This window comes from Pseudomonas sp. YQ_5, assembly GCF_043103305.1.
Classification (GTDB): domain Bacteria; phylum Pseudomonadota; class Gammaproteobacteria; order Pseudomonadales; family Pseudomonadaceae; genus Aquipseudomonas; species Aquipseudomonas putida_Y.
The window spans coordinates 56,095-110,303 of the sequence record NZ_JBICJS010000063.1 but is presented as its reverse complement, the minus strand read 5'-3'; the positions used below and the strand labels follow the sequence as shown (position 1 = coordinate 110,303).

General features: G+C 62.9%; 54 protein-coding genes and 1 pseudogene (2 of these 55 only partly in view). 28 read left to right on the top strand and 27 right to left on the bottom strand.

The window, feature by feature from the left end; translation table 11 throughout:
• A protein-coding gene (locus ACF8EA_RS15440; RefSeq protein WP_392522505.1) for a MerR family transcriptional regulator crosses the window boundary here: on the top strand, positions 1-234 show its end. 702 nt of this gene lie to the left of the window's left edge; 234 of the gene's 936 nt are visible here — the last part of the coding sequence; the start codon falls outside the window, past its left edge; its stop codon occupies positions 232-234.
• Here ACF8EA_RS15440 and ACF8EA_RS15435 read toward each other — a convergent pair.
• Both ACF8EA_RS15435 and ACF8EA_RS15430 read right to left on the bottom strand, forming a co-directional pair.
• Positions 219-836, bottom strand: a complete 618-nt coding sequence (locus ACF8EA_RS15435; protein ID WP_021784281.1) for a hypothetical protein — start codon at positions 834-836, stop codon at positions 219-221. The two genes, ACF8EA_RS15440 and ACF8EA_RS15435, sit on opposite strands and share 16 nt — an antisense overlap.
• Positions 837-895: 59 nt before the next feature.
• Positions 896-1,324: a PAS domain-containing protein gene (locus tag ACF8EA_RS15430; protein WP_392522504.1), complete on the bottom strand. Its 429-nt coding sequence runs from the start codon at positions 1,322-1,324 to the stop codon at positions 896-898.
• 115 nt (positions 1,325-1,439) lie between these two features.
• Here ACF8EA_RS15430 and ACF8EA_RS15425 point away from each other — a divergent pair, with 115 nt between their 5' ends.
• Positions 1,440-1,895 (top strand): flavodoxin, encoded by a 456-nt coding sequence (locus ACF8EA_RS15425; protein WP_021784279.1) that lies wholly within the window; start codon positions 1,440-1,442, stop codon positions 1,893-1,895.
• A 21-nt stretch (positions 1,896-1,916) separates the two neighbouring features.
• Here the strand turns inward: ACF8EA_RS15425 and ACF8EA_RS15420 are convergent, their stop codons facing one another.
• Positions 1,917-2,798, bottom strand: coding sequence for a LysR family transcriptional regulator (locus tag ACF8EA_RS15420; protein ID WP_101196256.1), 882 nt, complete (start codon positions 2,796-2,798; stop codon positions 1,917-1,919).
• A gap of 98 nt (positions 2,799-2,896) precedes the next feature.
• Here ACF8EA_RS15420 and ACF8EA_RS15415 point away from each other — a divergent pair, with 98 nt between their 5' ends.
• The 4 genes and pseudogenes from ACF8EA_RS15415 to ACF8EA_RS15400 all read left to right on the top strand — a co-directional run.
• Positions 2,897-3,283: a CidA/LrgA family protein gene (locus tag ACF8EA_RS15415; protein WP_101196255.1), complete on the top strand. Its 387-nt coding sequence runs from the start codon at positions 2,897-2,899 to the stop codon at positions 3,281-3,283.
• Positions 3,273-3,959 carry an LrgB family protein gene (locus tag ACF8EA_RS15410; RefSeq protein ID WP_021784276.1) on the top strand — a complete coding sequence of 229 codons (687 nt, stop codon included), beginning with the start codon at positions 3,273-3,275 and terminating at the stop codon, positions 3,957-3,959. Before ACF8EA_RS15415 ends, ACF8EA_RS15410 begins: the two co-directional genes overlap by 11 nt.
• Before the next feature lie 176 nt (positions 3,960-4,135).
• A complete protein-coding gene (locus ACF8EA_RS15405; protein ID WP_103469453.1) occupies positions 4,136-5,041 on the top strand; it encodes an alpha/beta fold hydrolase in 906 nt (301 codons plus the stop codon).
• Between the two features lie 515 nt (positions 5,042-5,556).
• A pseudogene (locus tag ACF8EA_RS15400) lies at positions 5,557-5,976 on the top strand (hypothetical protein); the annotation flags it as partial.
• On the opposite strand, the gene ACF8EA_RS15395 reads toward ACF8EA_RS15400, so the two are convergent.
• Complete coding sequence (locus ACF8EA_RS15395; protein WP_392522503.1) at positions 5,907-6,740, bottom strand: IclR family transcriptional regulator; 834 nt, start codon at positions 6,738-6,740, stop codon at positions 5,907-5,909. The pseudogene ACF8EA_RS15400 and the gene ACF8EA_RS15395 overlap by 70 nt on opposite strands.
• Positions 6,741-6,852: 112 nt before the next feature.
• On the opposite strand from ACF8EA_RS15395, the gene hmgA reads away from it, so the two are divergent.
• The 3 genes from hmgA to maiA are packed head-to-tail and all read left to right on the top strand — an operon-like array spanning position 6,853 to position 10,095.
• A complete protein-coding gene (gene hmgA / locus ACF8EA_RS15390) occupies positions 6,853-8,154 on the top strand; it encodes a homogentisate 1,2-dioxygenase (RefSeq protein ID WP_392522501.1) in 1,302 nt (433 codons plus the stop codon).
• Between the two features lie 3 nt (positions 8,155-8,157).
• Positions 8,158-9,450 (top strand): fumarylacetoacetase, encoded by a 1,293-nt coding sequence (gene fahA, locus ACF8EA_RS15385; RefSeq protein WP_392522499.1) that lies wholly within the window; start codon positions 8,158-8,160, stop codon positions 9,448-9,450.
• Between the two features lie 12 nt (positions 9,451-9,462).
• Entirely contained in the window at positions 9,463-10,095 is a 633-nt protein-coding gene (gene maiA, locus ACF8EA_RS15380; RefSeq protein WP_103463059.1) for a maleylacetoacetate isomerase, read from the top strand.
• On the opposite strand, the gene ACF8EA_RS15375 is transcribed toward maiA, so the two are convergent.
• Complete coding sequence (locus ACF8EA_RS15375; protein WP_392522498.1) at positions 10,089-10,895, bottom strand: SirB1 family protein; 807 nt, start codon at positions 10,893-10,895, stop codon at positions 10,089-10,091. The two genes, maiA and ACF8EA_RS15375, sit on opposite strands and share 7 nt — an antisense overlap.
• 124 nt (positions 10,896-11,019) lie before the next feature.
• Here ACF8EA_RS15375 and ACF8EA_RS15370 point away from each other — a divergent pair, with 124 nt between their 5' ends.
• The gene (locus ACF8EA_RS15370) at positions 11,020-12,039 is read left to right on the top strand and encodes a Leu/Phe/Val dehydrogenase (protein ID WP_392522497.1); all 1,020 of its coding nucleotides are present in this window, start codon (positions 11,020-11,022) and stop codon (positions 12,037-12,039) included.
• Between the two features lie 58 nt (positions 12,040-12,097).
• Here the strand turns inward: ACF8EA_RS15370 and ACF8EA_RS15365 are convergent, their stop codons facing one another.
• From ACF8EA_RS15365 to ACF8EA_RS15355, 3 genes are all read right to left on the bottom strand, one after another.
• Positions 12,098-12,361, bottom strand: coding sequence for a YebG family protein (locus tag ACF8EA_RS15365; RefSeq protein ID WP_101196252.1), 264 nt, complete (start codon positions 12,359-12,361; stop codon positions 12,098-12,100).
• Positions 12,362-13,018: 657 nt separating this feature from the next.
• On the bottom strand, positions 13,019-13,282 hold the full coding sequence (locus ACF8EA_RS15360; protein WP_021784266.1) for a DUF3077 domain-containing protein: 264 nt from the start codon (positions 13,280-13,282) through the stop codon (positions 13,019-13,021).
• A gap of 167 nt (positions 13,283-13,449) precedes the next feature.
• Positions 13,450-13,692 carry a hypothetical protein gene (locus ACF8EA_RS15355; RefSeq protein ID WP_392522495.1) on the bottom strand — a complete coding sequence of 81 codons (243 nt, stop codon included), beginning with the start codon at positions 13,690-13,692 and terminating at the stop codon, positions 13,450-13,452.
• 449 nt (positions 13,693-14,141) lie between these two features.
• Between ACF8EA_RS15355 and ACF8EA_RS15350 the strand changes: the two genes are divergently transcribed.
• Both ACF8EA_RS15350 and ACF8EA_RS15345 read left to right on the top strand, forming a co-directional pair.
• Entirely contained in the window at positions 14,142-14,612 is a 471-nt protein-coding gene (locus tag ACF8EA_RS15350) for a phosphate-starvation-inducible protein PsiE (RefSeq protein ID WP_003251685.1), read from the top strand.
• A 114-nt stretch (positions 14,613-14,726) separates the two neighbouring features.
• A complete protein-coding gene (locus ACF8EA_RS15345) occupies positions 14,727-15,023 on the top strand; it encodes a hypothetical protein (RefSeq protein ID WP_392522494.1) in 297 nt (98 codons plus the stop codon).
• A 1-nt stretch (position 15,024) separates the two neighbouring features.
• Here the strand turns inward: ACF8EA_RS15345 and ACF8EA_RS15340 are convergent, their stop codons facing one another.
• Both ACF8EA_RS15340 and ACF8EA_RS15335 read right to left on the bottom strand, forming a co-directional pair.
• Positions 15,025-15,327 (bottom strand): DUF3509 domain-containing protein, encoded by a 303-nt coding sequence (locus tag ACF8EA_RS15340; RefSeq protein ID WP_392522492.1) that lies wholly within the window; start codon positions 15,325-15,327, stop codon positions 15,025-15,027.
• 121 nt (positions 15,328-15,448) lie between these two features.
• On the bottom strand, positions 15,449-15,796 hold the full coding sequence (locus tag ACF8EA_RS15335) for an HPF/RaiA family ribosome-associated protein (protein WP_003251689.1): 348 nt from the start codon (positions 15,794-15,796) through the stop codon (positions 15,449-15,451).
• A gap of 256 nt (positions 15,797-16,052) precedes the next feature.
• Here ACF8EA_RS15335 and ACF8EA_RS15330 point away from each other — a divergent pair, with 256 nt between their 5' ends.
• From ACF8EA_RS15330 to ACF8EA_RS15305, 6 genes are all read left to right on the top strand, one after another.
• Positions 16,053-16,358 carry a DUF3649 domain-containing protein gene (locus ACF8EA_RS15330; protein WP_021784088.1) on the top strand — a complete coding sequence of 102 codons (306 nt, stop codon included), beginning with the start codon at positions 16,053-16,055 and terminating at the stop codon, positions 16,356-16,358.
• Positions 16,355-17,932 carry a PepSY domain-containing protein gene (locus tag ACF8EA_RS15325; RefSeq protein WP_021784089.1) on the top strand — a complete coding sequence of 526 codons (1,578 nt, stop codon included), beginning with the start codon at positions 16,355-16,357 and terminating at the stop codon, positions 17,930-17,932. Before ACF8EA_RS15330 ends, ACF8EA_RS15325 begins: the two co-directional genes overlap by 4 nt.
• On the top strand, positions 17,932-18,258 hold the full coding sequence (locus ACF8EA_RS15320) for a DUF3325 domain-containing protein (protein ID WP_392522491.1): 327 nt from the start codon (positions 17,932-17,934) through the stop codon (positions 18,256-18,258). The genes ACF8EA_RS15325 and ACF8EA_RS15320 overlap by 1 nt, the downstream gene beginning before the upstream one ends.
• A 5-nt stretch (positions 18,259-18,263) precedes the next feature.
• Positions 18,264-18,839 (top strand): RNA polymerase sigma factor, encoded by a 576-nt coding sequence (locus ACF8EA_RS15315; RefSeq protein ID WP_392522490.1) that lies wholly within the window; start codon positions 18,264-18,266, stop codon positions 18,837-18,839.
• A complete protein-coding gene (locus ACF8EA_RS15310; protein ID WP_392522488.1) occupies positions 18,836-19,816 on the top strand; it encodes a FecR family protein in 981 nt (326 codons plus the stop codon). Before ACF8EA_RS15315 ends, ACF8EA_RS15310 begins: the two co-directional genes overlap by 4 nt.
• A 198-nt stretch (positions 19,817-20,014) precedes the next feature.
• The gene (locus ACF8EA_RS15305; RefSeq protein ID WP_392522486.1) at positions 20,015-22,405 is read left to right on the top strand and encodes a TonB-dependent siderophore receptor; all 2,391 of its coding nucleotides are present in this window, start codon (positions 20,015-20,017) and stop codon (positions 22,403-22,405) included.
• 30 nt (positions 22,406-22,435) lie between these two features.
• Here the strand turns inward: ACF8EA_RS15305 and ACF8EA_RS15300 are convergent, their stop codons facing one another.
• Positions 22,436-23,311, bottom strand: coding sequence for a helix-turn-helix transcriptional regulator (locus tag ACF8EA_RS15300; protein WP_392522484.1), 876 nt, complete (start codon positions 23,309-23,311; stop codon positions 22,436-22,438).
• 185 nt (positions 23,312-23,496) lie between these two features.
• On the opposite strand from ACF8EA_RS15300, the gene ACF8EA_RS15295 reads away from it, so the two are divergent.
• Positions 23,497-24,399, top strand: coding sequence for a DMT family transporter (locus tag ACF8EA_RS15295; RefSeq protein WP_392522483.1), 903 nt, complete (start codon positions 23,497-23,499; stop codon positions 24,397-24,399).
• Between the two features lie 117 nt (positions 24,400-24,516).
• Here the strand turns inward: ACF8EA_RS15295 and ACF8EA_RS15290 are convergent, their stop codons facing one another.
• The gene (locus tag ACF8EA_RS15290; protein WP_392522481.1) at positions 24,517-25,491 is read right to left on the bottom strand and encodes a 2-hydroxyacid dehydrogenase; all 975 of its coding nucleotides are present in this window, start codon (positions 25,489-25,491) and stop codon (positions 24,517-24,519) included.
• Positions 25,492-25,665: 174 nt separating this feature from the next.
• Complete coding sequence (locus ACF8EA_RS15285; protein ID WP_003251712.1) at positions 25,666-26,613, bottom strand: LysR family transcriptional regulator; 948 nt, start codon at positions 26,611-26,613, stop codon at positions 25,666-25,668.
• A gap of 191 nt (positions 26,614-26,804) precedes the next feature.
• On the opposite strand from ACF8EA_RS15285, the gene ACF8EA_RS15280 reads away from it, so the two are divergent.
• Genes ACF8EA_RS15280 through ACF8EA_RS15265 form a run of 4 tightly spaced genes read left to right on the top strand, consistent with a single transcriptional unit; the run spans position 26,805 to position 31,569 of the window.
• Positions 26,805-28,334 carry an efflux transporter outer membrane subunit gene (locus ACF8EA_RS15280; RefSeq protein WP_392522479.1) on the top strand — a complete coding sequence of 510 codons (1,530 nt, stop codon included), beginning with the start codon at positions 26,805-26,807 and terminating at the stop codon, positions 28,332-28,334.
• Positions 28,331-30,508 carry an FUSC family protein gene (locus ACF8EA_RS15275; protein WP_392522477.1) on the top strand — a complete coding sequence of 726 codons (2,178 nt, stop codon included), beginning with the start codon at positions 28,331-28,333 and terminating at the stop codon, positions 30,506-30,508. Before ACF8EA_RS15280 ends, ACF8EA_RS15275 begins: the two co-directional genes overlap by 4 nt.
• A complete protein-coding gene (locus ACF8EA_RS15270) occupies positions 30,498-30,698 on the top strand; it encodes a DUF1656 domain-containing protein (protein ID WP_009685040.1) in 201 nt (66 codons plus the stop codon). The genes ACF8EA_RS15275 and ACF8EA_RS15270 overlap by 11 nt, the downstream gene beginning before the upstream one ends.
• A 10-nt stretch (positions 30,699-30,708) precedes the next feature.
• Complete coding sequence (locus ACF8EA_RS15265) at positions 30,709-31,569, top strand: efflux RND transporter periplasmic adaptor subunit (protein WP_392522476.1); 861 nt, start codon at positions 30,709-30,711, stop codon at positions 31,567-31,569.
• Between the two features lie 71 nt (positions 31,570-31,640).
• On the opposite strand, the gene ACF8EA_RS15260 is transcribed toward ACF8EA_RS15265, so the two are convergent.
• The gene (locus tag ACF8EA_RS15260) at positions 31,641-32,093 is read right to left on the bottom strand and encodes a universal stress protein (RefSeq protein ID WP_101196239.1); all 453 of its coding nucleotides are present in this window, start codon (positions 32,091-32,093) and stop codon (positions 31,641-31,643) included.
• A gap of 244 nt (positions 32,094-32,337) precedes the next feature.
• On the opposite strand from ACF8EA_RS15260, the gene ACF8EA_RS15255 reads away from it, so the two are divergent.
• The 4 genes from ACF8EA_RS15255 to ACF8EA_RS15240 all read left to right on the top strand — a co-directional run bounded on the left by ACF8EA_RS15255 (position 32,338) and on the right by ACF8EA_RS15240 (position 37,461).
• Positions 32,338-33,243: a LysR family transcriptional regulator gene (locus tag ACF8EA_RS15255; protein WP_252459385.1), complete on the top strand. Its 906-nt coding sequence runs from the start codon at positions 32,338-32,340 to the stop codon at positions 33,241-33,243.
• Positions 33,244-33,378: 135 nt separating this feature from the next.
• Positions 33,379-34,920, top strand: coding sequence for an MFS transporter (locus tag ACF8EA_RS15250; RefSeq protein ID WP_392522474.1), 1,542 nt, complete (start codon positions 33,379-33,381; stop codon positions 34,918-34,920).
• 28 nt (positions 34,921-34,948) lie between these two features.
• Positions 34,949-36,010 (top strand): HlyD family secretion protein, encoded by a 1,062-nt coding sequence (locus tag ACF8EA_RS15245; RefSeq protein WP_392522472.1) that lies wholly within the window; start codon positions 34,949-34,951, stop codon positions 36,008-36,010.
• Positions 36,007-37,461, top strand: coding sequence for an efflux transporter outer membrane subunit (locus ACF8EA_RS15240; protein WP_392522471.1), 1,455 nt, complete (start codon positions 36,007-36,009; stop codon positions 37,459-37,461). The genes ACF8EA_RS15245 and ACF8EA_RS15240 overlap by 4 nt, the downstream gene beginning before the upstream one ends.
• Positions 37,462-37,502: 41 nt before the next feature.
• On the opposite strand, the gene ACF8EA_RS15235 is transcribed toward ACF8EA_RS15240, so the two are convergent.
• Positions 37,503-38,315, bottom strand: coding sequence for an SDR family oxidoreductase (locus ACF8EA_RS15235; protein ID WP_084852073.1), 813 nt, complete (start codon positions 38,313-38,315; stop codon positions 37,503-37,505).
• A 31-nt stretch (positions 38,316-38,346) separates the two neighbouring features.
• On the bottom strand, positions 38,347-38,811 hold the full coding sequence (locus ACF8EA_RS15230) for a multidrug transporter (protein WP_392522469.1): 465 nt from the start codon (positions 38,809-38,811) through the stop codon (positions 38,347-38,349).
• Positions 38,812-38,980: 169 nt separating this feature from the next.
• On the opposite strand from ACF8EA_RS15230, the gene ACF8EA_RS15225 reads away from it, so the two are divergent.
• Entirely contained in the window at positions 38,981-39,433 is a 453-nt protein-coding gene (locus ACF8EA_RS15225; protein ID WP_392522468.1) for a hypothetical protein, read from the top strand.
• A 39-nt stretch (positions 39,434-39,472) separates the two neighbouring features.
• On the opposite strand, the gene ACF8EA_RS15220 is transcribed toward ACF8EA_RS15225, so the two are convergent.
• The 11 genes from ACF8EA_RS15220 to ACF8EA_RS15170 all read right to left on the bottom strand — a co-directional run.
• On the bottom strand, positions 39,473-40,927 hold the full coding sequence (locus ACF8EA_RS15220) for a mannose-1-phosphate guanylyltransferase/mannose-6-phosphate isomerase (RefSeq protein ID WP_028697479.1): 1,455 nt from the start codon (positions 40,925-40,927) through the stop codon (positions 39,473-39,475).
• A gap of 35 nt (positions 40,928-40,962) precedes the next feature.
• The gene (locus ACF8EA_RS15215; RefSeq protein ID WP_021784108.1) at positions 40,963-41,610 is read right to left on the bottom strand and encodes an alginate O-acetyltransferase AlgF; all 648 of its coding nucleotides are present in this window, start codon (positions 41,608-41,610) and stop codon (positions 40,963-40,965) included.
• 20 nt (positions 41,611-41,630) lie between these two features.
• Positions 41,631-42,788, bottom strand: coding sequence for an alginate O-acetyltransferase (locus tag ACF8EA_RS15210; protein ID WP_021784109.1), 1,158 nt, complete (start codon positions 42,786-42,788; stop codon positions 41,631-41,633).
• Positions 42,789-42,799: 11 nt separating this feature from the next.
• A complete protein-coding gene (locus ACF8EA_RS15205) occupies positions 42,800-44,257 on the bottom strand; it encodes an MBOAT family protein (protein ID WP_084852069.1) in 1,458 nt (485 codons plus the stop codon).
• A 181-nt stretch (positions 44,258-44,438) separates the two neighbouring features.
• On the bottom strand, positions 44,439-45,542 hold the full coding sequence (locus ACF8EA_RS15200) for a mannuronate-specific alginate lyase (RefSeq protein ID WP_021784111.1): 1,104 nt from the start codon (positions 45,540-45,542) through the stop codon (positions 44,439-44,441).
• A gap of 8 nt (positions 45,543-45,550) precedes the next feature.
• A complete protein-coding gene (locus ACF8EA_RS15195; RefSeq protein ID WP_330508514.1) occupies positions 45,551-46,990 on the bottom strand; it encodes an alginate O-acetyltransferase in 1,440 nt (479 codons plus the stop codon).
• Positions 46,991-47,003: 13 nt separating this feature from the next.
• Entirely contained in the window at positions 47,004-48,563 is a 1,560-nt protein-coding gene (gene algG, locus ACF8EA_RS15190; RefSeq protein ID WP_392522466.1) for a mannuronan 5-epimerase AlgG, read from the bottom strand.
• 22 nt (positions 48,564-48,585) lie between these two features.
• Positions 48,586-50,064 carry an alginate export family protein gene (locus tag ACF8EA_RS15185; protein ID WP_392522465.1) on the bottom strand — a complete coding sequence of 493 codons (1,479 nt, stop codon included), beginning with the start codon at positions 50,062-50,064 and terminating at the stop codon, positions 48,586-48,588.
• Positions 50,061-51,506 carry an alginate biosynthesis TPR repeat lipoprotein AlgK gene (gene algK / locus ACF8EA_RS15180; RefSeq protein WP_031322504.1) on the bottom strand — a complete coding sequence of 482 codons (1,446 nt, stop codon included), beginning with the start codon at positions 51,504-51,506 and terminating at the stop codon, positions 50,061-50,063. The genes ACF8EA_RS15185 and algK overlap by 4 nt, the downstream gene beginning before the upstream one ends.
• 88 nt (positions 51,507-51,594) lie before the next feature.
• Positions 51,595-52,761 carry an alginate biosynthesis protein Alg44 gene (locus tag ACF8EA_RS15175; RefSeq protein ID WP_021784116.1) on the bottom strand — a complete coding sequence of 389 codons (1,167 nt, stop codon included), beginning with the start codon at positions 52,759-52,761 and terminating at the stop codon, positions 51,595-51,597.
• 37 nt (positions 52,762-52,798) lie between these two features.
• Positions 52,799-54,209, bottom strand: partial view of a glycosyltransferase family 2 protein gene (locus tag ACF8EA_RS15170; protein ID WP_084852064.1) — the 3' portion only. The gene runs 71 nt beyond the window's last position; 1,411 of the gene's 1,482 nt are visible here — the last part of the coding sequence; its start codon lies off the right edge, out of view — the gene reads right to left on this strand; it ends in the stop codon at positions 52,799-52,801.

Below are 54,209 nucleotides of genomic sequence, written 5' to 3'. Positions count from 1 at the left end.
CGGCTGAAGCCGGACGCCCTGGTGCTGTTTTCCCATCAATCGCCCACAGCAGAACTCGCCCGGCACTTCAAGCGCCTGGCATCGATGCTGGAATGCCCATTGTTACTGGCCGGTGAAGCGGCGGAAGCGGTACAGGACAGCCTGGCTGGCAGCCCTGTAGCCTGCCTGGGCGCGCAGGGCAGTGTGATGCGCCAGCGCTTGCGGCAGTTTCTGGCCCGTCAGCTCGATACCTGAGTGTGCAGCTCGGGGTGGGCGCGGCGGTGGGCCTGGAGGATGTAGTCGCGCAGGCGTTCGATTTCTTCGGCTGGGCTTTGGCCGAGGTCGTAGGCAGCCAGGTCCGTGCCGATGCGCCGGCCCAACACACCATGCAGTTCGATCGGGGTGATGCCGCCCGGGGCGAAGCGCAGCTCGAAGCGGGCGGGTGCTGTTGGCAAATCACGGACTTCCAGCAGCACACCTTTGAAGGAAATTTCGCGTACCCACAGGCCGCTTGCCTCGTCATGGGCATCGAGCAGTGCGCTCGGCTGGTCCATCGACAAGCGCCATGGGCGCAGCATGGGGCCGTCTTCGTAGATTTCCGGTGAGCCCAGCTGCAGGTGCAGGGCGTGGAACTCGTCCTCTACCAGTTGCAGCGGGAAACTGATCTGCTGGTTGTTGAACTGGGCCTGTAAGGTCACCTGCTCGTTAGCCACCAACCGGGTGAGCAAGCTTTGTATGCGGCGGTCGCCATTGACCAGCAAGCTCGACATGGTGTCAGCCAGGTTCAGTTGCGGCGAGTGCTGCATGTTCTGTATGAAATCCAGTTCGTCCTGGGTCAGGAGCGCGTCTGCTTGCATGATCGAACTCGGTGGTGGCGATTTCTTCAACGGAATTGACCGTGCGTGGCGAACTTGGTTCAGGCGCGTTCGTCGGGTTTCAGATGAGCGCGCAGTGCTGCCAGCTCCCGTTCCAGTTCGACCTGGCGGCTGACGTCTTTCTGGATGCCGATGAAGTAAGTGCGCTGGTCGAAGCCGCTCTTCACCGGCGTGATCGACAGCTCGTTCCAGAAGGCGCTGCCATCCTTGCGATAGTTACGCAGCACTTCGCGGCATGGGCGGCCCTCGGCCATGGCCTTGCGGATGCGTGCGCGGCCAAGCTGGTCACGGTCGTCAGCCTGCAGAAACCGGCAATCCTGATAGAGAATCTCGTCACGGCTGTAGCCAGTGAGGCATTCGAAAGCGGCGTTCACGTAGATCAGGATGGTGTCGTCGCCTTCCTGTTCGGCAACCACGATGCCGTCATTGGACGCATCGACCATCGATTGCAGCAATTGCGCGTTGATCATGTCCGGGCCATAGGTGAAGGAAAACGGAAGATGGCGACTTTGGTAAGGGCGGCCTTTTGCCAGCGTTGAATGCTAGTATCCTACGTTTTCACTCAGTTTCGGAATCCTCTACTCGATGAAAGTCGCCATTATTTCCGGCTCGGTCTATGGCACCGCCGAAGAAGTCGCCCGTCACGCTGAATCGCTGCTCAAGGCGGCGGGTTTCGAGGCTTGGCATGCTGCGCGTGCCACCCTTCAGGATCTGCAGGGTTTTGCCCCCGACGCCTTGCTGGCCGTGACCTCGACCACCGGTATGGGTGAGCTGCCGGACAACCTCATGCCGCTGTACAGCACCATTCGTGACACACTGCCCGCAGCCTGGCGTGGCCTGCCTGGCGCGGTGATCGCGCTGGGCGACTCCAGTTATGGCGATACCTATTGCGGTGGTGGCGAGCAGATGCGTGAGCTGTTCGCCGAACTGGGCGTGCGCGAAGTGCAGCCAATGCTGCGCCTGGATGCGAGCGAGACGGTGACCCCGGAAGCGGATGCCGAGCCTTGGCTGGCTGAGTTGGCGAGCGCACTGAAAGCCTGAACCGGCACCTGGGCAGGCGTGTTAGCTGTGCGGCTCGCGCAACAAGGCCAACCACGCCTGCGCTGCCCGTGACAGGTAGGCGCCGCGTCGCCAGATAAACGCGATGTCCCAGCGCAAATCTTCCTGCGTATTCAACGGCACACGCACCACCCCGGGGCGCTCCAGCGCTTTTGCCACTACCCGGGGCAGCATCACCACGCCCTGGCCCGCTGCAACCAGCGCCGCCAAAAAATCCGCCTGCCCGCTGCGTCCGCCTTCCTTGGGGGTGAAGCCCTGCTGCTGGCACGCCTTCAGCAGCCGGTCGTTGAGCACAAAACTGCGCTGGTACAGCAGAAAAGGTGTATCGGCCAGTTGCTCCAGGGCCACAGCGTCCAGGCCCGCCAAGGCATGGCCAGCCGGCAGCAACGCATCCAGCCGTTCGTTGCAGAAAGGCTGGTAGTCGAATGCCTCGTCGGTAGGCGTCAAACAGCCGCCCAGTTCCAGTTCGCCACTTCTGACCGCCTGTTCGATGCTGCGGCTGCCGCCTTCCAGCAGCTGGATGGCGATGTTCGGATGGCGCCGCCGGTACTCGGCGAAAAAGCCGGCGAACAGCGTGTCGCTGCCAAGCATCGGCAAGCCCAGGCGTAGTTCGCCACGCTCCATCTGGCTGAGATCGTCCAGCTCGTTGAGTAGCGCCTGGCGCTGACGCAGCAGGGCTTCGCCACGCTCCAGCACGATGCGGCCGGCAGCGGTCAAGTGCAGTTGCGAAGCCTGGCGCTCCAGCAGCGGCTGGCCCACATCTTGCTCAAGCTGGGCCACCTGCTTGCTCACGGCCGACTGGCTGATGTGCAGGGTCTGTGCCGCCTGGGTAAAACCGCCGCGGTGGACCACTTCGATGAAGCTGCGCAGTTGTTTGAATTCCATGCTTCGGATTCCATTTTGGAATGGTGAGCAGTCTAACAATTCGCTTCTGGCCTAGGCAGCCAAATCTTAAAATGAGGGCCTGTCGAGGAACCCCTGCCATGAAACCTGCATTACTGAAAAAAGCTCTGCGCCTGCTTGTCGAGCTGGCGGTTCTCTGTGCGCTGTTCCTGCTTGGTGGCCAGATTGCCAGTTGGCTGGGCTGGCCGATCCCCGGTGGTGTAATGGGTCTGGCACTGCTGTTGATACTGTTCGCTTCGGGTGTGCTCAAACCGGCCATGCTGCAATTGGGTGCTGGCTGGCTGATGGCTGAGATGCTGTTGTTCTTCATCCCGGCGCTGATGAGCCTGCTCGACTATGGCTCACTGATCCGTGATGAGGGCTGGCGCATCTTGCTGGTGATCGCCGTGAGCACGCTGATGGTGATGATAGTAACCGCCATGACCGTTGAGCTGGTGTGCCGCTGGAGGTTGCGCCATGAGCCTTGAACCCATGCCGCTGTTCTGGTTGGCCTTGACCTTGCTGGCTTACCTGGGCAGCCGCTGGTTGTACCGGCGTAGCAAACGCTACCTGCTGTCACCGTTGATCCTGGTGCCGGTGTTGCTGTTGGCTGTGGCCGTGCCACTGCATACAGCCTATGCCGAGTATGCGCGCAACACCCACTGGTTGATGAGCGTGCTCGGCCCGGTGACCGTAGCCTTCGCGGTACCGATCTGGCAGCAGCGGGCCATGCTGGCGCGCCACTGGCCGGCCTTGATGGTGGGCATGGTCGCTGGCAGCAGTGCCTCGATCGCCAGCTCCTGGGGGCTGGCGCACCTGTTGGCGCTGGACAGCGCAACCAGCCTGTCGCTGGTGCCGCGCTCGATCACCACGCCATTTGCCATGCCCTTGGCCCACGACCTGGGTGGGGTGCCAGAACTGACCGCGGTGTTCGTGATGTTCACCGGCGTGCTCGGTGCCATGTTCGGCGGTGTGCTGTTGCGTTGGTTGCCGCTGCGTACGCCGCTGGCACGAGGTGCGCTGTTCGGTGTTGGCGCGCATGGTGCCGGGGTTAGCCGGGCGCAGGAAGTGGGCCGTGAGGAAGGCTCGGTGGCCGGTCTGGTGATGGTCCTGACCGGGCTACTCAACCTGTTCGCGGCCCCCTTGTTGGCCTTACTCCTCTGACCGTTCGTGCCACTGACTCGCTCAGTCATCAAGCTGGCTGGCAACGCAAGTTCCAGCCAATGGGCTGCTGGCTAGACTTTGCCTCGACATAGAGAGCACATGTAAGTGCCGAGGTGACATGCAATGAACGCAGCCTTGCCCTATTCCGCCAACACCACAACACCGGGACACTTCTGATGCCTATGGCCGAGATTCCATTGTGCGTCTGGCGTACCCGGGCACAGAGTTTCATCTTCCGGGGCCAGAGCATCCGCTACTGGACCGCAGGGCAAGGAGAGCCTCTGCTTCTGTTACACGGTTTCCCCACCGCCAGTTGGGACTGGCACTACCTGTGGGGCCCTCTGAGCCAACGTTTCCGGGTGATCGCTTGCGACATGCTCGGCTTTGGTGATTCGGACAAGCCTGTCGATCACACTTACAGCCTGATGGAGCAAGCAGACCTGCAGCAGGCATTGCTTGCCCACCTGCAGGTCACGGAGCCAGTACACCTGTTGGCTCACGACTACGGTGGCAGCGTCGCGCAGGAACTGCTGGCGCGACACCATGAGCAGCGTGCCGACATTGGCAGCTGTGTGTTCCTCAACAGCGGGCTGTTCCCCGAAAGCTGCCGCATGCTACTGATCCAGAAGTTGCTGCTCAGCCGGTTTGGCTGGCTGGTCGGGCGCTCGTTCGGGCGTGACGACCTGGTGCGCAATGTGATGCAGGTCTACGGCCCCTGCACCCATCCCAGTGAAAGCGCGCTGGATGACTTCTGGAGCCTGATCGCTGCCAACCGGGGCACGCGCATCCTGCACAAGCTGGTGGGCTACATGCCGGAGCGCAGGTTGCACCGCGAACGCTGGGTAGGGGCGATGCAACGTAAAGGCGTGCCGCTGCGCTTGATCAATGGCATTGTCGACCCGCTTTCCGGCGCGCACATGCTTGAGCGCTACCGGCAACTGGTGCCGGAGCCGGACACCGTGCAGTTACTGGGCATTGGCCATTACCCGCATACGGAAGCGCCAGTGCAGGTCCTGCGCCACTACCTGGCCTTTCGTGAGCGGCCGCTGAGCTATTACCCGCCGAAAGTGGCGTGGTCATGACGAGGCCTTTGCGCTGATGAGAGTGACAGCCACCTGACGGGCAGGATGCATTTTCAGACATCAAAAAAAAGGCCGCTGCAAGCCGCAGCGGCCAATCGAGACGTCAGATCAAGGAGCTTCAAAATCTACGTCGGTGAACCTAGCAGGCTTGAAAGGCGGGGGGGAGAGCCCTTCAAGCCGGCCAGTGAGTTAAGAATAAGCGCTTGATCCGTCTGGAAAAATAGCTTCTGTCGACATTCACCTTTACGTTTCGGGCAACAGTGCCAAGTGCTGGTAAGTTTCCCTGCGCTATTGCCTTTCTCATCCGTTCACTCGAACAGAACCCGGACGCACCTGCGGATTTTCTGATCTACAGCCTGGCCAGCGGTTGCTGGTTCGATACTGAACGCGCGCGCTGCCCGTGAACTCGTCCCTGCCTTTGCTGAAAGCAGACCATCATCAAAGGGCACGCCACGTATTACACCTTTTCCGGCTTTGCCCGCATTACTTCGGCTACCGGCCAGGATATCTCGCACCTGGTGGAGTGGGAGATCGTACTGGCCGGCATCCTCAGCGTGCCGTTTCCGCTGGCAGCCATGGCCGTCGGGCTGTTCTGTGCGGCCAGGTCCTGCGTCACCGGGGCCATCGCGTGGAGCGATGGCGACCGTTCTGCCGCCTTGCTGTCGTTCGCGGCGGGGGTGGCAGGAACGGTGGCTTCCACGGGGGGCTTGGTACGGCTGTTCGGTGCCGCGCAGAAATACATCACCGTGGTTTCCCGGGCAGAGGTGTCGCAGCCCACGGCCTTCTCGCGTGTGATCGGGCGGCTATGCGATGACTACGGCGATTTGGTGAGCGAGGTGGCGCCCGCCCTTTATGACGGTTTCTCTCAGGAACTGCTCTGGCTGGTCGAGGAGGAAACGCTAGACGTCGAAGCGCAGTGTGGGTTGCCCGCGTAACCCATGCGCCAGCTCACGGTTCGTGCGGCCGTGAGCAGGCGCTGCGCTGCCGGCCCATGTTCATCGGCATGGAAGATCGACGTCGGCCCGGCCACGGTCATCACCGCGGCGATCTGCCCCATGGCGTTGAATACCGGCGCCGACAGCGCATCCACCCCCGGCATCAGCAGGCCATGCACATGGTGCAGGCCCTGTTCGCGGATGCCGGCCAGCAGTGTGTGGTAGTCACTGGCGGTTTGTTGCAAAGCGGCCAGTTCCCTGTCGCGCAGCTCCTGGGTTTCTCGCTCGGGCAGGTAAGCGGCGAATACCAGCCCGGTGGACGAGCTGAGCAACGGCAGCACCGAGCCGATCTGGGTCACCACGGTGACCGCGCGCACGGCAGGTTCGATGCTTACTACCGTGGCCCCCTGGTTGCCCCACACGGCGATGAAGCAACTTTCGTTGAGTTCATCTCGCAACTGCGACAACGGCATCGCCGCCACCTTGAGCACATCGATGCTGCCCAGCGCCGCCAGCCCCACCCGCAATGCCTCACGCCCCAGCCCGTAATGGTTGGTGGCCGCATCCTGTTCGGCAAAACCACTGGCAATCAGCGCCTGCAGGTAGCGATGCACTTTGCTCGCAGGCATCTGCACGTGCTCGGCCAGGCGCGATAGTGAAGTCGAGGGTGAGAGTTCGGCGAGGGCCTTGAGGATGTCGGTGCCGACTTCCGCCGAGCGGACCTTCTGCTTGCCGGTGTCGGTGGGGGAGTTGGCTTTGGCCATGGGAGGGGAGGTTCCGAATTTATCGTGTCGCCTTTATAGCTTGACGCCTTGAGCGGAGCAAATTACGTTATTCGTAATTTGATTACGATAAAAACAAAATCCGGAGGCATCGATGAACCGCGACACGTCGCCCGACCTTCACTACCTGAGCGGCTTCGGCAACGAATTCGCCAGCGAAGCATTGCCCGGGGCGCTGCCTGTCGGGCAGAACTCCCCGCAGAAGGCCCCGTATGGCCTGTATGCCGAGCTGCTGTCGGGCACGGCGTTCACCATGACCCGTAGCGAGCTGCGCCGTACCTGGCTATACCGCATTCGGCCTTCTGCCTTGCACCCACGCTTCGAGCGTCTGGCGCGCCAGCCGCTCGGCGGGCCACTGGGGGGCATCAACCCCAACCGCCTGCGCTGGAGCCCGCAGCCGATTCCTGCTGAACCGACCGATTTCATCGAAGGTTGGCTGCCCATGGCTGCCAACGCCGCAGCGGAAAAACCGGCTGGCGTGAGCATCTACATCTACTGCGCCAACCGGTCCATGGAACGGGTGTTCTTCAACGCAGACGGTGAGCTGCTACTGGTGCCGGAACAGGGCCGCCTGCGCATCGCCACCGAACTGGGCGTGATGGAGGTCGAGCCGCTGGAAATTGCGGTGATCCCGCGTGGCATGAAGTTTCGCGTCGAACTGCTCGACGGCCAGGCACGTGGCTATATCGCGGAAAACCACGGTGCGCCGCTGCGCCTGCCGGACCTGGGCCCGATCGGCAGCAACGGCCTGGCCAACCCCCGCGACTTCCTCACGCCCGTGGCCCGGTACGAAGAAGCCGAAGGCCCGGTGCAACTGGTACAGAAGTTCCTGGGGGAACACTGGGCCTGCGAGCTGCAGCACTCGCCTCTGGACGTTGTGGCCTGGCATGGCAGCAACGTGCCGTACAAGTATGACCTGCGCCGCTTCAACACCATCGGCACGGTCAGCTTCGACCACCCGGACCCCTCGATCTTCACTGTGCTCACCTCGCCCACCAGCGTGCATGGCATGGCCAACATGGACTTCGTGATTTTCCCGCCACGCTGGATGGTGGCCGAGAACACCTTCCGTCCGCCATGGTTCCACCGCAACCTGATGAACGAGTTCATGGGCCTGATCAATGGCGCCTACGACGCCAAGGCCGAGGGCTTCCTGCCGGGTGGTGCCTCGTTGCACGGGGTGATGAGTGCCCATGGCCCCGACGCCGAAACCTGTGAAAAGGCCATTGCCGCCGATCTGGCGCCGCACAAGATCGACAACACCATGGCCTTCATGTTCGAGACCAGCCAGGTGTTGCGCCCGAGCCTGCAAGCCCTTGAGTGCCCGCAATTGCAGGCCGACTACGATAGTTGCTGGGCGACCTTGCCGAGCACCTTCAACCCGAACCGGAGATAATCCATGAACCACTCTGCTAATGCCCGTAGCTGGGTCGAGCACGCCAACGGGCACAGCGACTTCCCCCTGCAGAACTTACCATTGGGCATCTTCAGCCGGCCGGGTGAAGCCAGGCGCTGTGGCGTGGCCATCGGCGACGCGATCCTCGACCTGGAGGCGGTGCTGGCCGCCGGGCTGTTCGACGGGGCGGCCAAGGCCGCCGTTGAAGCCACCCGCGGCGGGTCTTTGAACGCATTCTTCGCTTTGGGCCGCAATGCCCGCGTAGCCCTGCGCGAGCGTTTGCAGGTGCTGCTTGGTGAGCACAGCGAACACCAGGCGGCCCTGAAGCCGGCGCTGCTCCCGGCCAGCGACTGCCAGCTGCACGTGCCAGCGCAGATCGGTGACTACACCGATTTCTACGTTGGTATCGAGCATGCGAAGAACGTGGGTAAGCTGTTCCGCCCCGACAACCCACTGTTGCCCAACTACAAGTACGTGCCGATCGGTTATCACGGCCGCGCCTCCACCATCCGCCCGTCCGGCACCGACGTACGCCGGCCCAAGGGCCAGACCCTGCCGGCGGGGCACACCGAGCCGAGCTTCGGCCCTTGCGCTCGCCTGGACTACGAGCTGGAGCTGGGTATCTGGATTGGCCAGGGCAATGACATGGGCCAGGCAATTCCCGTAGGCGATGCCGCCGAGCACGTAGCCGGCCTGTGCCTGCTCAACGACTGGTCGGCGCGCGATATCCAGGCTTGGGAATACCAGCCACTGGGGCCGTTCCTGTCCAAGAGCTTCATCACCACCATTTCGCCCTGGGTGGTCACCGCCGAAGCGTTGGAGCCGTTCCGCTGCGCCCAGCCGGCCCGCCCGGAAGGCGACCCACAGCCACTGTCGTACCTGCTGGACAAGCGCGACCAGGCCAGCGGTGCATTCGATATCGAACTCGAAGTGCTGCTGCTGACCGAGCGCATGCGCGAGCAGGGCATTGCCCCGCACCGCCTGACCCTGAGCAACACCCGCAGCATGTACTGGACCGTGGCGCAGCTGGTGGCGCACCACAGCGTCAACGGCTGCCAGTTGCAGCCGGGTGACCTGTTCGGTTCGGGCACGCTGTCGGGCGCCACGCCGGGTTCGTTCGGTAGCCTGCTGGAGATCACCGAAGGCGGCAAACTGCCGGTCGAGCTGGCCAGCGGCGAGGTGCGTAAATTCCTCGAAGACGGCGACGAAATCATCCTGCGTGCCCGCTGCACACGTGACGGCGTGGCCAGCATCGGTTTCGGTGAATGCCGCGGCACGGTCATCGCAGCCAACTGAGGAGGCAGGGGTATGGAGCTGTACACCTATTACCGTTCCACCTCGTCCTACCGGGTGCGCATTGCCCTGGCACTGAAGGGGCTGGCTTACCAGTCCCTGCCGGTCAACCTGCTGCAGGGTGAGCAGCGCGGTGAGGGCTATGTAGCCGTCAACCCGCAGGGCCGCGTACCGGCCTTGCGCACCGACGGTGGTGAGGTGCTGGTGCAGTCGCCGGCGATCATCGAGTACCTGGAAGAGGTTTATCCACAGCCTGCGTTGCTGCCAGCCACAGCCGAGGCACGGGCCAAGGTACGGGGTGTGGCGGCCATCATTGGCTGCGACATTCATCCGCTGCACAACGTCAGCGTACTCAACCGGCTGCGCCAGGCCGGTCAGGACGAGGGGCAGGTCAACCAGTGGATCGGCCACTGGATCAGCCAAGGGCTCGCGGCAGTGGAGCAACTGATTGGCGATCATGGTTTCTGCTTTGGTGAAACACCTGGGTTGGCGGATGTGTATCTGATCCCGCAGTTGTACGCGGCCGAACGCTTCAACATCGACCTCGGCAGCTTCCCACGCATCCTGCGGGTTGCCGCACTGGCGGCCGCGCACCCGGCGTTCGCCAAGGCCCACCCCGCCCAGCAGCCGGACAGCCCGGCTCAGTGAAGTGAACGGTTCGCCGCCGGAAGCTTGCCGATTTGCTCGGACAGCTTCAGGCGCTGGACCGGGTCTTCCGTCAGTAGCAACGCATGCTCCAGGTCGAAGCGTTCGGCCTGCGGGCAATCCAGATGATGGTAGAGCGAGGCGCGGGTCATGTAGTCGCTCACCTGCACCGGGCCCAACAGCATGATCCGCTCTGCATCGATCAACGCCGCCAGGTGGTTGTCGTTACTGATGTGCAGCTGGCGCAGGTTGCGTGACAGGCGTTGCAGCATTTGCAGCGGGCTGGCGCTGCGCAGGTGCTCTGCTGTCAGCGCCTGGTGCGGGCCGAACTGGCGCGCCAGCAACTCGCGGCAGTCGCTGGGGTACAGGCGCCGGCCGCCGCAGGGGTCGAGCAGGTGGTCTGCACCCGGCACGCGCAGCAGGAAATGGCCAGGGAAGCCCACACCCTCCAGCGGTATGGACAGGCGCCTGGCCAGTTCCAGAGCGAGGATGGCCAGTGTCAGGGGTTGGCCCCGGCGGCGCTGCAGTACCTTGTCCATCATTGCTGCATGCGGGCGCAAGGGGTGGTATTCATCTTGCTGAAAGCCCAGCGCATTGAGCTGGCGCAGCAGTGGCTGGGCCAGTTCGCATAGTGGAAGCATCGGCAGGTTGGCGCTTATCTCGCGCTGCAGGTCGTGCAGCGCAGCAAGGCTGGCCGCGGGCTCGACACCAGGGTCGTGCTCGGCGGCAATCCACAATGCGGCTTCCAGCAGGTCGACAGGCTCGCGTTCCAGGCAGGCCAGGCAGGCTTGACGTGGCTTCATGGGGCATCTCCACACACGCTTGAGTATTAGCCGTGGCGCGCGGTTTCGTCCAGTGGTCCGGCGGCGGCGTCAACGCCGAGGCCGTGCCTATACTGGAAGGAGCACCTCGTAGGGGAGCCGGTCGATGTTCGCGCTGATGCAAAGCACCCGTACCCAGTCACTGCACCTGTTCAATGACCCGCCTACGGGCCTGAAAGCCGTTGTGGCAATCCACAGTGAGCAGTTGGGCCCGGCCATGGGGGGGGGCCGTTACCTGCCTTACGCCGATGACGAAAGCGCCATGACCGACGCTATTCGCCTGGCTCAGGGCATGAGCTACAAGGCAGCGCTGGCCGGCTTGCCGATGGGGGGTGGCAAAGCGGTGATCATGCGCAACCCCCATGTGGAAAACCGCGCCGCGCTGTTCGAAGCCTTTGGCCGCTTCATCGATACCTTGAATGGGCGCTTCATCATTGCCGTGGACAGTGGCACCTCCACCTTGGACATGGACTGCATTGCCCATAGCACTCCCTATGTGACCAGCACCACTGCCTCGGGCGACCCATCGCCGCATGCGGCGATGGGGGTATTCGCAGGCATACGTGCCACTACCTCGTTCCGGCTGGGCAGCGATGACCTGAGAGGCTTGCGGGTAGCGGTGCAGGGGTTGGGCAATGTCGGTTATGCACTGGCGGAGCAATTGCATGCGGTGGGCGCGGAGCTGCTGGTCAGCGACCTGGACCCGGGGCGGGTGCGGCTGGCGATGGAGCAGTTCGATGCCAAACCGGTGACCAACGATGCGTTGATCAGTACCCCTTGCGATATCTTTGCACCCTGCGGCGTGGGCCCGGTACTGAACGGGCAGAGCGTGATGCAACTGCGTTGTGCGGCAGTAGCGGGGGCAGCCAACAACCAGCTGACTACCTTGCAGGTGGCAGACCAACTGGAGTCGCGCGGCATATTGTATGCACCTGACTACGTGATCAATGCCGGTGGGCTGATCTATGTGGCACTCACCCACCGTGGCGAAGACCAGCGCACAATTACTGCGCACCTGGCGCGGATCCCTTCACGGCTGACCGAAGTGTTTGGCCATGCGCAGGCGGAGAAGCGTTCGCCGGCAAGGGTGGCGCAGATGTTGGCGGAGCGGTTGTTATATGGTTGAAGGTTGATGATGGTGTTGCTGACCACTTCGCGGGCAAACCCGCTCCCGCACCTTCAGATCACTCGGCAGCAGGATCCTCAAGCAACTCGGCCAACGCATCCGGCTGGCTTTTGAACGCCCGGGCGAACACGTCACGGTTCTTTGCCATGTAGATACCGGCTTCCTCGACCTGCTGCTCAGTCAGCGACGGCACCGCCTTGTGCAGTACTTCTGCCAGGCGCTCGGCCAGTTCGAGCATTTTGTCGTGACGGTCTGCTTCGGCCTTATCCATGAACAAGCGCTCCGGGTCGCGGCTGCTGCGGTACACCACTTCGACGGCCATTCATCACCTCTATGCCTTTTTGCTGGTTGTGTTGCGATTTACTGTATCTATATACAGTAATGGCAATGCTGGTTGGTGCGCAAGCAGAAATTGTAGCGTGGTATAGACCGGGCGAATGCGGTGGCGGCTGCGACGGTGAATGGCGGGGGGATATTGGCCGGCAGGTCCGGCCTATTCGCGGGTGAACCCGCTCCTACGGGGGCGTTAACGGCTGGATTTTGCGTCAGGCACGTGATCGCAAGGAAAGCAGTCTGGCTCAAGGCATGCGCTGTAGATGTAGATGCTTTGTTGGCGGTCAAGCTTTTCTGTGGGGGGCTACGGCCGATTGTGTCAGGGCGGCAAGGCGCCTGCCTTGGTTTTTGCGGTGTTGCGTAGATCGAGCGCCGCCCGCGCGGCGCATCGCGAGCAAGCTCGCTCCTACATTTGTTTCGGGCCAATTATTCCTGGGGCAGACGCGCACGTCCCCTTGGCGCTCACCTCGATATCGTGGGGGACAAACAGGGCGGCCGCGCGCGTAGGCACAGGCGATACTGGCCCGAAACAAATGTAGGAGCGAGCTTGCTCGCGATGCGCCGCGCGGGCGGCGCTCGATCTCACAGGCGCTGAAACTGCTGCGGCAAACACATAGAGGCCTTCATCCAACCTGAAGTGAAATCCTCACGGCTTCATACCCAACTCGGCATCATCCATAAGCGCCTTGGCCATGGCACTCAGATAATGGGCCGCCCAGATCATCATGGGCCTCTCCTCCATCAGGCCTGTGATGGTCAACTCCCGCACATAGCCCATCAATTCCGACGACTGCTCGCGGGCGTCCCTGCAGGGGATGCCGGGCTCGATGCGGAACAGTGGATGGGTGCTGTTTTCGCCTTGATAGAAAGTGGTCTTGCCGACGGTGAATTGGGTGTCTTCTGTTGTCATTGTTCAATCCCCTGAAGTTTCTCTAGTGCCTGGGCCGACCCTTTCGCGGGCATGCCCGCTCCCACAGGATCCCACAGGCTCCCACAGGTACTGTGCAAGTCTTCAAGACTGTGGTGATCCTGTGGGAGCCCGCGAAGAGGCCGGCCCTCCCGGCGCATAAACCAGCCTTAGTGCGAAGTCCTGGGCTCAGCGGGCATCTGCAACTGAACCAGTGCCGACTCAAGCAGAGCCCGGAGCGCCTCCAGTTCATGCATCGAGGTCATCATCAGGATCGAAACCGGTGACTTGGGCTGAAGCAGCAACGCCTGATGCACCACGGTAGCTGCGCACAACGCGTAGTCGGTGGCCTGGATCAGGGTGTCTTCGAGGGAATGGGGGGTGTGGGGTGGATCGGGAACTATTTTCAGCATGGTGAAGGCCTGTTCAAAGTTGGGGCCACCACCTCCTGCTGTCAAACAATGAGGCGGCAGCTGTACATGGGTTGACAGACCGGTGAACAGAACCAAAAGCCGGCGCACACGAGGTGCCCCATGACAGCTGCCATAAAGGCAAAGCCATGTGGTTAGTTCAGGGCGGCCTGTCAAAGCCGATCGCTGACTGGCAGCGACGACCCCAGACTAGTGCGCATGCCCGAACGCCACAATGGCAGGGAGTATCTTTGGGAAATGCCCTACAAGGAAGGGGTTAAATCTGATTTTTCCCCCAAGCACGGCGTGTATTTCTGCAATGCGCCATGCCTCAAGGTGCCTTGCGGCAATCGGTCGCCTTCCAAGACAGGGGCTTGGCCCTTTAACTGCATGGCACAAGCGTCACATCAGCGACGCATCATCCTTAAAGACGTATCGGGGAATGGAACATCGTGAACATCAAATGGGCAGAAAAACTGCGCAAGGGCCTGCACGGCTCGGCCGACTCGCTGGGCAACCTGTGCGTCGAGGCGTTCCATTACCTGGCGCTGTTCGGCATTGGCGCCATCACCGCCTACGCGGCAGTCGTGACGTTCCTGGACATGCTGGGCAAGGGCGGGATCAGTGTCGATGACATCTTGCTGTTGTTCATCTACCTGGAGCTGGGGGCGATGGTGGGGATCTACTTCAAGACCAACCACATGCCGATCCGCTTCCTGCTGTACGTGGCAATCACCGCGCTCACTCGCCTGCTGATCGGCGATGTTTCGCACCACAAGGCACCGGACGAAGGGCTGCTGTACCTGTGCGGCGGCATCCTGCTGCTGGCGTTCTCGATCCTGGTGGTGCGCTACGCTTCGTACCGCTACCCCTCGACCAAGGTGCTGGACGCCAATGGCAAGGCAGTGGAAGAGGGCAAGTAAAGGGGCTACTTACCCAGTGCCAAGGCCTGCGGTGCAGGTTGTTGAATCCTGGCTGGCGCTCGGGAAAGAATCGCAACATTGGGTTGCGGTCATGGGGCGCCAAAGGAGACAGCAATGAGTGTGACCACCGAACAAGTACATGCCCATCTCAAGACTGCGCTGAAGCTCGACCCCGATGCTGTGCATGTCACCGAAGTTGCCGATGTGATCGGACTGGACGTGATACGTAGCCGCACGCTGCTCGAAGAGTCGCTGCACTGGTTGAAACAGAATCAGGAACCGACCTACGACCAAGGCCTGTTCGGCCTGTTCGATAAACCCGGTACCTTCGACCCGGCGCATCGGGTAGTTGGTTTGCGCCTGCCCGACCTGGAGCGTGAGATCGGGCGGATGCTGGGGGGGTTGGGCTGAGTCAGTTGGTCATGCTGACTGCCGCGAATGGCCGGACGTTTGTGTTCGGGTCGCGGGTCAGTGCTGCCAACACCTGCAAAGGGTTCTGCCCCAACTCGATGGCCAAGCCCAGGCGGATGCTGTCGATCACCCGCTGCAGGCGCACCGGGTCGTTGCGCTGGGCCTGTGTGATGAGGCGCTTGGCGACCACGCCGGCGTCGTCGGACAGGGTCAGCATGATGCTGCCGTCAAGGTTGGCAATGCTCAGGTTCACCCGGTATTCGGGGGCGAATGCAGCACTGATTCGTTCGAATGGGTTATTCATGGTCTTGCTTCTGCGTTGAGTGAATGCAGAGGTTGACCGGGACGTTCGCACGTTGGTTCAGCGCCATTGATCGGCACAAACGAAAACGCCCGGCTCAAGGCCGGGCGTTTTGCTATGCCGATCAGGCGTCTGGGTCACTCAGTTCCAAGACGCCGCGCTTGCTGCGCAGCTTGCCGTAGAAGTGCTCCAGCGCGTGATTGAGCTTGGTGGCGGCACCGTCGACTGCCTGGTCCAGCGAACTGGCGGTGTGGGTCACGGAAATCGGTTGGTGGCCTTTCGGGCGAGCCTCCATCTGGCAGCGTTTGTCATGCGGTCCGGGCTTGACGCCGTTCTCGTCGCGCAGGTGAACCTCGATGCGGGTGAGGTCTTCTTCGTAACGTTCCAGCGAGTTCTGCAGTGTGCTGCGGACCCACTGGTCGAGCCGGGCGTTACCGTCGAAATCGTTGCTGCTGTTGACCTGGATTTGCATGATTCAATCCTTATTCAGCTTGCTCGCATGGAGACGCGCCTAGGCCCTTGAGACCCTTGGAATTTCTGCGCCTCTTGACTCTAAGGTCAGGCAAGCGCGAGACGAATTCAAGCCCTTTTGGAAAATAAATTTCTTGTTGCAGATTGGCGGACTGCGACGCGCCGCTATCGCGGTCAAGCAGGTAGATAGTCCTGAGCTTTGATTATGAGAATTGAAATCATTATTATTGTAATCTCGAAAACGCCCGGACCCCGTCATGACGCGCAAAATCGCCGGCCTCCCGCTCAGCTATCGCCTGGCCGTGACATCCCGTAGCTTCGCCGCGCTGCTGGGCGGTTATCTGCTGGCGTCCCTCGCGAGCGTCTGTATTGCCTTGCTGGCCCCACTGCCAAAGGTCGATGCCACGCTCATCGGCCTGCTGCTGTCGTTCGTCTTCTACCTGCTGGCGTTCATCTGGTGTTTTGCCTGCCGCAGCGCCTTTCGCGCCTGGTTGGGCGTATTGGCGCCAAGCCTGCTGCTGAGCGTGATCAGCGGCGTTGCCTACTGGATGAAAAACGCATGAAAGAAGGCTTCCGCCAGGCCATGGCCTGGCTGCACACCTGGACTGGCCTGATCTTCGGCTGGCTGTTGTTCGCCATCTTCCTTACCGGCACGCTGTCGTACTTCAAGGAAGAAATCACTCATTGGTCACAGCCTGAAGTACGCAGCCATGCTTTGGACCCGATCAATAGCCTGGCAGTCGCTCAACGTTACCTGCAGGACAATGCAGGGCATTCGAGTACCTGGTTCATTCGCATGCCGAACGAACGGGAGGCCGCCTTGAGTGTGGGCTACCGCGACCCCAGTGGCGGCCCGCGTGGCTTCGTCAGAAAAACCCTCGATACCCAGACCGGCCAGCCGGTGGAAGCACGTGACAGCCGCGGTGGTGAGTTCTTCTACCGCTTCCACTTCCAGCTTCAGATGCCTTACCCGGTTGGCCGTTGGCTATCGACGTTCTGCGCGTTCATCATGCTGCTGGGGTTGGTCACCGGCATCATTACCCACAAGAAGATCTTCAAGGAGTTCTTCACCTTCCGCCCTGGCAAGGGGCAGCGCTCCTGGCTGGACGGGCACAACGCCATCGGCGTGCTGGTGCTGCCGTTCCACCTGATGATCAGCTACAGCAGCCTGGTGCTGTTCATGTACATGGTGATGCCGGCAGGCATCATGGCCAGCTACGGCAATGACACCGGCAAATACTTCAATGACCTGTTTGGCCGCAATGATGCGCCCAAGGCGGCCCAGGTGGCCACGCCGCTGGTAGCGCTGCCGAGCCTTTACGGCAAGGTGCAGGAGCTGCAGCCGGGGGCGCGTATCGGCAACATCCAGGTGCAGAACCCGGGCGACAGCAATGCCCGCGTCACCTTCACGCAATCGGCAGCCGACCACGTGGCTTATCGGCGTAGCGCCAACTGGACATTCGATGGGGCCAGTGGTGCGCTGTTGAGCCAGGGCAAGCCAGAGAGCGGGCTAATGATGACCGCCTTCAGTTTCGCCGGCCTGCACATGGGTAACTTCGCCGGGCCTTGGCTGCGCTGGCTGTATTTCTTCTTTGGCGTGGCCGGTACTGCGGTGATTGGTACCGGGTTGGTCATGTGGTTGGGCAAGCGCCAGCTTAAGCACGCCAAGAGCGGAGCTGTGCCAGGTGAGCTGCGCCTGGTCGAAGTGCTCAATATGGCCAGCATGAGCGGCTTGTTGCTGGCGGTGGCGAGCTTCTTCTGGGCCAACCGCCTGGTGCCCATGGCTGTCGAAGGTCGGGCCGACTGGGAGGTGAATGCTTTCTTCATCGCCTGGGGCCTGTCGCTGGTGCACGCCGTGCTGCGTAGCGGGCGCAAGGCCTGGGGCGAGCAACTGGCGCTGGGTGCGCTGGCCTTCGCCCTGCTGCCGTTGCTCAATGGCCTGACGACGGACCGGGGCTTGAACCATTCGGTACTGGAGGGCGACTGGGCCATGGCCGGCTTCGACCTGACAGCCCTGGGGACCGGCCTGTTTCTGGCTTGGCTGGCCCGCAAGATGCTGGCCAGCCCCACGCCTGTAGCCAAGCGCGCGGCGCGTACGACAAAAAAGCCGAGCATTGAAACGGTGGGGGTGAGCTGATGCTGGGTAACGCACTGATCGCCTTTGCAGGCTTCGTTGCGCTGTGCCTGGCGATGGAAAAGCACTTCAGCGACTTGCTCGGGCGCAAGCCGCACCCCCGCCACTTGCACCTGTTGCGTGTTGCAGGTTGGCTGCTGTTGATGCTGTCGCTGGTGTTCAGCGTGCACCAGCGTGGCTGGGCCCTCGGCTTGGTGGAGTGGACCGCGGTGATGATGGCCGGGGTAGCACTGTGGGTGTTCGGCCTGCCGTACCAGCCTCGTCTGCTGCTGGGCCTGGCCGCCGTCAGCGTGGTGCTGGGTCCGATGCTCGTCGTGTTTGCCGTGTGACCCCCGTGAGCGAGCCAAGGGATATCATCGAGCCTGACGCTGACAGCGCAGGCGGGCGTGCACGTTTCGTCCAGGTGTTCGAGGCCCAGCGTGCGCGTATGGAGGCGTTGGTAAGCCGTCGGGTCGGCTGCCGCGCCACCGCTTCGGACTTGGTCCAGGAGTTGTTCCTGCGTTTCTGGCGTCGCCCCGAGGTCAAGGTCGAGGCGCTGGACACTTACCTGCTGCGTTGCGCGGGCAACCTGGCCATAGACCACCTGCGCAGCGAGAGTAGCCGCGAACGCGTGGCCGAAGCGGCTGTGCCGGTGAGCGAGGCGAGCCTGGCCCAGGCCCCTGAGCAGGCCGTGGAGGTCGACCACGACTTGCAGCGTATCGAGGCCACCTTGCGTGCCTTGCCCGAGCGCACCCGGCAGATCTTCCTGCTCAACCGCATTCACGGCTGCAAGTACAGCGAGATCGCCAAAGCCATGCAGCTGTCACAGAGCGCCGTGGAAAAGCATATGATGCGCGCCCTTGAAGCGTGCAAGGCGAGTGTTGCCGAGCCCGCGTCCACCCCACGCCGGCCAGGGAGCGCCCGTCGATGAGCCGTTTACCGCCGATCACCGAAGCGCAGTTTCAGGCTGCCCTGCAATGGTTCAACCGGATCAACGAGCAACCTGGGCAAGCCGAAGGCGCGGCATTCAAGCGCTGGTTGCTGGCCGACCCCGCACACCGCGCAGCCTACGAACAGGCCCAGGTGCTTTGGCAGAAAAGCGCCGCCCCGGCAGCGCGGCTGGCGGACGAAGAACAGGACGCCCTGCAGCGCTACCTCGATGCCATGGCCAGACCACCGGCGCGTGGCGGCTGGCGGCGGGTGGCACGGCTGGCGTTGGCAGCCTGCCTGGTGCTGGCAGTGGGCGTCGCAGGTGGTTGGCACCCGGGGTACTGGTTGCAGGACCTGCAGGCGGACTACAGCAGTGCCGGGCAGATCCGCCAGGTGACCTTGGCCGATCAGTCGCAGGTGACGCTTGATGCAGGTAGCGCCATTGCGGTCGATTTCGCCCAGGGTGAGCGCCGTGTGCGGTTGCTGCATGGCGCGGCGTTCTTCGAGGTTACCCATACCGGTGAGCCGTTCCTGGTGGAAGCTGCCGGCGGTGAAGTGCGGGTGCTCGGCACCCAGTTCGAGGTGCGTGCGCAAGGCGAGGGCGCCCAGGTGACGGTGCGCAGCGGGCGTGTGGGCGTCAGCCCCGCGCAGGGCACTTTGGTGCGAGAACTGACTGCCAACCAGCAGGTGACCTACCGCGCAGGCAGGGTAGGCGACACCTTGGCGGTGGACAGTGACAACCGCCTGGCCTGGCGCCAGGGGTGGCTGAACTATTACCAGGTACCGCTGGCGCAGGTGATCGAAGACCTTGGGCGTTATTACCCAGGGCGCATCCTGTTGCTCGATGGTGACCTGGGGCAGCGCAAGGTCAGCGGCAGCTTCCCGGTGGCCGAGCCGCTGCTGGCGCTGGATTCGCTGGGCAAGGTGATGGGTTTCTCACGGCAGACCGTGTTGGGGCGTTTGACCCTGGTTCGGTAGTTGCCTGTGCCAGCCTCTTCACGGGCAAACCCGCCCCTACAGTGTTGCGCGCCCCCCTGTAGGAGCGGGTTTACCCGCGAAGAGGCCGGCACAGCAAAAATATTTCCAGGCACAGGTGAGGTAACAGCACGTGGTATCCGTGTAATGAGTGAAAGTGCGATTGATTCGCAATAATCACCCTCCCACAGGTCAGCGTCCATGAAGTTCTCCCCGCGTTGCGTCCCTCTCTGGTTCGGCCTTGCTGCGCTCCCGGTCTTCGCTGTCGCCCCGCTGGCAAGCGCGGCCGAGCAGCTGCAGGCCTATACCTTTGCCCAGCCGGCCCAACCCTTGGCCCAGGCTCTGAACGCCTTCAGCCGTACCGCTGGCCAGAGCGTGGTCTACACCCTCGAGCTGCCGGGCGTGCAAGCGCCGGCGCTGAATGGTCGGTTCAGCGCCGAGCAGGCGCTGCAACAACTGCTGGGCAATGCTGGGCTGGCCTGGCGCCGCGTCGACGCACGTACCTTGACGCTCGAACCTGCAGACACCTCCGGAGCCCTCAACTTGCAGGCCACCACCGTGACCTCGCAACTGGACGACTACAGCTATCAGCCACCGGCCAGCGCTTCGATCATGCGCGGGCAGGGCCCAAACCAGGACATCCCCCAGGCAATCAACGTGGTACCGGCCCAGGTCATCCGCGACCAGGCCCCGCGCAACCTCGATGACGCCCTGGCCAACGTCAGCGGCATTACTCAGGGCAACAACTTCGGCGGCACATCCGACACGGTGATGAAACGTGGCTTCGGCGACAATCGCGACGGCTCGATCATGCGTGATGGCATGCCCGTGGTGCAGGGTCGCAACCTCAACACCAGCACCGAGCGGGTCGAAGTGCTCAAGGGGCCTGCCTCGCTGCTGTACGGTATCCAGGACCCGGGTGGGGTCATCAACGTGGTCAGCAAGCGTCCGCAGTTGCAGCAGTACAACGCCCTGACTGTGCGCGGCTCGACCTATGGCAGCGGCAAGAACGGCAGTGGTGGCGGGCTCGACAGCACGGGCGCACTGGGTGACAGCAACTTCGCCTACCGCCTGATCGTCGACCACGAAGACGAAGACTACTGGCGCAACTACGGCGTGCACCGCGAATCGCTGGTGGCGCCGTCGCTGGCATGGCTGGGCGAAGACACCCAGGTGGTGCTGGCCTACGAGCACCGTGAATTTCTCTACCCCTTCGACCGTGGCACCGCGTTCGGCAACAACGGCCACCCGCTGAATATCCCCGCCACACGCCGACTGGACGATCCGTTCAACGACATGGAAGGGCGCTCCGACCTGTATCGCCTGGAAGTCGACCATCAACTGGCCGATGACTGGAAGCTGCACTTCGGCTACAGCTTCAATCGTGAGACCTACGATGCCAGCCAGGTTCGCGTGACCGGCGTCAACGAAACACAAGGCACGCTGACACGCAGCATCGACGGCACCCACAATGCCATGAGCCGTGACCAGTTCGTGACGCTGAGCCTCAATGGCAATGTCGAGCTGGCGGGGATGCAGCATGACCTGCTGTTCGGCATCGACCATGAAGACCGCAAGATCTTTCGCGGTGACCTGATCCGCCAGACACCGCAGTCCACGTTCAGTTATCTGGACCCGGTCTACGGACAGGAAGTGGAGGGTTCCAACGTACGCGCCAGCGACAGCGACCAGACCGACAAGCTGCGCACCGATGCGCTGTTCGTGCAGGACGCGCTGCACCTCGATGACCACTGGATCCTTGTAGCAGGAACCCGCTTCCAGCAGTACGACCAGTACGCTGGCCGCGGTCGCCCGTTCAAGGCCAATACCGACAGCAGTGGCCAGGCCTGGGTACCTCACGCCGGTATCGTTTACAAAGTCGACGACCAGCTCTCGTTGTATGGCAGCTACAGCGAGTCGTTCAAGCCCAACTCGACCATCGCGCCGCTGACCGGCAATGTTGTGCTCGACGCCTCGGTGGCACCTGAGGAGGGCAAGGCGTGGGAGCTGGGCGCCAAGCTCGACATGCCGGGCCGTATCACGGGCACCCTGGCGTTGTTCGATATCACCAAACGCAATGTACTGGTTTCGAACATTGACGCCATCACCCGCGAGACGGTCTACAGCAATGCGGGTGAGGTCAGTTCACGCGGTGTGGAGCTCGACGTGACCGGCCAGCTCAGCGAGCGCTGGAGCTTGATCGGCAGCTATGCACTGACCGATGCCAAGGTAACCAAGGACCCTGATCTTCAGGGCAACCGCCTGCAGAACGTGGCCCGGCACAGTGGCTCGTTGTCGGCGGTGTATGACTTTGGCAGCCTGTTCGGGGGGGATCGGCTGCGCTTCGGTGCCGGGGCCCGTTATGTAGGCGAGCGTTCGGGTAACTCAACCAATACCTTCGACTTGCCGAGCTATACCGTTGCTGATGCGTTTGCCACCTATGAGACCCAACTCGACGAGCACAACGTGCGCCTGCAACTGAACGTGAAGAACCTGTTCGACAAGGTGTATTACAGCTCGGCGGTGAACCAGTACTTTGTGGCGGTCGGCGATGCGCGGCAGGTAAGTTTGTCGAGCACCTTCGAGTTCTAGGTCATCGGGGGCCGCAGAGCGGACCCGGTTTCAGATGACAAAGGCGCTGCGGTACTCGCCAGGTGTGGCACCCAGGGCCTGCCGAAACCGGTTGCTGAAATGGCTGGCACTGGCAAACCCGCACAACAAGGCAATCTCCCCCAGGGGTAACACGCCCAGCCGCAACAGCTGGCATGCCCGGTGCAGCCGCCGGGCCAGCAGATACTGGTGCGGCGGGAGCCCAAAGCTGGCGCGGAACATGCGCGCGAAGTGGTATTCGGACAAGTTGCAGCGCAGCGCCAGCTCGCCCAGGGTGATGGGCTGGTCCAGGCTTGCCTCGATGTAGTCGGCCAGTTGCCGGCGCAGGTTTGGCGCCAGCCCGCCTTTCAGGCGCAGGCCGTGGCGCAACCCGACCTGGCTGAGCAGCGCATGGTCAACGATCTCGTGCGCCAGGCTGCTGGCCAGCAGGCGCTCGCCGGGTTCGCTCCAATCCAGCTGGATCAATTGACGAAAGCGTGCAGCCTGCTGCGGGTCGTCCAGAAAGGTTGCTTCCTGCAGTTGCAGTTCGCGCGGTTCCCGGTCGAGCAGACGCACACAGCCCAAGGCGAACTGCGCCTCGCTGACATACAGGTGCGCCAGGCGGATCGCGCCATTGACGACCCAGTTCGATTCCTGCCCGGCCGGCATCACGCACAGCTTGTCGGGTGCACCTTTGTCGGCCGGGCGCTGGCGGCGGAAAGTGCCGGTGCCGTCGGCGATGTAGCACGACAGGGTGTGATGGCTGGGTGCCTGGTAGTCGCGGGCATCGTCACGGTTGCTCCACAACGCCGCCGCCAGGCCGTCGCCCAGGTGCGCGCTCAGCTCCAGCCTGGCGTGGGGCGAGGCATGCATGGCGTTGAACACTTGCAACTGGTTGAGTGGCGTCATTGGCGGGTCCTCTTGCCAGCCATCCTACTGTGCACTGGAGCGAGTGACATCTACCGGTGCAAGAAAAGCGCAAGTTTGTGCAAGCAGCCAGAGGCCGATCGAAAGAACACTGGTGATCCCTGTAGGAGCGGGTTTACCCGCGAAGCGCCGGGCACCGATTTCCAAAGGCCCAAGGAACTGCCGCCATGAACCTGTCACTCTATCTGCTCACCGTCCTGATCTGGGGTACCACCTGGATCGCCCTGAAACTCCAGCTAGGCGTGGTCGCGATCCCGGTGTCGATCGTCTACCGCTTCGCCCTGGCTGGCCTGATCCTGTTTGCTTTCCTGTTGTTGACCCGTCGGCTGCAACCCATGAACCGCCGGGGCCACCAGATCTGCCTGGCCCAGGGCCTGTGCCTGTTCTGCGTCAACTTCATCTGCTTCCTCAGCGCCAGCCAGTGGATCGCCAGCGGCCTGATCGCGGTGGTGTTCTCAACCGCCACACTGTGGAACGCGCTTAACGCCCGAATTTTCTTCGGCCAGAAAATCGCCAGCAATGTACTTGGCGGTGGTGCCTTGGGCTTGCTTGGCCTGGGCCTGCTGTTCTGGCCGGAGCTCTCGCATCACGCAGCCAGCCGCGAAACCCTGTACGGCCTTGGCTTGGCCCTGTTGGGCACGCTGTGCTTCTCGGCCGGCAACATGCTGTCGAGCATGCAGCAGAAGGCCGGGCTCAAACCGATGACGACCAATGCCTGGGGCATGGTCTATGGGGCGGTGATGCTGGCGGTGTTCTGTGTGGTCAGCGGCGTACCGTTCAGCATGGAGTGGAATGCGCGCTACATCGGTTCGCTGCTGTACCTGGTGGTGCCGGGGTCGGTGATTGCCTTCACTGCCTACCTGACCCTGGTCGGGCGTATGGGGCCGGAGCGGGCAGCTTACTGCACGGTACTGTTCCCCTTGGTGGCGTTGAATGTGTCGGCGGTGGCAGAGGGTTACCAGTGGACGGCGCCGGCCTTGCTCGGCTTAGTGGCGGTGATGGCGGGGAATGTGCTGGTGTTTCGCAAGCCCCGGGCCAGGGGGGCTGAGGGTGTTGTGGTCGCCAAATAGGTGATGGGTTGCCTGGGCCGGCCCTTTCGCGGGTAAACCCGCTCCTACAGGGCAGCTCACACCCGTTGTAGGAGCGGGTTTACCCGCGAAGAGGCCAGCACAGGCACTCCAAAACGGTCAGCCCTTCCACACCTGCGGGTTCACCAGGTCCCGCGGCCGCTCGCCCAGCAGCGCCGCACGCAGGTTGTCGATCGCCCGGTTGGCCATGGCCTCACGGGTTTCGGCAGTGGCCGAGCCAATGTGCGGCAAGGTCAGCGCGTTGGGCAGCCTGAACAGCGGCGAATCGCTCAGTGGTTCTTTCTCGTACACGTCCAGGCCTGCGCCGCGAATGGTGCCGTCCTGCAGCGCCTCGATCAGCGCTGCTTCATCCACCACCGGCCCACGGGCAATGTTGATCAGGAACGCACTCGGCTTCATCAGCTTCAGCTCTCGGCTGCTGATCAGTTTGCGGGTGGCTTCGGACAATGGCACCACGATGACCACGAAGTCGGCTTCGGCCAGCAACTGATCCAGGCTGCGGAACTGCGCGCCGAGTTCCTGCTCCAGCGCGGTCTTGCGGCTGTTGCCGCTGTACAGGATCGGCATGTTGAAGCCGAAGCGGCCGCGGCGTGCCACTGCTGCACCAATATTGCCCATGCCGACGATACCCAGGGTCTTGCCATGCACATCGCTGCCGAAGTGGGCCGGGCCTACGGTGGCCTGCCAGTTGCCGGCCTTGGTCCAGGCATCCAGCTCGGCGGTGCGGCGGGCGCAGCCCATGATCAGCGAGAAGCCCAGGTCGGCGGTGCTTTCGGTCAGCACGTCAGGCGTGTTGGTCAGTGCGATGCCGCGCTCGTTGAAGTAGTCGAGGTCGTAGTTGTCATAGCCGACCGACACGCTGGACACCACCTCCAGCCTGGCCGCACCCTCAAGCTGGACGCGGCCGAGCTTGCGGCCAACGCCAATCAGGCCATGGGCTTCGGGCAGGGCTTCGTTGAACTGGGCGCTGATGTCGCCGAGCTTGGGGTTGGGCAGGATCACGTTGAAGTCTTGCTGCAGGCGTTCGGCCATGGCCGGGGTGATTCGGCTGAAGGCCAGGACGGTCTTTTTCATCGGGCAACTTCTCTGCAAGGCGGGGTTGGGCTGTGCTGGCCCCTTCGCGGGCAAGCCCGCACCTGCAGGGGGCGCGGTGCCTTGCAGGAGCGGGCTTGCCCGCGAAAGGGGCGGAACAGGCGAAATCAATGGTTAGCAACCTACCATTGTCCGCCCCCGCAATGCAGCAGCTTTTTAGTTGGCGATCAGCACCTGATGGGTTTTCAGGTCTGCCTCATGCGCGGCAAGAATCTCTGGCAGCGAGTTGCGCAGGTACTCTACCCAGGTCTTGATCTTGGCATCCAGATACTGCCGCGATGGATAGATGGCATACAGGTTCAGCTCCTGCAGGCGATATTCGGGCAGCACCCTTACCAGGCTACCGTCCCGCAGGCCCTCGATAGCCGAATAGATCGGCAGCACGCCTACGCCCATGCCACTGCGGATCGCAGTCTTCATGGCATCGGCGGTGTTCACCATGAACGGCGAACTGGTGATGTTGACCATCTCTTGGCCTTCCGGGCCATCGAACAGCCATTTCTCCAGCGGTATGACCGGGCTGACCATGCGCAGGCAGGCGTGCTTGAGTAGGTCGGCAGGCTTGTGCGCCACGCCATGCTGGGCGATGTAGGCGGGCGAGGCACAGACAATGCTGTAGGTGATGCCCAGGCGCTGCGAAACGAACCCCGAGTCGGGCAGTTCGGTGGCCAGCACGATGGAGACGTCGTAACCCTCGTCGAGCAGGTCGGGCACGCGGTTGGCCATGGTCAGGTCGAAGGTCACGTCCGGGTGCGTTTCGCGGTAGCGGGCGATGGCATCGACCACGAAGTGCTGGCCGACCCCGGTCATCGAATGCACCTTCAACTGCCCGGCCGGGCGCGCATGGGCGTCGCTGGCTTCGGCCTCGGCTTCTTCGACGTAGGTAAGAATCTGTTCGCAACGCATCAGGTAGCGCTTGCCGGCTTCGGTCAGCGCAATGCGGCGGGTGGTACGGTTGAGCAGCCTTGTTTGCAGATGGGCTTCCAGGTTGGAGACCGCCCGCGACACGTTCGCGGTGGTCGTATCCAGTTGCGCCGCAGCGGCAGTGAAGCTGCCTAATTGGGCTACGCAACTGAAAGCACGCATGTTTTGCAGGGTGTCCATGGGTCACTCTCGAGGTAGAGGACAAAATTGTGTCACGAAGTAACCTAGAAAAGAGAAAAAGTTGCCTTCGACCAAAGGCGGATTATCGCCGTTTTGGTAACAAAGATTCGCAGGAATCTGCGCTTATCGCCAGTGCTGCCGCCCCCTAGAATTGCTCGGCCTCTTCACTTCTTCCTCGGGAAATCGCAGCTGTGCCGCGTCGCATCATCAGAACGCTCAAGGCGTTCAGTGCCTGTGCCCTTGCCCTCACCTTGAGTGGCTGTATCGGAACCTGGGGCATCGCCCCGCAAAGCAAGACGCTGCAAGCCAATACCTTGACCACCGACGCGGCCATTCGCGAAGCCGCGACCGACGCTCACTGGCCCGACCAGCAGTGGTGGCGCGCTTATGGTGACCCACAGCTGGACCGCTGGATTACCCTGGCCGTTGCCGGTAGCCCAAGCCTGGCCATGGCCGCAGCGCGGGTGCGCGAAGCCAAGGCCATGGCTGGCGTGGTCGAGTCGGCTGAAAAGCTCCAGGCCAACGGCCAAGCTACGCTCAAGCGCCACAACTGGCCGGAAGATCAGTTCTATGGCCCTGGCGCGCTGTCCGGTGCCAACACCTGGGACAACAACGCTGCCATCGGCTTTAGCTACGCCCTCGACTTGTGGGGGCGTGAACGCAATGCCAGCGAGCAGGCCGTGGACCAGGCGCACATGAGCGTGGCCGAAGCCCGTCAGGCGCAGCTGGAACTGCAGAACAATGTGGTGCGTGCCTACATCCAGCTGAGCCTGCATTTTGCCCAGCGCGATATCGTCAAGGCTGAACTGGAACAGCAGGAGCAGATCCTGGCCCTGGCCAAGCGTCGCCTGGATGCCGGTATCGGCACTCATTTCGAAGTCAGCCAGGCCGAAGCGCCGCTGCCGGAAACCCACCGTCAGCTCGACAGCCTCGACGAAGAAATTGCCCTGACCCGCAACCAACTGGCGGCGCTGGCCGGCAAAGGGCCGGGGGAAGGTGCGCAGTTGCAGCGCCCGGCCCTGGTCTTGGCCGCGCCATTGAAACTGCCCTCGAACCTGCCCGCCGAACTGGTCGGCCAGCGCCCTGATGTGGTCGCCAGCCGCTGGCAAGTGGCCGCGCAGGCGCGTGGCATCGACGTCGCTCACGCCGGTTTCTTCCCCAACGTCGACCTGGTCGGCAGCCTGGGCTTCATGGCGACCGGCGGGGGCCCGCTGGAATTCCTCACCGGGCGCAAGTTCAACTACAACGTCGGCCCGGCCATCAGCTTGCCGATCTTTGACGGTGGGCGCCTGCGCTCGCAGTTGGGGGTGGCCTCGGCCGGTTACGACGTAGCCGTGGCGCGCTACAACCAGACGGTGGTCGGCGCACTGAAGAACATCTCCGACCAGTTGATCCGTCGCGAGTCGATGAAAGAGCAGTCGCACTTCGCGGCAGAATCGGTCGCCGCCGCGCAGAAAACCTATGACATTGCCATGGTCGCGTTCCAGCGTGGCCTCACCGACTATCTGAACGTGCTCAACGCGCAGACCTTGCTGTTCCGCCAGCAGCAGGTGCAGCAGCAGGTGCAGGCCGCCCGCCTGATTGCCCATGCCGAGCTGGTCACCGCCCTGGGTGGTGGCCTGCAGGCCGGCCAGGATGCGCCGAAAGAGGAACGCCAGGCAGCACCGAAAACCCCGGCCACCCTGGCCATTTTCGACAAGAAGCCGGATAACGCCGAATGAGCACTTCCAGTTTGCCCGTGCGCTGGCTGCAAAGCCTGGAATGGCGCCGGGGCTTCTTTGCCTGGGCACGCACCGACGGCGTGACCTGGGTGTACATCTTCAAGGTGCTGGCCGCTGCGTTCATCACCTTGTGGCTGGCCATGCGCCTTGAGCTGCCGCAACCGCGTACAGCGATGATCACTGTTTTCATCGTCATGCAGCCGCAAAGCGGGCATGTGTTCGCGAAAAGCTTCTACCGGGTGCTGGGTACCTTGGCGGGTTCGGCGATGATGGTGGCGTTGATCGCCATCTTTCCGCAGAACACCGAGCTGTTTCTGCCCAGCCTGGCCCTGTGGGTGGGCCTGTGCTCGGCCGGTGCCATGCGCTACCGCACCTTCCGCGCCTATGGTTTCGTGCTGGCCGGCTACACCGCAGCGATGATCGGCCTGCCGGTGCTGCAACACCCCGACCAGGCGTTCATGGCAGCGGTATGGCGGGCGCTGGAAATCGCCCTGGGTATTCTGGTGTCGACCTTCGTCAGTGCCGCTATCCTGCCGCAGTCGGCCAGTGCCGCAATGCGTAACGCCCTGTACCAGCGCTTTGGCGTGTTTGCCGGGGTGGTGGTGGAGGCCCTGCGTGGTGATAGCCAAAAGGACCGCTTCGAGAGCAGCAACGTGCGCTTCGTGGCAGAAGCAGTAGGCCTTGAGAGCCTGCGCAACGTCACCGCGTTCGAAGACCCGCACATGCGCCGTCGCAGTGGTCGACTGGTGCGCATGAACAGCGAGTTCATGGCCATCACCACGCGCTTCAATGCCTTGCACCGCTTGCTGGAGCGCCTGCGTGCCCGTGGCCCGCTGCAGATCGTCAGTGCCATCGAACCGGGCCTGAACACCTTGGTGGAGTTGCTGCAGCCCTATGTGGGCCGGGCGTTGACTGACGCCGATGCGCTGCGCCTGACCCTGGAGCTGGCCGCCTACAAGGAAGGCCTGCAGGCCCAGGTGCGGGGGCTGCGGGCTGAGTACCTGGCAACGGACCCCAGCGAGTCCGACCTGCTTGATTTCCATACCGCGTTCGAGCTGCTTTACCGCTTCGTCGACGAGATGTTGAGCTACGCCGAAACCCATGCCTCGCTGGCCGCGCACAAGCACGAGCGCGAGCAGTGGGATGAGCCCTACGTGGCGCAGACCAGCTGGCTGGTATCGCTGGCGGCGGGTGTGCGCGCCTCGGCAGTGCTGTTGCTGCTGGGCAGTTACTGGCTGCTCAGCGATTGGCCCAGCGGCGCCATGATGACCCTGATCGCCACGGTCACCGTATGCCTTTCGGCGGCGTCACCCAACCCCAAGCGCATATCGTTCCAGATGGCTTGCGGCACGGCCATCGGCGCTTTTGTCGGCTTCTTCGAAACCTTCTTCGTGTTCCCCTGGATCGACGGTTTTCCGCTGCTGTGCATGGTACTGGCGCCCGTGTTCATGCTGGGCGCGTTTCTTTCGTCGCGCCCTGCCTATGCCGGTTATGGCATCGGCCTGCTGGTGTTCTTCGCGATTGGCTCGGTGCCGAACAACCTCACCGTTTATGACCCGTACACCTTCATAAACGACTACATCGGCATGGTGATTGGCATGTTCGTCTGTGCCGCCGCCGGGGCGATCATCCTGCCGCCCAACAGCCGCTGGCTGTGGAGCCGCCTTGAGCAGGCGTTGCGCGAGCAGGTGCTGTTCGCCATCAGCGGCCGCCTGCGCGGTCTGGGCTCGGCCTTCGAAAGCCGCACCCGCGACCTGCTGCACCAGGCCTATGGCCTGGCGGCCGGCAAGCCGCAGGTGCAGAGCCAGCTGATGGGCTGGATGTTCACCGTGCTGGAGATCGGCCACGCTGTCATCCAGCTGCGCAAGGAGCAAGCCCGCGCCCCGGTGCACCCGGCCTATGCCGAGTCGCAGCCGTGGCGCCAGGCAATCCGTGTCATGGGCCGTGCACTGACCCGGCTGTTCCTGCAGCCCAGCGCCAGCAACCACGAGCGCGCACTGGTGGCAGTGGACCACGCCATCTCCCGCGTGCAGGCCACCGACGAGCCATTCGCCCGGCACTTCGACACCTCGGTGCTGCGCCGCGTGCAAAGCTACCTGCACTTCATCCGTACTTCCCTGCTTGACCCACAGTCGCCACTGGCACCGGCGAAAGGACTGCACCATGCCCCGTGAAATCGCCTTCCATGGTGTGTACATGCCCACCATGACCTTGATGTTCCTGTTTGCCCTGGGCCTGGCCTGGGGCCTGGACCGGTTCATTGCCAGCCATGATGGCTACCGCTTCTTCTGGCACCCGGCGCTACTGCGCCTGAGCCTGTTCGTCTGCTTGTTCGGCGCCATGGCGCTGACTGTCTACTGGTGAGAATCCTTCGATGAAAAAGTTCTTCAGCCTGATCGCCACCCTGCTGGTGCTGGTCGCTGCCGTGGCCATCGGTCGCCAGTTGTGGCTGCACTACATGACCACGCCCTGGACCCGTGATGGCCGTGTGCGTGCCGACATCATCAACGTCGCTGCCGACGTGCCCGGTTATGTGGTGGATGTACCGGTCAAGGACAACCAGCGGGTGAAGAAGGGCGACCTGCTGATCCAGATCGACCCTGAGCACTACCAGTTGGCAGTCGACCAGGCCAAGGCGCTGGTCGCTTCGCGCAAGGCCACCTGGGAAATGCGCAAGGTCAATGCCAAGCGCCGTGCCGACATGGACAACCTGGTGATCTCCAAGGAGAACCGCGACGACGCCAGCAACATCGCCAACTCCGCCCAGGCTGACTACCAGCAGGCCCTGGCCGAACTGGCTGCTGCCGAACTGAACCTCAAGCGCACCCATATCGTGGCCACGGTGGACGGCTACGTGACCAACCTGAATATCCACAAGGGCGACTATGCGCGTACCGGCGAAGCAGTGATGGCGGTGGTCGACGAGAATTCGTTCTGGGTTTACGGGTTCTTCGAGGAGACCAAGCTGCCGCATGTGAAGGTGGGGGACCAGGCCGAATTGCAGATGATGAGCGGCGAGCGCCTCAAGGGGCATGTGGAGAGCATTGCCCGCGGCATCTACGACCGTGACAACCCACAGAGCCGCGAGCTGATCGCCGACGTGAACCCGACCTTCAACTGGGTGCGGCTGGCACAGCGGGTGCCGGTGCGCATTCACATCGATGACGTGCCGGAAGGGTTTTTGCTGGCGGCGGGGACGACCTGTACGGTGGTGGTGAAGCCGAGTTCGCCTTGAGATGCAGGTCGCCAGGCTGATCGAGCGCCGCCCGCGCGGTGCTCGATCCTACCGGCGACACATCCCTCAGTTCATGCACTCGCCGGTCCCACCAACACCGGCACTTTGACCCGATCAATCACCTTCGCGCTGATCGAGGGGTCGAGCAACCGCCCCAGCCGCGACAGGTGTCGGTGGCCCATGATGATCAGCTCGCAGCGCAGTTCCTGCGCTTTGGCGATAATCGCTTCAACCGGCAGCCCGGCCACCATGCAGCCCTGGCTGGCGAAGCCGGCTTGCTGCAGTTCGCGCACGGCCTCGGCTACGGCGTGGTCGGCATGTTGCTGTTCCACGCAGGCGGCGGGGTATTCTTCCAGTTCCTCGGCGGTGTAGGGCGCGGGTTGCTCGTGCACCGCGAAGGTGGAATCGATGGCCAGCAGCACGTGCAGTTCGTGTTCACCCGGGCGGCAGTAGCGGCGGGCGAGGGTAAGCAGGGCGGCGGATGCGGGGGAGGCGTCGATGGCGATCAGGACGGGGCTGGGCATGCGGGATCCTTGATGTAATTGGGGGCTTGGGCGGCCTCTTCGCGGGTAAACCCGCTCCTACAGGCCAACGCAACACCTGAACCAAGGAGCCGGTTTACCTGCGAAAGGACCGAACCTGCCATGCAGCATTTTTGACCTAATCCTTCCCTGAATAAATGGCCCACCACGCACAAGCGCATTGCGTCCGGTGCAATCCATCAACCTGATACCATCGCATTCCCCACAGCTGTAACGGAAAACGGCCATGCAACTTCCGGACATGAACCTGCTTGTCGCCCTCGATGCCTTGCTCGACGAGGGCAGCGTGGTTGGCGCGGCGCAACGCATGAACCTGAGCCCGGCAGCCATGAGCCGAACCCTGGGGCGTATCCGCGAAGCGCTGGGCGACCCGATCCTGGTGCGGGCTGGCCGTGGCCTGGTGCCGACGCCGCGTGCGCTGGCCTTGCGCGAGCAGGTGCATGGCCTGGTGGAGCAGGCCGGGCAGGTATTTCGCAGTCGCGACGATGTCGACCTGGTGAACCTGGACCGTGCCTTCAACATCCGCACCAATGACCTGTTCATCGCCCTGTATGGCGCTCAGTTGTTGCGCATGATGCTGGCCCAGGCACCGCATACGGTGCTGCGTTTTGTGCCGGAGGGCAGCGGCGACGATGATGCGGTGCTGCGCAATGGGCAAATCGACTTGATCATCAGCTCAGCCATTGAACTGGGCCCCGAAATCAAGGTTCAGAGCCTGTTCAACACCTACTTCGTGGGCTTGGCGCGGGAAGGGCACCCGGTTTTCGATGACGAGATAACCCCTGAGCGCTTCGCCGCCTACCCGCAAATCAGCGTGTCACGCCGTGGCCGCGCTAATGGGCCTATCGACGTGGCGCTGGCCAATTACAAGGTGGAGCGCCGGGTGGCCCTGATCACGACGAGTTTTCACTCCGCGATGTTTTCGCTGCCGGACTCAGACCTGATCTTGCCGATACCCGCCAATATCCTGAACAGTGTGAACCGGCTGAAACTGCCATTGCGGTCTTTCGAGATCCCCGTGCCACTGGAAAAGGTCAACGTCATGCAGGCGTGGCACCCGCGGTTCGATAATGACCCGGCCCATCGCTGGCTGCGGCAGACGTTGAAAGCGTGCGGCAGGATGGACCCTTAAGGCGTGTGGCACGTGCGCATCCGCTACCCGATTGCGTTTGACGCAATATAAAACTGCCGACAAGTCAGTTTTCGTAAGCATTCGACCTTCTTAGACTTGCTCCAGTCGCAAATTTGTTGCCGGAGATGTCTGTCCATGAGTTCCCTGTCCGTCCCGTCTGCCGCCACTGCAGCCGCCCCTGCGCCGGCTGCCCCCGCGCAGGCTGCGTTCGGCCTGCAGGTCGTGGTCGGGTTGTTCGGTGTGTTGCTGGCTGTGCTGTGCGCCGGCCTCAACGAGTCGGTAACCAAGATTTCCCTGGCCGATATCCGCGGCGCCATGGGCATCGGAGCCGATGAAGGTGCCTGGTTGCTGGCGGTGTACAGCGCCGCTTCGGTCTCGGCCATGGCTTTCGCGCCGTGGCTGGCCACGACCTTCTCGCTGCGGCGCTTCACCATGAGCGCTGTCGGCCTGTTCGCCGTGCTTGGCTTGCTGCAACCTTTCGCCCCCAACCTGCACAGCTTGATGTTGCTGCGCATACTGCAGGGCTTTGCCGCTGGCGCGTTACCGCCGATGCTGATGAGCGTGGCCCTGCGCTTTTTGCCGCCAGGCATCAAGGTCTATGGCTTGGCCTGCTACGCCCTGACCGCCACCTTTGGCCCCAACCTCGGCACGCCACTGGCGGGGCTATGGACCGAATACGTCGGTTGGCAATGGGCGTTCTGGCAGATCATCCTGCCCTCGCTGCTGGCCATTTTCTGCGTAGGCTGGGGGCTGCCGCAGGACCCGCTGCGCCTGGAGCGTTTCAAACAGTTCGACTGGCGGGGCGTACTGCTGGGCCTGCCCGCCATCAGTTGCACTGTGCTGGGCCTGTCGCTGGGCGACCGCTGGGGTTGGTTCGATTCGCCGCTGATCTGCTGGCTGCTGGGCGGTGGCCTGCTGTTGCTGGTGTTGTTCATGTACAACGAGTGGTCCGAGCCGTTGCCATTCTTCCAGTTGCGCTTGTTGCAGCGGCGCAACTTGAGTTTCGCCCTGGTGACCCTGGCCGGTGTACTGGTCGTGCTCTCGGGTGTGGGCAGCATCCCGTCGGCCTACCTTGCGCAGATCCAGGGCTACCGCCCGGCGCAGACCAGCCCGTTGATGATGCTGGTGGCCATGCCGCAACTGATCGCCCTGCCGCTGACAGCAGCACTGTGCAACATCCGCGCAGTGGACTGCCGCTGGGTGCTGGGCATTGGCCTGGCGATGCTGGCGGCGTCCTGTGTTGGCAGCAGCCTGCTGACCAGCGAGTGGATCCGTGGCGACTTCTACCCGTTCTACCTGCTGCAGGTGTTCGGCCAGCCGATGGCAGTGCTGCCGTTGCTGATGCTGTCCACCAATGGCATGACCCCGCAGGAAGGCCCGTTCGCCTCCAGCTGGTTCAACACCGTCAAGGGCCTGGCCGCCGTGATCGCCGGTGGCCTGCTGGAGGTTCTTGGCACCCTGCGCCGGCATTTTCATTCCAATCACCTGGTAGACAGCTTGGGCAACGCCCCGTTGATCGACGGTAACGCTGCTGGCTTGGCCAAGCGTATTCACGACCAGGCGCAGGTATTGACCTCGGCCGACCTCTATCTGGTGCTGGCCTGTATCGCCGTGGCCCTGATCTGCCTGATTCCTTTCGTGCCTACCCGGGTCTATCCGCCGCGTGCGGTGGCTTGAACCCTGGATGATGTCGAGAACTATTGAAATGACCAACAACCGCAAAACCCTTTTTATCGGCTCGGTGCTGGCCGTGGCCGTCCTGGCCGGCCTCGTCGGCCCCTGGATCTTTGGCAGTGACCACCGCCAGAGCACCAATGACGCCTATGTGACCGCTGACTACACCGTGGTCGCGCCCAAAGTCACCGGTTTCATCAAGCAAGTGCTGGTGGAAGACAATCAGCAGGTCACGGCTGGCCAGTTGCTGGCGACCATCGACGCCCGTGACTACCAGGCCGCGCTGGATGCTGCGCAGGCGCAGTTGCTGGTAGCCCAGGCACAAAGCGCCGATGCCCGCGCCACGCTTGAACGCCAGGATGCGCTGATTGCCCAGGCCGAAGCGGCAGTGAAGGCGGCCCAGGCTGAGGTGGCGTTCGCCGACCATGAAGTCAAGCGCTACAGCCGCCTTGCCGAGCAGGGCGCGGGTACCGTGCAGAACGCCCAGCAGGCGCGCAGCGCTGTCGATCAAGCCCGAGCTCGCCTGGCCAACGCTCAAGCTGCGCGGGTCGCGGCGCGCAAGCAGGTAGACATCCTCACGGCTCAAGTGGCCAGCGCCGATGGCCAGCTCAAGCGTGCCGAAGCAGGCCTGGAAAAGGCCCAGCTCGATCTGTCCTACACCCGCATCACAGCGCCGGTGGACGGTATGGTCGGCGAACGCGCCCTGCGCGTGGGGGCCTACGTCAACCCGGGTGCCCGCCTGCTGTCGGTGGTGCCGTTGCAGCAGGCCTATGTGGTCGGCAACTTCCAGGAAACCCAGCTGACCCACGTTCAGCCGGGTCAGCCGGTGAGCATCAGCGTCGACACCTTCTCCGGCGAAACGCTGCAAGGCCATGTGCAGAGCATTGCCCCGGCTACCGGCGTAACCTTCGCCGCAGTCAAGCCAGACAACGCCACCGGCAACTTCACCAAGGTGGTGCAACGCATTCCGGTCAAGATCGTTCTCGATGATGGCCAGCCACTGCTCACCCGCTTGCGTGTGGGCATGTCGGTAGAAGCAACCATCGAAACCCGTGGCGACAAGCTGGACGGCAAAGAGGTGAGCGCGCGATGAAGCCGGGATTACGCTTGAGCCCGTTGCTGCTGGCCGTGCTGCTGGCCGGCTGCACCATGGGCCCGGACTTCCTGCGCCCAGATAGCCAGGCCCCGCAGCAGTGGGCGCCATTGCAAGGCGAGGCGGCAGCCAGCCAGCCGCAGGCCGAACCGCTGGAGCTGCGCTGGTGGGAAACCTTCCACGATGCAAAGCTTAGTGCCTTGATCCAGCGCGTTGCCGAGCGCAACCTCGACTTGCAGATGGCCAGCGCGCGCCTGCTGCAAAGCCGTGCGCTGCGCAGTACCTTGGCTGCCGACGAAGTACCGTCGGTGGACGTGAACGCCGGTTACAGCCGCGCTCGTAACAGCGCCGATGGCTTGAGCGATCCGTCCGGCAAGGCCGGGAAAGAAGCCTTCAACCTCTGGCAGGGTGACCTGGTGGCCGGTTGGGAACTGGACCTGTGGGGCCGTGTGCGGCGTCAGGTCGAGGCTGCCGATGCCACGGTTGAAGTGGCCGAGAATGACCGCCGCGGTGTGCTGGTGGCACTGCTTTCGGAAACCGCCGGCAATTACATCCAGCTGCGTGCCGTGCAACATACCCTCGATGTGACGCAGGACAACCTCAGTGTCGCCCGGCACAGCCTGAAGCTGTCCCAGGACCGCCAGGCCGAAGGTGTTGCCACGCGCCTGGATGTGGCCCAGGCCAGCGCCCAGGTCGCGTCTATCGAGTCGCGCCTGCCAAGCCTGGAAGCGCGGCGTGATGACCTGATCAATGCCCTCAGCCTGCTTGCTGCCGAGCCGCCGCGCAGCCTCCAGGCCGAATTGCTGCAAGGCGGCGAGCTGCCCGCGCCGCAGCAGAAGTTTGCCATCGGCTTGCCGTCCGAACTGGCCGAGCGCCGCCCGGACATCCGCCAGGCCGAGGCCCGCCTGCATGCCGCCACCGCCAGCATTGGCGTGGCCAAGGCGGATTTCTACCCGAGCATCCGCCTGTCGGGCAGTGTCGGCTTCCAGGCCATGCAGCTGTCGGATTTCGGTGGCTGGGATTCGCGCCGGTTTGCCTTCGGTCCGCAGTTGTCGCTGCCAGTCTTCGAAGGCGGCCGGCTCAAGGGCACCCTGCAACTGCGCGAGGCGCAACAGCAGGAAGCCGCGCTGAACTATCGAAAGGTAGTGCTGGGGGCCTGGCATGAAATTGACGATGTGCTGCGCCTGTACAACGCCAGTCAGTTGCGCCGTGATCACCTTGCCGAGGCCGTGCGGCAAAACCGTATCGCCCTGGAAACCGCCCAGCGCCAGTATGTGGAAGGGGCGGTGGACTTTCTCAATGTGCTGACGGTGCAAGGCGCGCTGCTGGCCAGCGAGGAGCAATGGATCGACAGCTCGGCAGCGGTGTCGCAGGCGCTGGTGGGGCTGTACAAGGCGCTGGGTGGAGGCTGGCAGGCGTTTGATGGGCCGCCGCAGAATGCTCACGGTTAGAGAGGAGGCATAGATTCTGCGGGGGACAGGCAGCCGAACACTCAGAGCGGGCGCAGCAGGCCAAAGCGCTTGCGCAGTGCCCAGTCCAGCAACCGCCGCGGCAGCAACCGGGCCATCAGCGGCAAGGCGGTACTGCCATTCCCCAGCCGCACCCGTGCTGGCGCCGGCGACTTGCCGACGGCTGCCAGCACGCCTTGGGCAAATACCGCCGCTGAAGTTGGCTTGTCCTGCGATGCCCGCGCCCGCGCCTGCACATGCTCACGCAAAGGCCACCACGGCGAGTCCATCGCCAGCACCAGCTCGGCCTGGCGCTGGGCATTGCTGGCGAACTGCGAGGCTATTGCGCCCGGCTGTACTTCCATCACCTGCACACCGAACGGTGCCAGTTCCAGGCGCAAGGCATCGCTCAGGGCATGCACAGCCGCTTTCGAGGCGCAGTAAGCGCCGGCGAATGGCGTGACCAGCACGCCCGATACACTGCCGATATTCACCACCAGGCCGCGTGAGCGGCGTAGCAGCGGGAACAGTGCCCGGGTAACGCCGACCACGGCGAAAACGTTGGTTTCGAACTGCTGGCGCAGGGCGTCGACGCCACCATCGAGCAGTGGCCCCATGGCGCCGTAGCCGGCGTTGTTGATCAGGATATCGAGGGTTTCCAGTTCCTCTGCCAGGCGGGCCAGCGCCTCGCCGTCGTTTACATCCAGCTGCCGGGCCGTGTAGCCGGCGGCACTCAGTTGCTCGACATCCTCAGGCTTGCGGGCGGTGGCCCAGACATGGTGGCCGGCATCGCGGAAAGCGTCGGCCAGGGCGCGGCCGATGCCGCTGGAACAACCGGTGATCAGGACGGTGGGCATGGTTGGGGCCTGTTGTCATGGAGGAAACACATCAATTGGCAAACGTACCTTGCAGGTGCTCTGCCCGGAACTCCAGGGTCTGCGGCCGATAGCCGGAACGCAGCGGCGGCAATGGCAGGCAGTCTTGCCACTCGGCCCCCGGCTGCAATTCACCTGGCCCTCGGTATCGCGGTGCATTGTAGGTGTTCTCGGCCAGGTTCACGGTATCGCCCGGTGCGTACGCTGCCACGCGCCAGCGCAGTTCGGTCAGCGGCACGTCGTTGCCGTTCTTCATGCGTACCAGCAGGGCACGGTCGGCGGGGCAGTGTTCGGGGGCGTAGGTCAGGCGCAGGGCCAGGTGTGCCAGTCGGCTGCTTTCGCGGCTGTCTTGCCAGACGACGAACGAAGCCACCAGGCCCAGGCCACACACGGCCGCCAGGGAGATGGGGAGAGCCTTGGCTGGGTAACGCAACAATAACACCAGCCAGGTGAGGATCAGCAGGGCACCGATCAGCATCGCGTAATCGCCTCATTCGCGCGCAGGGATGGCTACAGCCTATCTAAAACCCAGCGGTCAGGTAACCGGTGAGTACCTATGCCAGAAGCCAGACCTGGCATTGCTGCGAGTAGTGGAAAGGGTACATCCATTCTAGATTCCGCCATGCCTATTCAAAAGGAGCAAGGCCATGAGTCATACAGCGATTGAGCAAAAGCCTGTGCAAGAAATGAAAAAAACACCTGCCAAGGGCGAAGTGACGGCAGTCATCAGCCTGGCGGGTCAAAGGGAGGATTTCGTTTCAGAGGGCGTGGACTACGGGAGCGCTGAACAATCAGCGTGGTTGTATGCGTACAAGGGGCAGGCCGACGATGCGGACGTCTACATTGACTTCGACCTGGCATTGCAAGAGGGCGTGCGGGATGTCGTTATCGATGATGAGGCGAACCGGGCACTTGTCCATAAGCGCGGCACAACCTATGGCGGCTATGCGAAATCCGGGCATATCCGGAAACTTGAGATGACCGCCACAAGCATCAGGGCAGAATCCTTCGAATTTGAAGGGGAGGATGATTTGCAGCGACCTTTCAAGGTAGAGGGTGGCCCATTCGACATCTACGTCATAGCCCCTAGCGTTGAATGAGCAGGCTCGCCCCTGGTCAACCCAGGGGCGAGTCAGCATTTACTGCGCGATGGTCTTCACCGAAACGCCGCGCTCGATGGGGGTGGAGGTGCGCCCGTACACATCCTCGAAGCGTTCGATGTCATCTTCGCCCAGGTAGCTGCCGGACTGCACTTCGATGATCTCCAGCGGGATCTTGCCCGGGTTACGCAAACGGTGCACCGAAGCGATCGGGATATAGGTCGACTGGTTTTCGGTCAGCAGGAACACATTCTCGTCGCAGGTCACCTCGGCGGTACCGGACACCACGATCCAGTGCTCGGCGCGGTGATGGTGCATCTGCAGCGACAGGCTGGCGCCCGGCTTGACGGTGATGTGCTTGACCTGGAAGCGGCCGCCCATGTCCACCGAGTCGTACGAGCCCCACGGGCGATACACTTCCAGGTGGTTCTGGGTTTCCGTGCGGCCCTGTTCGTCGAGGGTCTTGACCATCTGCTTGACGCCTTGGACCTTGTCCTTGTGGGCAATCATCATGGCATCCTTGGTCTCGACCACCACGATGTTCTCCAGGCCGATCACCGACACCAGTTTGCCGTTGCCGTGGATCATGCAGTTGTGGCTGTCCTGCACCACCACGTCGCCTTTGGTGACGTTGCCGTTGTCGTCTTTCTCGTGCACTTCCCACAGCGACGACCAGCAGCCGACGTCGCTCCAGCCGGCCGACATCGGCACCACGCAGGCACGCTGGGTCTTTTCCATTACCGCGTAGTCGATGGAGTTGTCCGGGCAGCAGGCGAAGGTGGCTTCGTCGATGCTCAGCACATCGCCGTCTTCCTCGCTACGCTCCAGGGCCAGCACGCAAGTGTCGTAGATGTCGACATCGTGCTTTTTCAGTTCCTCAAGGAAGCGGCTGGCGCGGAACAGGAACATGCCGCTGTTCCAGAAATAGCCACCGGCTTGGACGAACTCGGCGGCGCGTTTTTCATCGGGCTTCTCGACGAACTGCGCAACCCGCGCCACGCCCTCGGGCAGCAGCGCGTCCTGGCTGGAGCGGATGTAGCCATAGCCGGTTTCCGGCTTGGTCGCCGGCACGCCGAACAGCACCATCTCGCCACGCTCGGCGGCCACGGTGGCCAAGGCCAGTGCACGTTGCAGGGCCTTCTGGTCATCGATCACATGATCGGCGGGCAGCACCAGCATCAGCTCGTCGCGGCCTTCGTTGACCAGCTTCATGGCAGCCATGGCCACGGCCGGCGCGGTGTTGCGGCCGAACGGTTCCATGAGGATGCCCTGGGTTTCCAGCTTCAGTGCGGCCAGCTGCTCCTGGACGATGAACTTGTGGTCCTTGTTACAGACCACGATCGGGGTGTCCATGCCCTCGAATACAAGGCGCTCGATGGTTTGCTGGAACAGCGTGTGTTCACCGGTCAGGGCCAGGAACTGTTTGGGGAACTGTTTGCGCGACAGAGGCCACAGACGGGAACCGCTACCACCAGAAAGAATTACCGGGATCATCATGTTTCTCCAATAGTCGTTGAGAGGCAGGGGAATCAGTTGCTAGCCACGGGGCGAGTTACCCACACCGGCGACAAGGCGTTGCCGGAACCCGTTACGTACAGCACTGCGGCTTCGCCGCGCTCCAGGGCGACGGGTTTTACGTCACCCACTTTCTTGTCTCCTTGGTACAGCGCCAGGTTGACTTTGACCGGGTTGATTTCACGTTCGCCACGGCCGTTGGCGGCCACTGGTTTGACCACTTCGGTCTTGCCGTCTGCGGTTTTCAGGGTCAGTTGCTGGTCGCTCAGGTTCTGTACGCGCACCAGAGCTTTCTGCTTGTTCTTGAACGGTGGTTCTTCGATCAGTTTCGGGTTGCCGTTGTTGCTGTTGACCAGGGTGTAGTACTTGTCCGAGGCCAGCTTGACCGGCACGCTCTTGCCGCCGACCTGGGCGGTGTAGTCGCCACCTGGCAGGAAGCTGAAGTCGCTGCTGGCCTGGGCACCAACCTGTTTGATCTGGGTGTTGCCGACCGATGCTGCGGCCGGTGCGCTGGTGGCGTTGTACAGGCGTACGAAGGTCGAGCCTTTCGGCGCGCTAGGGCCATAAAGCGCGGCGTCGGCACCGGCGAAGGCCTGCATCGAGGCAAGGGAAAGGCCGGCCGCGAGGGTGAGGGCTTTGGCAATGGAAGTCTTGGTAGTCATGTGCGTTTCCTCTCTATCAGTCAGTGGTCTGTCCGGGTGGACGACAAGGCCAGGTTTTGTTCGGATTTACGGGAGTTTTTCAGCTGCGCGATCCACTGCGGATCGAAGCTGCTGAGGTCGTTTTTCATTGGCAGATAACGTTCGGGGAATTCCCACACCACCACTTGTGGTGCGGCGTTTTTGAAGGCATCGCTTTGCAGGTACTTGAGCATCGGCAGCAGTGGGCCATGGCCGTCTTCGGCGTAGTTGGCGACGTCACTGCGCAGGGCCTGCTGCAGCGCGCCGAGGAAGTTCCAGTGCGGGTTGGCGCTGTAGCTGGTGCCTACCAGTGCAACCGGGATCTGCTTGTCGGCGAACAACGCGTCGCCGGCGTCACCCTCGGTGTCGACTGGGCGAGTGGTGCGTTGCTGCAGGTTGTCCGGGGTCGGCAGCAGGTTGCTGAACAACGGGTCCAGTGGCAGGAAGTTGGTCAGGTCGCCTTTGTAGGGGGCGGTGTTGCCGGCTTCGGTGATGAAGGCTTGTGGGGCGCCGTTGAGCAGGCTCTGGCGGCTGACCGCTTCGGCCAGTGTTTGCGCCGCCACTTCGGCACCCATAGGCGTCCAGTGGGTATCGGTACGCAGGAACACCTGGCCACGGGCCTTGGCCTGCTCCATCGGTGCCATCAGGTCCGGTGCGAACACGTTGGCCTGGCGTGCCTGGGCATGGAACTGGTTATACAGGTCGTCATGCAGGCTGGCAGGCTGCTCTTTGCCCAGGTACTCGGCGTAGACCCGCGCCTTGGCCGGCACGATCGCCAGCACCAGCTGGCTACCGTGTTGCTGCAGGGTGTCGCGTACGCCACGGATCAGGGCCAGGTTTTCCTGCATCAATTGCTCGGCACCGGCGGTGGGCTTGAACTCTTCGTCGCTGAACAACCACTGGTCGCGGCCCAGTACCACCCCCGGGCGGCCTTCGTTGAACAGCTTGAAGTCCATTGCCGCCCACAGGTTGGTGCCCAGGCGCTTGATCGGGAACTCGGCGTCGTAGTGGGTCTCGGCGGCTTTGGCCAGCTTGCCGTTGAGCAGGGTCATCTGCTCGGTGCGCTGGAAATTCTGCAGGCCACCGGTGGACCAGGCGCCCATGCCGACCAGCAGGCCGAGGAACGACAGGGAGTAGGTGATGCGTAATGTCCGGGTCATGGTCATCAACCTCAGAACTGGAAGTAAAGGAACGGCGAGTAGCTTTGTGCCGAAAGCTTGAGGATCGAGGCGACGAACAGCAGCAGGATCAGTGCGCGGGTCATCACCCGGGTCCAGTCCAGGCCTATCGAGCCGTCAGCGTTGACCTGCACCGGGGTCGCCGTGGGCGTCGGTCTGGCATTGCGGTAGAAGTCACGCAGGCCGAAGAACGCCAGGGTGAGGTAGGCGATGACCAGGGTGGCCACCTGCAGACCGGTGAGCTGGGCACGGTTGAGCTCCGACAGCTGCCAGTCGCCGAAGCTGAACATGGCGCCGTACATGCGGGCGGCCACATGCAGGTTTTCGGCGCGGAAGATCACCCAGCCGACCACCACCAACAGGAAGGTGAAGGCCCACTTCACCGGGTTGAAGCGCTGCGGGTTGGTGTCGATGCCCAGCGCGCGCTCGATGGCCAGCCACATGCCGTGCCAGGCGCCCCAGATGATGTAGGTGAAGTTCGCACCGTGCCACAGGCCGCCCAGCAGCATGGTCAGGAACAGGTTGCGGTAGGTATTGAAGGTGCCTTTGCGGTTGCCGCCCAAGGTGATGTACAGGTAGTCGCGCAGCCAGGTCGACAGGCTGATATGCCAGCGCCGCCAAAACTCGGTGATCGACTGGCTGATATAGGGCTGCTTGAAGTTTTCCATGAAACGGAAGCCCATCATCAGGCCCAGGCCGATAGCCATGTCGCTGTAGCCGCTGAAGTCGAAGTACAGCTGCGCGGTGTAGGCCAGGGCGCCGAGCCAGGCATCGCCGGTGGTGGGGTTTTGCAGGGCGAAGCAGTGATCGGCTACCACGGCCAGGGTGTCGGCGATGAACACTTTCTTGATGAAGCCCTGCATGAAACGGGTGCAGCCTTCGGAGAATTTGTCCAGGGTGTGGGTACGGTTGTTGAACTGGTCGACCAGGTCCTTGAAACGCAGCACGGGGCCTGCGATCAGGTGCGGGAAGATCGCCACGAACGCTGCGAAGTCGATCAGGTTGCGGGTAGCTGGGGTGTCGCCGCGGTATACGTCGATGATGTAGCTGATCGACTCGAAGATGTAGAACGAGATACCGATCGGCAGCAGCACGTGGGTCAGAATGAATGGCTCCAGGCCAAACGACGTCATGATCGCGTTCAGGCTGTCGACGCCGAAGTTGGCGTACTTGAAGTAGCCGAGGATCGCCAGGTCGACACCCACGCCGAGCAGCAGCCAGCGCTGTGCCGGCTTGGTGCGCACACCGGCGGCACCGACTTTCAGGCCGATCCAGTAGTTCCACAGGGTGACCCCGGCGAACAGTGCCAGGAAATCCACCCGCCACCAGGCATAGAAGATGTAGCTGGCGATCAGCAGCAGCAGGTTGCGATAACGTTGCCCGCTCAAGTAGTACAGGCCGAGGAAGATCGGCAAGAACAGGAACAGGAACACGTTGGACGAGAAGACCATCCCGGTTCTCCTAATTTGTTCACAGCATCCAGGGCAAAGCGCCCCCCAAACCCCCCACAAAAAGGTGGGAGATACCTAGTCCCCTGTAGGAGCGGGTTCACCCGCGAAAGGGCCGGGCCTGCCATCTGCGGTGCCCTGTGCCGGCCTCTTCGCGGGTAAACCCGCTCCTACAGGGGTGGTGTTACTTTTTACGCTCTGCACTCGGGTCATAGACCCGGGTCAGGTCGCCGCCCAGCCGGAAGCTGTTGAACGGCTGCATGTCGTGCTTGCGCTCAAGCGTGTCGCCAACGCAGTGGTACAGCGCGCACCAGGGCTCGAGCCAGGAATACTTGCTGTCGACCTTGAGGTCGGTCATGTCCTGTTTCTTGCCCGCCCGCGCCTTGAAGTGGCTGGGGTCGCGGGCACCGGCCAGCACGCCTTCACCCAGGCGTTGCAAGGCGAAGTTGTTCTCGGCGCGCAGGTCGACGCCATTGGCCTGGGCGAAGCTGGCAATCATCGCCAGCGGCGGCAAGGCGTAGTTGTGATAGGCCAGCGCGCGCTGCTTGCGCTTGATTTCGTTGGGCAGGAAGCCCTGGTCATCCACCTGGTTGGCGCCCACCTTGTATTCCTTCACGGCCCAGTCGAACAGGTCGCGCCGGTCGGTGGCGACGGCGGTAGCCATGACCGACCAGGCCGCCCAGTAGCTGTGGTTGTTGATCTTCTCCAGCGGCAGGTTGCTCCAGTCACGCACAGTCTGCTCGGCCAGGCGGGTAAGCCATTTTTCGATCAGGTCGGCCTCGGCCTGGTGTGCGGCCAGCGGCTGCGAGTTGGAGAATTTCAGGCGCAGCCACGAACCGCTCATGCTGCCCAGCGCCCATTTGCGCATCGACTTGCCGGTATGGTTGTAGTCGGTGGACAGCAATGCACCGGCGCGTGCCCAGGTGCCCAGCCACGTCAGGGTGCAGTCGAGTTGCGCCGGGCGGCCGTCGCGCATGTACTGGCCGACCATCTTGCTCACGCCTTTCTCAAGCGTGGTGATGTCTTCGGTCGACTTGCGGAAGGCTTTTTCCGAGGCCACGTTGAGCGTTGCCCGTGCCTTGTCCGAGCCTTCGTACTTGCTGCGAAACTGCAGCGCACCGGTGTATGGCTTGGGCGCCGCTTCGCAGCGGAAATTGCCATCGCCGGTCTTGAGTTTTTCGATCCCCTCGTAGTAACCCTGCGGCGGTACCAGCGCGGCGTGCGCGGCACCGCCAAACAAGGCCAACGCGAGCAGGGCGGGGCTGGAAATACGCTTGATGATGGTCATGGGTCGCCTCACTGGCCGGCCTGCGCGGTTTGCGCAGGCATGGCGAAGTTGTTGCGTTTGCAGAGCTTGGCCTCGACCTTCTGGGTGCCGCTTTCCGGCCCCTGTACCTCGAACGCCAGCAGGCGCTGACTGGCCCAGTCCTCGTCTTCGCGCATCTGGAAGACGAAGCGGCCGTCGGTGTCGGAGGTTTCAGGCTTTTCCAGCTTGATGTCCTCGTGACGGCCGTTGAGGTACCACAGGGTGGCCTGCAACACCTTCACCGAGGGGTCTTCGAACTTGACGTCCATCTGCAGGTCGCGGTTGATCAGGTCTTTGATCACGCCGCCCTTGCCGTTGACCATCAGCTCGTTCTTGCCCGGCTTGAGGGTGGTGCTGGCGCTCATCAGGGCTGGGCGGTCGTCGCAGCCGTCGTCGAGCAGGCCAAGGATTTGCCGCCAGATGGTTTCCTGGTTCAGGCGGTACAGCGGGGAGAATTCCCAGATGAGGATCTTCGGCGGGTTCTTCTGGAATTCCTCGCTGCCCAGGTACTCGATCATCGAGCCTTCCAGGCCACCGCCTGGGAAGGCGACGTTGAGCACGTCGGCGCCAATGTATTGCTCGAGGAAACCCGAGAAGTTGTAGTTCTTGCCACTGTGGCTGGTACCGACCAGGGTGATCTGCGCGTTGCCGCTGTCACCGAACAGGTCGTCGCCGCCGCTCGAGCCTTTCGGCTCGGTGGCGAACTGGTCCATGTACTGGACGGCGTAGCTGGTACCGCACAGTTGGCCGGCAACGTTGTGCAGGGTGCCGGTCTTGCCCATGCGCCCGGACTTCTTCGTCTCGAATTCCTTGCGCGGGATGCCTTCGAAGGCTGGCATCTTGTGCACGGTGTCGGCCACGATCTTCGCCGCGCGCTCGGCACCGTACGGCGTCCAGTGCTGGTCGCCACGGAAGTAGAAATCCTTGCCCTGGTCGGCGGCGGCCAGTTGCTCGTTGGTCAGTGGTGACAGGTCGGGCACGTTGTAGCCCATGCTGGCGAAGCGCTTGAGCATGGCCTGGTAGTTACCCAGGGCCTTCTGATAGTCGAAGGCAGCTTTTTCGGCCGGGTTGAGCATGTTGCGGTTCACCAGGCCACGGGTCGGCTGGTACACCACCACCAGTTCCACACCACGCTTCTTGAACGCGTCGTGCACTTGTTGCAGGCGTTTGTAGCCGGCCGGGGTGGTGTTGAACTCGGTGCGCAGGTCTTCGCGAGTCCGGAACAGCCAGTCGCCCTGTGCCTGCACCAGCGTGGTGAAATTTTGCTGATAGCGGGTGGTGTAGCGGCTGGCATCGTGCGCTTCAGGGCACAACTGGCAGCAGGGCTCGGCTTTGAAGGTCGGGGCCTTGACGTCTTCGGCGCGTACGCCTTGGCTGATTGCCAGAAGGGCGGCGGACAGGCCCAGCAGTTTCATCAGGTGTGGAGTCATGGTCTGGGCTTCCTTAATCGATCATTTCGGTCTGGCGTTCGACCGGGTCGATCAGCACAGCCTTCTGCTGGCGTACCAGCAAGTCGAGGATTTCGTCCTGGCGCTCGCCCAGCACACCATTGAGGCTGATACCGCTGGCCTTGCGCGGGGCGAGCATGGACACCTTGTACAGCTCGACCGACAGCGGCGAGTCGATCGACAGCGGGCCGGAGCCGTTGGCCGACAGCTCGCCACCCACCACGATCAGCGACACCTTGGTGTCGAACGGGTCGAGGGCGATGTCGCGGTCGGTGTCGGACAGGTCCTTGATGTGGCCGTATACGCCAACCAGGCCGTTGGCCATGGCGATGTTTTCGTACAGGCGGATGTTCACGCTGTTACGCACGCGGATGCCGTGGCGGCGGTTGTTGACCAGCTTGTTGCCCCAGATCAGGTTGTCGCCGCTTTCGTACAGGGTGATGCCGTCGGTGTGGTTGCGGTAGATCTCGTTGTAGGCCACCAGGTTGTTGACGCTGTTACGGTCGATCACCACGCCCGAGAGCTTGTTGTCGTAGCTCTTGTTGTTGATGATCCAGCTGTCGTTGACCTCACGCGAGACGATGATGCCGTGCTTCTTCTTGGTGCCGTACACGGTGTTGCCGGCGATGATCAGGCGGTGCGAACGGTCGTGCGGGTCGATGCCGTAGACGATGTTGTCGCGGTAGGTGCTGTCCTTGACCACGAAGTCCTGCGTTTCGTAGCAGTAGAAGCCGTACCACATGTCGCTGAACTCAGAGCCGATGATCCAGCCGGTGGGTTCCGGGCGGCCCATGCGCTTGGCCATGTTCGGCGTGTACTGCGAGATGCTAACGCCATACGACTTGGACTTGGCGTAGCCGAAGCTGGCCATCTTCGTGTTGACGATGTAGGTCTCGGTACCGCCCCATGACAGCAGGAACGGGCGGAACTCCTTGGGCGAGCGGAAGGTCGCCGGGCCGTTGTCCTTTTCCCGCCAGCCGGTCACCTGGGTGTCGGTTACGAACAGCTTGCCGTCATTGACCAGAAATGCGCCGCCCTCCTGGGACAGGCGCAGCTGTTTGACCTTGCCGTCGATCTCGAGGATGCCCTTTTGCCCGACCACGATCGGCAGGCGTGCCAGGTAAACCCCAGGCTCGACTTCGCTGAAGTACTGTTTGGGCACCTTCTTGCTCAACTCGGTCAGGTCGACATGGCCGTCATCGATGAAGATGGCCTGCGGGATGCCGTGCTGGCGCTGCACCCACTCGGCGGCCTTGTTGTCGCCGCCGACGAACTCCTTGAGGGTGTCCTCCTGGAACATACGGCGCAGACTGACCTTGCCCTTGTGGCGGCGGTCGATTTTCTTCTGCACCGCCTCGGCCGTGAAACCGGTCAGGTCGGGCAGCTTTGGCGGGTCCATCTGCAGTGGCTCGATCGGTGCGCTGGCCACCGTGTAGGTCTTGGCCTGCTGCAGCTCCTTGGCGATCACCTGGGGCTCTGCGGCAGTGGCCAGGCCGCTTGCCAGCAGCAAGGCACTGGCCAACAGGCTGTGACGTAAGTGCGGGTGAAGGTTCATCACGGTCAGTCCCCTACCGGCCTCAGAAGCGCCAGATGACGTCGACGAAGGCGCGGTGCATGTAAGAGTCCGCTTCCTTGCCGTAGGCGTCGCCCGGCTTGAATACACCGGTACGCAGGCGCACCAGGGCTGACGGCTCGTCGATTGCCTGGCTCATCGAAGCCGGTAGCAGGCCTTGCTTGAAGTACTTGGTCACGACCACGTCCATTTCCTGGCCAAGGTCCTTCTCGCCGTCGACCAGCTGACGGTTCACGCCGTTGTCGTCGACCACCGCGTTGATGCCGCTGGAGCCGATGTTCTGGTTACCGTCGACCCGCCAGAACTTGTGGTAGATCAGGCTCGCGTCGTAGTCGTCGCGCAGCTGCCACGAAGCGAACAGGGTGGCTGCCTGCAGGTTGCCCAGTTCGCCGCGGAACGCTTCGCCGAAGCGGTGCACGCGCGAGCGGGTGCCGGTGAAATTGGAGCGGTTGCTCTCCAGGCCGGTCTGCTCGAAGTTGTTCGAGCCGTCATCGCCACCACCACCGCTACCACGGGCATAGGCCGCGCCGACCTGCCATTGCGGGTCCAGGCGCAGGCGGATACCGAGGTCGGTTGCCCAGGCGTTGACGTCACCGCTCTGCTTGCCGGTGGCGACCTGGTCGTCACCCACCTGCTGGGTGCTCAGCTTGTCGCGGTCACCGGTCAGCCAGGTGACGCTGCCCCAGTAATTCACGGTGTGGTCGTTGCGCCAGTTGTAGGCGTCGCTGTTTGCCTCAAGGCCCAGCCAGGTGAGGTCGCCGGTACGGGTCTTGTCCAGGGCGTCGACGGTTTCGCCGGGGTTCTTCAGGCTGCCGTTGTCGTGCGTATGGTGTGCCCGCACGCCGACCCAGTGGCCAGGCGTCCACTGAGTGGCGACGTTGCCGTAGAGGTGGGTGCGGTCCTTGTCTTCCGGGGCCAGCTCGGTGAGGTCGGTGCGGTATTCGCTGAAGCGCTGGGCCACGCCCAGGTCGGCCTTGAGCAGGGTGGTGTCGAAGGTCCAGTTCAGCGCTTCGATGTTGGTATCGCGCCACATGCCATCGTCGCTGCGCAGGCGCTGGCGACCGAAGCGCAGTTGCTCGCCGGGGTAGGCGGTGAGACCGCTGTAGCCGATCCAGAACTCGCGCATGGCCAGGTAGCTTTTGTCTGGTTGACGGCTGTCGTCGCCGGTTTCAGTGCTGGTGCCGTCGCCGTTCTGGCGCAAGGTGTCGGTTTCGATGGTGTCGGTCGCAGCGACCGCCTGGCCCATGGCGTAGGCGCTCCAGTTTCCGCGCTCGCCGTACACCCACGGGCGCAGATCCAGGCCCAGGCCGTTGACATCGCCGCCAGAGCGGGTGCCCAGGTCTCGATCGTCTTCCGATTGCCCGGTGATTTTCACGTCCAGGCCGAAGTTTTTCTCGGCGGTCATTTCCGCCAGGGTCGGGCAGGACCACAGCAGGGCGAAGCTCAGACCGATACCGGCTTTCACGAAGGGGTTGAGCGTCATAGCGAGTCCTCACCGTCTACTTCTTTTTCGTCGTCTTGCAGGGCTTCGAGGGCCAGGGTGCTATTCGCGCCCTGCGCCATGCTGCCGCGTGCACGCTTTTCCTGGTCCAGCAGTTGCTGGGCCTGGTTGCGCTCGTCAGGTGTCAGTTGCTGGTCAAGCTTCTGCAGCAGTTCCGCTGATTGCGGCGTCGGGTTGGCCTGCGACAGCTGGGCAAACACCCAGGCGTTGCCCGGTTGCGGGCGGATGCCATGGCCCTCGCTGAATAGCTGGGCCAGGGCATAATCGGCGCTGTTCTGCCCGCCACGGGCGGAGGCCAGCAGGTGGTCGACGGCCTTCTGCGGCTCGACGTTGCCCAAGTAGCCGCGGCGGTAAAGCTGGCCCAGGTAGTAATGGGCGCTGATCTCACCGGCTTCGGCAGCGGCTTGCAGGTGCTGCTCGGCTTTGTGAGCGTCGGCTGGCAGGGTTTTGCCTTCGTAGTACAGACGGCCCAGCAGCAGTTCGGCGCGTGGCTGTTCAGCTGCGCGGCCTTTGTCGATGTAGGCCATCAACTGGTCGGTGTCGCCCAGTTCGGGGAAGTCGTATACCAGCTGTGCCAGGCTGACCCAGGACGCCGGGTTGGCCGGGGCTACTTGCTCGAGCAGGTCCTTGGCGGTTTTTTCGTCGGTCTGGCCGAGGCTGCGATCAGCCAACACCCGGGCCACGCTGTCGACCCGGGTGGCCGGTACGGCGCCACGGGCATAGGCGGATTTCAGCTGGCCGAGCAGGGCGGCTTGCTGGTCGGCCTGGCCACGCATCTGGTACACGGTGGCCAGTTCGACGTAGCAGATGTCGGTGGTGTTCAGCGCGGCCTTGCAGATTTTCTCCACCTCGCCCAGGTGCTGGTCGTAGGTGCCCTGGGTACGGTACAGCAACACCTGGGCCAGGCCTGCTTCCGGGTTGCCGGCGGCGCGCCACTGGTCGATCTGCTGCTGCGCGTTGACCTTGGGGAAACTCTGCGGGTAGCTGAGATAGAGCATTGCCAGCGGAATCAGGGTATTGCTTTGGCCCTGTTTCGCGGCCTGCTTGAGCAGGGTTTCAGCTTCCTCACGTTCGGCCTGGGTGCTGTCAGGCTTGGCCACCAGCAAGCGGCCAAGGCGCGCCTGGGCGCGTGGCGACGTGGCGGCCGCAGCGCGATAGGTGGCCTCGGCTTCCTTGATTTGCGATGGGTCGCGGGTGGCCACCTTGATGTCCGCAAGGCCGACTTGCGCTTCGCTGTAGCCCAGGTCGGCCAGCGCCTTGTAGTTGCGCTCTGCCAATGCCGTGTCACCGCGCTTCAGGGCCTCGTTGGCCAGGCGCTGGTCGGGCAGGCCGGCACAGCCGGCCAAAGTGATGGCGGCGGCCAGTGCACACAATCCCAGGTTCACGCGGACCCTGTGGGAGCGGGCAAGCCCGCGAATTGGCATGGCCGACGATGCTGTCCCTGCTGGCCTCTTCGCGGGCATGCCCGCTCCCACAGGATAGGTATTGGTATCAGAGGTCATCGTCCGTCCCTCACAGGCCACGGGCCACGGCTTTGTCGATCAGCCAGTTCAGCGACGGGCCACGGTCGCTGTTGACCGACGCCGGGCGGCCGGCCAGTTCGGCGGGCAGGCTGCTGTCCGGCTTGATCTGCACGCGGATGTCGGAGGACAGGTCTTCGCTGTTGAGGCTGGTGCTGCTGACGATCTGACCGGTGCGCACTTCGTCTTCGCCGGCCACCTGGAAGTTGACCCTGGTGCCCGGCTTGACCTCGTCGAACTGGCGGTAGCTGAAGCGCGCCTCGATCATCGGGTTGGTGGTGCGTGGGATCAGCTGGAAGATCGGCTGGCCCTTGGCTGCGTACTGGCCGTCGTCTACCAACTGGCGCGCGACCACGCAGTCGCAGGGGCTGGTGAGGGTGCCGGACAGCTGCTTGCCGAACAGCTCCTCGATCTTTGCCGGCTCCAGCTGTGCGTCTTCAAGGTTGCCCTTGAGCATGTCCAGCATGCTGGTGGTGAAGCTGGCCAGTGGCGCGCCCTTGACGATCTGCCCACCGCTTTCGACCAGGCTGCTCACGGTACCGTCGCGCGGCATGGTGACGTTGGTGGTCGGCACTGCGACCACACCGGCTTCGGCGTGGCTGACGAAGTACATGCCGTACAACGATTTGGCGACGAAGCCGAAGGCCGCAACGCCGACCACGAACACGCCCAGTGTGACGGTGACTGCCTTGAGGCGGCCGAAGGCGCTCAGGCCTGACCCACCATCCTTCTGCTTGCGCGCCTTGGTGAAGTTGTCGCGCTGCAGGGTGCTGAGTACGTCGCCGATGCTGATCAGCTCACCCGACAGGTGGCTGGTGATGATGTGCCGCAACGTGGCGATGTCACGTGGCTCAAGGTTCTGGAACTGCGCACCGATACGGCCATTGTCCGGGTTGTACGAGCGCACCTGGAACTCGATGTCGATCGACAGGCCCAGGTTGTCGACCACGAACTGCAGGCGCCCGCGCAGCACATCGCCCACCGACTGCGGTTGCTTGGCGTGGAAGCTCAGGCCGCCGGCAGATAGGTCTTCGACCTTGACTTCGTGGACCTGGCGCTGGGCGTCCAGGAACCGCAGCTTGGCGGGAATGCGTACCCGGGCGTGTTGGCGCTGGGCTTCGGACTCATGCACGACATTGACGTTCACGGCGGTATTCATGGTGGTTTGTTCCTGTTAGATCCGATCCGGGTTGGGCTCACACGACCATGAACAGCACAGCAACGAAGATGCTGGCAGCCGAGAAGGTCATGGTCCGCGAGGACCAGGTGTTGAACCATTGTTGAAAGCTGGCGAGGTCACGCTTGAGGGCAGTGGGCTGACGCGTCCACGACTGCTTGTCGAGGCGGAAGAACACGTAGATCTTCATCAGCGCGCCGATGATCTGGTTGTAATAGAGAATCAGCGGGTAGGCCGGGCCTACGCTGTGGCCGGAGCACAGCAGCATGATGGTGAGGATCATGCGGGTAATGCCGATCCACAGCAGGTACACCAGCAGGAAGGCCATGCCGAACTTGAGGCTGGCGATCACCGCCACGGTCAGGCCCAGCAGGCTGGTCCACATCGACACGCGCTGGTCGAACAGCACGATGCTGGTGAACAGGCCCAGGCGACGCAGGCCAAGGCCCAGTGCCCGTGAGTTCTGCCGCAGGTTGTTGCCGTACCAGCGGTACATCAGCTTGCGGCTGGCCTTGAGGAAACTTTTTTCCGGCGGGTGTTCGACCGTGTTGATGGCGGCGTCCGGCACGTAGAAGGTGTCGTAGCCCAGGCGCATCAGGCTGAACCAGCTGGATTTGTCGTCCCCGGTAAGGAACTTGAAGCGGCCCAGGCGCCAGTGCATCAGCGAATCGCTTTCGACGTCGGCGATGAACTCGGGGTTGGTCACCACACTGGCGCGGAACATCGACATGCGCCCGGTCATGGTCAGTACGCGCTTGGACAGGGCCATCGAGCACATGTTGATGTGGCGCTGGGCGAAGCGCAGCTTGTGCCACTCGCTCATGATGTAGCCGCCGCGCACTTCGCAGAATTCATTGGTGGTCAGGCCGCCCACATTGGGGAACAGCTTGAACCAGGGTACGGTCTTGCGCACCACACCGTCGGCCAGCACGGTGTCACCGTCGATCACCGCCACTACTGCGTTCTCGTCCGGCAGCATGCGCGAGATGGCGCGGAAACCGTAGGCCAGGCCATCGCGCTTGCCGGTGCCGGCGATTCGCACGATGTCCAGCTTCACATGGGCCGGCGGGTTGTACTTGGCCCACAGGCTCTTCACCAGCAGTTCATCGGACATTTCCACCAGCGAGCAGACCACGGTGGTGGGGAAGCCACAGTTGATCGCCTCGCGAATCACCGAGCTGTACACCTGGGCGGTGGTCAGCGCTTCGATACGGAAGCTGGTGACCATCAGGTAGACATGCGACGGGTCGGTGGCATTGCCCATTTTCTGCACCTTGCGGCGCAGGTACGGGTACACGCCGTAGAGGAAGATCATGCCGCGGATGAAATGGGTGGCGCCCATGGAGTAGCGCCAGATGCCGACTGCGCCGACCAGGAAGATGAAGTGCTTCGACTGCGAGTCGAAGATATCAGCTGGCAGGGCCAGGGCG

What these genes read in the sequence shown, in the direction of transcription:
- ACF8EA_RS15330 (WP_021784088.1), top strand. Translation starts at nt 16,053, where the DNA reads ATGACGCGCAAAATCGCCGGCCTCCCGCTCAGCTATCGCCTGGCCGTG.
- ACF8EA_RS15200 (WP_021784111.1), bottom strand. Translation starts at nt 45,542, where the DNA reads ATGACCATCATCAAGCGTATTTCCAGCCCCGCCCTGCTCGCGTTGGCC.
- ACF8EA_RS15320 (WP_392522491.1), top strand. Translation starts at nt 17,932, where the DNA reads ATGCTGGGTAACGCACTGATCGCCTTTGCAGGCTTCGTTGCGCTGTGC.
- ACF8EA_RS15290 (WP_392522481.1), bottom strand. Translation starts at nt 25,491, where the DNA reads ATGAAAAAGACCGTCCTGGCCTTCAGCCGAATCACCCCGGCCATGGCC.
- ACF8EA_RS15425 (WP_021784279.1), top strand. Translation starts at nt 1,440, where the DNA reads ATGAAAGTCGCCATTATTTCCGGCTCGGTCTATGGCACCGCCGAAGAA.
- ACF8EA_RS15175 (WP_021784116.1), bottom strand. Translation starts at nt 52,761, where the DNA reads ATGAATACCGCCGTGAACGTCAATGTCGTGCATGAGTCCGAAGCCCAG.
- ACF8EA_RS15395 (WP_392522503.1), bottom strand. Translation starts at nt 6,740, where the DNA reads ATGGCCAAAGCCAACTCCCCCACCGACACCGGCAAGCAGAAGGTCCGC.
- ACF8EA_RS15270 (WP_009685040.1), top strand. Translation starts at nt 30,498, where the DNA reads ATGCCCCGTGAAATCGCCTTCCATGGTGTGTACATGCCCACCATGACC.
- ACF8EA_RS15310 (WP_392522488.1), top strand. Translation starts at nt 18,836, where the DNA reads ATGAGCCGTTTACCGCCGATCACCGAAGCGCAGTTTCAGGCTGCCCTG.
- ACF8EA_RS15255 (WP_252459385.1), top strand. Translation starts at nt 32,338, where the DNA reads ATGCAACTTCCGGACATGAACCTGCTTGTCGCCCTCGATGCCTTGCTC.
- ACF8EA_RS15185 (WP_392522465.1), bottom strand. Translation starts at nt 50,064, where the DNA reads ATGACGCTCAACCCCTTCGTGAAAGCCGGTATCGGTCTGAGCTTCGCC.
- ACF8EA_RS15325 (WP_021784089.1), top strand. Translation starts at nt 16,355, where the DNA reads ATGAAAGAAGGCTTCCGCCAGGCCATGGCCTGGCTGCACACCTGGACT.
- ACF8EA_RS15205 (WP_084852069.1), bottom strand. Translation starts at nt 44,257, where the DNA reads ATGGTCTTCTCGTCCAACGTGTTCCTGTTCCTGTTCTTGCCGATCTTC.
- ACF8EA_RS15215 (WP_021784108.1), bottom strand. Translation starts at nt 41,610, where the DNA reads ATGACTACCAAGACTTCCATTGCCAAAGCCCTCACCCTCGCGGCCGGC.
- ACF8EA_RS15430 (WP_392522504.1), bottom strand. Translation starts at nt 1,324, where the DNA reads ATGATCAACGCGCAATTGCTGCAATCGATGGTCGATGCGTCCAATGAC.
- ACF8EA_RS15335 (WP_003251689.1), bottom strand. Translation starts at nt 15,796, where the DNA reads ATGCAAATCCAGGTCAACAGCAGCAACGATTTCGACGGTAACGCCCGG.
- ACF8EA_RS15265 (WP_392522476.1), top strand. Translation starts at nt 30,709, where the DNA reads ATGAAAAAGTTCTTCAGCCTGATCGCCACCCTGCTGGTGCTGGTCGCT.
- ACF8EA_RS15230 (WP_392522469.1), bottom strand. Translation starts at nt 38,811, where the DNA reads ATGCTGATCGGTGCCCTGCTGATCCTCACCTGGCTGGTGTTATTGTTG.
- ACF8EA_RS15195 (WP_330508514.1), bottom strand. Translation starts at nt 46,990, where the DNA reads ATGACTCCACACCTGATGAAACTGCTGGGCCTGTCCGCCGCCCTTCTG.
- maiA (WP_103463059.1), top strand. Translation starts at nt 9,463, where the DNA reads ATGGAGCTGTACACCTATTACCGTTCCACCTCGTCCTACCGGGTGCGC.
- ACF8EA_RS15285 (WP_003251712.1), bottom strand. Translation starts at nt 26,613, where the DNA reads ATGGACACCCTGCAAAACATGCGTGCTTTCAGTTGCGTAGCCCAATTA.
- algG (WP_392522466.1), bottom strand. Translation starts at nt 48,563, where the DNA reads ATGAACCTTCACCCGCACTTACGTCACAGCCTGTTGGCCAGTGCCTTG.
- ACF8EA_RS15355 (WP_392522495.1), bottom strand. Translation starts at nt 13,692, where the DNA reads ATGCTGAAAATAGTTCCCGATCCACCCCACACCCCCCATTCCCTCGAA.
- ACF8EA_RS15225 (WP_392522468.1), top strand. Translation starts at nt 38,981, where the DNA reads ATGAGTCATACAGCGATTGAGCAAAAGCCTGTGCAAGAAATGAAAAAA.
- ACF8EA_RS15370 (WP_392522497.1), top strand. Translation starts at nt 11,020, where the DNA reads ATGTTCGCGCTGATGCAAAGCACCCGTACCCAGTCACTGCACCTGTTC.
- ACF8EA_RS15240 (WP_392522471.1), top strand. Translation starts at nt 36,007, where the DNA reads ATGAAGCCGGGATTACGCTTGAGCCCGTTGCTGCTGGCCGTGCTGCTG.
- ACF8EA_RS15305 (WP_392522486.1), top strand. Translation starts at nt 20,015, where the DNA reads ATGAAGTTCTCCCCGCGTTGCGTCCCTCTCTGGTTCGGCCTTGCTGCG.
- ACF8EA_RS15260 (WP_101196239.1), bottom strand. Translation starts at nt 32,093, where the DNA reads ATGCCCAGCCCCGTCCTGATCGCCATCGACGCCTCCCCCGCATCCGCC.
- fahA (WP_392522499.1), top strand. Translation starts at nt 8,158, where the DNA reads ATGAACCACTCTGCTAATGCCCGTAGCTGGGTCGAGCACGCCAACGGG.
- algK (WP_031322504.1), bottom strand. Translation starts at nt 51,506, where the DNA reads ATGCCAATTCGCGGGCTTGCCCGCTCCCACAGGGTCCGCGTGAACCTG.
- ACF8EA_RS15405 (WP_103469453.1), top strand. Translation starts at nt 4,136, where the DNA reads ATGCCTATGGCCGAGATTCCATTGTGCGTCTGGCGTACCCGGGCACAG.
- ACF8EA_RS15375 (WP_392522498.1), bottom strand. Translation starts at nt 10,895, where the DNA reads ATGAAGCCACGTCAAGCCTGCCTGGCCTGCCTGGAACGCGAGCCTGTC.
- ACF8EA_RS15340 (WP_392522492.1), bottom strand. Translation starts at nt 15,327, where the DNA reads ATGAATAACCCATTCGAACGAATCAGTGCTGCATTCGCCCCCGAATAC.
- ACF8EA_RS15300 (WP_392522484.1), bottom strand. Translation starts at nt 23,311, where the DNA reads ATGACGCCACTCAACCAGTTGCAAGTGTTCAACGCCATGCATGCCTCG.
- ACF8EA_RS15365 (WP_101196252.1), bottom strand. Translation starts at nt 12,361, where the DNA reads ATGGCCGTCGAAGTGGTGTACCGCAGCAGCCGCGACCCGGAGCGCTTG.
- ACF8EA_RS15245 (WP_392522472.1), top strand. Translation starts at nt 34,949, where the DNA reads ATGACCAACAACCGCAAAACCCTTTTTATCGGCTCGGTGCTGGCCGTG.
- hmgA (WP_392522501.1), top strand. Translation starts at nt 6,853, where the DNA reads ATGAACCGCGACACGTCGCCCGACCTTCACTACCTGAGCGGCTTCGGC.
- ACF8EA_RS15250 (WP_392522474.1), top strand. Translation starts at nt 33,379, where the DNA reads ATGAGTTCCCTGTCCGTCCCGTCTGCCGCCACTGCAGCCGCCCCTGCG.
- ACF8EA_RS15410 (WP_021784276.1), top strand. Translation starts at nt 3,273, where the DNA reads ATGAGCCTTGAACCCATGCCGCTGTTCTGGTTGGCCTTGACCTTGCTG.
- ACF8EA_RS15275 (WP_392522477.1), top strand. Translation starts at nt 28,331, where the DNA reads ATGAGCACTTCCAGTTTGCCCGTGCGCTGGCTGCAAAGCCTGGAATGG.
- ACF8EA_RS15360 (WP_021784266.1), bottom strand. Translation starts at nt 13,282, where the DNA reads ATGACAACAGAAGACACCCAATTCACCGTCGGCAAGACCACTTTCTAT.
- ACF8EA_RS15420 (WP_101196256.1), bottom strand. Translation starts at nt 2,798, where the DNA reads ATGGAATTCAAACAACTGCGCAGCTTCATCGAAGTGGTCCACCGCGGC.
- ACF8EA_RS15210 (WP_021784109.1), bottom strand. Translation starts at nt 42,788, where the DNA reads ATGACCCGGACATTACGCATCACCTACTCCCTGTCGTTCCTCGGCCTG.
- ACF8EA_RS15220 (WP_028697479.1), bottom strand. Translation starts at nt 40,927, where the DNA reads ATGATCCCGGTAATTCTTTCTGGTGGTAGCGGTTCCCGTCTGTGGCCT.
- ACF8EA_RS15295 (WP_392522483.1), top strand. Translation starts at nt 23,497, where the DNA reads ATGAACCTGTCACTCTATCTGCTCACCGTCCTGATCTGGGGTACCACC.
- ACF8EA_RS15235 (WP_084852073.1), bottom strand. Translation starts at nt 38,315, where the DNA reads ATGCCCACCGTCCTGATCACCGGTTGTTCCAGCGGCATCGGCCGCGCC.
- ACF8EA_RS15415 (WP_101196255.1), top strand. Translation starts at nt 2,897, where the DNA reads ATGAAACCTGCATTACTGAAAAAAGCTCTGCGCCTGCTTGTCGAGCTG.
- ACF8EA_RS15435 (WP_021784281.1), bottom strand. Translation starts at nt 836, where the DNA reads ATGCAAGCAGACGCGCTCCTGACCCAGGACGAACTGGATTTCATACAG.
- ACF8EA_RS15345 (WP_392522494.1), top strand. Translation starts at nt 14,727, where the DNA reads ATGAGTGTGACCACCGAACAAGTACATGCCCATCTCAAGACTGCGCTG.